The sequence below is a fragment of the Nocardia sp. XZ_19_369 genome (assembly GCF_015355715.1).
Classification (GTDB): domain Bacteria; phylum Actinomycetota; class Actinomycetes; order Mycobacteriales; family Mycobacteriaceae; genus Nocardia.
The window spans coordinates 1-55800 of sequence record NZ_JACVED010000007.1 but is presented as its reverse complement, the minus strand read 5'-3'; the positions used below and the strand labels follow the sequence as shown (position 1 = coordinate 55800).

Sequence of the window (55800 nt, the reverse complement as noted above, 5' to 3'; positions counted from 1 at the left end):
ATGACCATCATCTGCGACGAGATCTACCGTGATCTCGCCTACGACCCCGAGTCGATGCACAGCCCGGCGACCCTGCTGCCGCACCGGACCATCGTCACCGGCGGACTGAGCAAGTCCATGGCCCTCGGTGGCTGGCGGATCGGCTTCCTCCGCACCCCACCCGGCCGCGCGGGACAGGAGTTGGCAGCGCAGATCACCGGACTCGGCAGCGAAGTCTGGTCCTGTCTGGCAGGTCCGATGCAGGCGGCGGCGGTCTTCGCCTTCGACGCGCCTGCCGAGGTGACGGCGCATATCGCCGCGAGCCGGCGACTGCACGCCTCGATCGCGCGCGCGGCACACACGGTGTTCGCGAAGGCCGGTGTCGCGTGCCGGGCGCCGCAAGCCGGGTTCTATCTCTATCCCGATCTCGAGCTGTTCCGCCCCGCGCTGGCCGCCCGTGGCATCGAAACGGGTGTGGCGCTCGCCGACCATCTGCTCGACGAGTACGGCATTGGCGTGCTGGCCGGCGAGCATTTCGGGGACACGCGGGAGAGTCTGCGTTTCCGGGCGGCGACCAGTCTGCTCTATGGACAGACGGCCGATCAGCGCTGGGAAGCGTTGGGCAGCAACGATCCGACGTCCCTGCCGTGGATCGCCGCGGCACTCGACCGGCTGCACACCGCATTGCAATCGCTGGGCTGACCCCCGACCGCCTCGCCGAGGTGGCCGCACCCAAGGCTCGCCTCGCCGCGTCCTTCGCCTATGTTCGGCACTGACGTGCGACAAGGCGACTGGAGGTTCGAGTGGCGGGTGGCTTCGAGGCGAAACTGCGCCGCCGTACCGTCCTCGCCGCCGGGCTGGCCGCCACCTGGCTGGTCGCGGACCGCTCCGCGGACGGCGTCGAAAGCGCAGATCCGGCGCACACCGACGTGTTGTTCATCGGTGCGCATCCGGACGACGAGTCGAGCAACCTGGCGACGTTCGGGCGATGGCGTGACGAGTTCGGCTGGACCACCGGCGTTGTCACGGTCACGCGCGGCGAGGGTGGCGGCAATGCCGTCGGGCTGGCCGAAGGCCCCGAGCTGGGCCTGATCCGCGAGACGGAAGAACGCAAAGCGAACGCACTCGCCGGGATCGAGAACATCTACTACCTCGACAAACCGGACTTCTGGTACACCCTGTCCGCACCGCTGACCGCGCGCGTGTGGGACGAGCAGGACACCCTCGCCAGGCTGGTGCGGTTGGTCCGGCTCACCACACCGCACACGATCGTGGTGATGGACCCTCGACCGTTCGATCAGCATGGCGGACACCAACTCTCGGCCCGGCTCGGCATCGAGGCGTTCCGGCTGGCAGGTGATCGACGGGCGTATCCGGAACAGCTCACCGGCGAGGGACTGGCGGTCTGGCGTCCGACCAGACTGCTCGCGCAGAACTATGGGTTCGGCTCATTGCTCGGACCAGAAGCAGCCGAACAGCGGCACGCCGATCCCGGCACCGGGTTGCCGGTCATCGGCGTCTGGTCCGGTGTCCGCTCGCGCGCACACAACACGACCTGGGCGCAGGTCGAACGCGACGCCACTCGGCTATATCTGACACAGGGTTTCGCCGCGAAGCCCGCGCAGGTACCGACCGACCCGAATCAGCTCGGTTCCGAGTGGTTCACGGTGCTGGCCGAGGAGGGGCGATTCGTCGAGGTGCCGGTGTATCGGCAATCCGGACTGAAACCGCGGTATGCCGAGTTCGCGGAGTGGTCCGACCGAACCGGGTTGCCGTGGTTGGCCAACCGGGTCCAGCCGGACTATCCACCGAACCCGAGCACCGTCGTCCCGGCCGTGGCGATCGCGCCGATTCTGAACGGCATCGAGGGACCAGGAGAGTACCCGGGACCTGAACTGCCGCTTGCTATTTGGCAGGGCGGCGGTGGGTGTGCGGCGACCGCAAAGCTTTCCAGGCATGACGACGACTTGTACGTGCTGGTCAACGTCACCGATGACCGCGAAGGCACTGCACTGGAAGCCGACGACATCAAAAGGCATTGGCGCACAGACTCGGTCGAGATCGCCATCGACCCGAGCGGCACCTCCGACGACACCTCGACCACCTTCAAGACCGGCATCCTGCCGTATACGGCACACCGAGGCGGGCCGGCCGCAGAGCGTGACGCCGACAACCACCAGGGCGCACCGCTACCAGGGATGCAGGTGGCTTCGCTCGTCACCGAGCCGTACCGCGGCTACTCGATCGAGGTGAAAATCCCCCTCACCGCGCTGCCCGAACCGGTCGATCCCACCCGGTTCGCGATGAACATCCTCGTCTACGACTCCGACACCGACGACAAAACCGGCCGAACCCGCCTGGCCTGGTCGCCATTCGGCAGCGCCCAAGCCGACCCCTACGTCTGGGGCACCGCAACCCTCGCCGACTACCGAGCACACCCGACCCCCGAAACACCACCCGTCATCCCCCGAACCGCCGCCCGAAGCGCCGACTCGCCCGCCTCGCTGGCCCAGACCAGGCGCACCGGAATACCGATCGCGGGCAACCCGAGACCCACACCCGCACGCTAGCCAACCGTCGGCGACATGCGGCTTTCCAAGCTTCAACACCCAAGACCCGCCGCAACTTCCGGGCACCGACGAGACAGCCACCCGAACAAAGCCCGGGAAGTAAGGTTTGGGGGACTGGACACTCCGAGCCTCGAAGGGGCGGCGCCGATGCTGACCGACGAACTTGTCGCGAAGGTTCACTCTGTCGATACGACCGCACTGTGCGACGCGGACAAGTCGATGCGGGTGATGGATACCGGGATTCGGGCACGGTCGGCCGAGGTGCGGATCCTCGGACCCGCGTTCACCGTGCGCTGCCGGGGCGACTTCTTCGCGGTGCTGCGGGCGATCGAGTCCGCCGCACCGGGCGATGTCATCGTCGTAGACGGTGACGGAAGCGAAATCGCCTTCGCGGGCGAGATTTTCGCGCGCGGCGCGCAGGTCCGGCAGCTCGGTGGAATCATCATCGACGGGGGATACCGCGACATCGGTTATGTCCGCCGCTGCGAGCTGCCGATCTACAGCCGATTCGTCACACCCATGGCGGGCACCACCGCCCAGCTCGGTGAGCTACAGGTCCCGGTGACCTGTGGCGGCGTCGCGGTGGCGCCCGGCGACTTGATCCTGGCCGACGAGGAGGGGGTCATCGTCATCGATCCGGCTCGCCTCGAGCACCTCGTCGATGCCGCGACGGCCGTCAAGGAAGCCGAAGCCAAGGTGATCGCGAAACTGGACGCCGGCGCGACCTTGAGCGACGCGATCAACGTCGCCGCACACACCGAGGCGCTCCGCAACGGTGTGCCTTCGTCCCTGGAGTTCTTGGCCTGATCAACGCTGAAAGCCTATAGCCCAGGCCCTATTTCGCGAATCACCTGAATCAGCAAATCCGCTTCGGGCTCGGTGATACGCCAGTTGACGAAGGTCGGCCGCAGCGCGGTCATGCCTCGATACGTAGTGGTGCCGGCATAGACGCGGCCGTCGTCGAGAATTGCCGCGCCGAGTCGAGCATTGAGGGCGTTCAGCTCGCCTTCCGGCACACCCGGCGGACGGTATCGGAAACAGGTGACGCACAACTGAACCGGCGCCAAGAGCTCGAAGTCGGGCGCCTCGTCGACAACCCGGCCGAGGTGAGCGGCCACATCGAGGTGACGTTCCACCATGTCGCGATAACCCGCACGGCCGTAAGCACGCAGCGTCGCCCAGATGGGGAATGCGCGTGCACGGCGCGAGGATTCGGGACCGTGCATGTTGTAGCTGACCTGTTCGTCGTCGAGGGTCGGCAGGTAGGCGGCACCCCAGCCGCCGAAGGTCTTGCCGAGCACCGAGTTGTCCTTGACGAATGAAAACCCGCTCTCCTGCGGCACATTCAGCCATTTGTGACCGTCGGCGGTGATCGAATCCGCGCGCGCGACCCCGCGGGCGAGGTGCGCCGTGCGCGGTGAGACCGCCGCGAACAGCCCGAAAGCGCCGTCCACATGCAGCCAGGACCCGTACTGCTCGGCCAGGTCGGCCAGCTCATCGATGGGGTCGGAGTCGCCGGTGTTCACCTCGCCGAGGTTGCCGACGATCACCGCGGGCGCGCCGTCGAGCTCGATCAGCGCCCGCTCCAGCGCCGCCAGGTCGATCCGTCCGGCATCGTCACGGACGAAAGTGCGCAAGGTATCTCGGCCGCAGCCGAGTATCTGCAGCGCCTTGCGGGTGCTGGCATGCACCAGTCCGCTGGTGAGCACCGGCAACTGCGGCAGGCCGGCCAATCCTTGGGCGACCACGTCCACTCCGTGCCGATCGGCCCACCAGTAGCGCGCCGCGGCGAGCCCGGTCAGGTTCGCGAAGGTGGCGCTGGGCGTGAGCACCGCGCCGAAGTCTTGCGGCAGGCCGAACAGATCCTTGAGCCACCCGAGCACGACGGTCTCGGTGCGCGACGCCAGCGGCGAGGTGACCCACAGTCCCGAGTTCTGGTCCAGCAGTGCGGTTATCCAGTCCCCGGCCAGCGCCGCCGGTGTCGCCCCGCCCACGACGAGATGGAAGAAGCGCGGCCCGGCCGAGTGCACCGACGCCTGCGTGCCGACTGCGAGCAACTGCTCGATCGCCGCCAGTGCGCCATCGCCGTGCTCGGACAGCGGGCCGCCCAGGTCGTCGATCAGCGGGTCGTGGGTGGCGTCGTGCACCCGGCGCTCCGGCAGACTGTCCAGGTACGGTCCCGCGGCCTCCTGCACCAATGCCAACGCGTGCGCCGCGACGTTCTGTTCTTTCAACGGATCAGCCATGCCCCACCGAACCGCGCGTCGGCTGCCTTTGTAAATAGCCAGTCGGCCAAGGTGATCCGCCCGCGCCGTGGTCGAGACTCGCCGAGACTTCCCGTTATCTGTGGCCGCCGCGCAACCGGCACGGCAGCCGAAAACGCCGCTTCGAAGTTTGAGTGTCAAAGTAACTTCATAGGAGACTTCAAGTAGCTGTCTACACTGTGGTCCGTGACAGCGGACCTGCCTGAAGCAGACCTCGGTTATCGCCTGCTCGCCGAGCTCCGTACGGTTTCCGACCAGCTCGACGCCGCCCTCGTCAGCGTCCTGCGCGACCTGGACCTCACCGTGCCGTCGGCGAACGTGCTCTGGCACCTCACCCCGACGGCCACGCCGCCCTCGATGTCCGAGCTCGCCCGCCGCACCTGCAGTGACCCGTCGACGGTCACCTTCATCATCGACAAGCTGGAGAAACGCGGCACCGTCGAGCGACTACCCGGCCCGGACGACAAGCGGGTGAAGGTGGTGGCGCTCACCGTCGCCGGTGTGCGGCAGCGCGAAAAGCTGGTCGACGCGATGACCCGGCATCTGCCGTTGCGCCGGCTGTCGGCCAGGGAGCAACGTCAGCTGCACCGGTTGCTCTCCAAAGCCACATCCAGCGCTTGAGCATCGGCGAGAGCTATTCGCTATCAATAGATTTCACGGTTGCCCGTGTTGTCGCCCATTAGCCGAATGAGAATCTTTCCGGCGCTTGCAGTTACGAAACCCCCGCTAATCTGAACCCATGATCACGCTCAAGAAAGAAGACGGCGCCGCGGATCTCGCCGGCGTCACCAAGCTCAGCGTCGGAGTGAGCTGGGATCCGTCGGCGGGTGCCAGCGGTGGGGCGCTCGGCTGGGCGCGCCGCAAGAAAGGCGTCGACCTGGACCTGATCGCCATCCTGATGCAGGGTGCCGAGCCGGTCCGCTTCGCCGGGCTCGACTCGCTCGACCCGCTGGGCAACGGCTCCGTGCTGCACAGCGGTGACGAGCAGTCCGGCGCCGCCGCGGGTGACGACGAGACCGTGCACGTCACCTTCGCCGACGTGCCCGGCGGCATCGACGCCATCATCTTCGTCGCGGTGGCCTTCAAGAAGGGCAGTTCGTTCGAGAAGGCCAACAACATCAGCTTCAAGGTCTACGACGCCAGCGGCGGCACCAGCCAGCAGGTCGCCGACATCTGGCCGTCCCTGCTCGGCACGGACAACGCCAATGCCGTTGCCCGCGCGTTCCGTTCCGGCACCACCTGGCAGCTGGAAGTGCTGAACCGCAAGGGCAAGATCAAGCAGGGCGACAAGCAGGCATTGCTCCGCTTCGCCATGGCGTAGCGAGGTCAGGGGGTCGCGGCGGAGATAGGGTCGCCCGTCGTGAAGACGTCGAGCAACATGTCTTCGTCGTGATAGCCCGCCAGCGCCGTCAAACCCTGGGTGGTGCGGGCGATGGCGTGCACGTGGTCGCCGGACAGCGGGTATTCGGGCACCTTTCGGCGCCAGTGCACACACAGCAGCGTGCCGTTCGATTCGAGGTGCTCCACGGCCTGCCCGAAAACCGTACGCAGGGTGGTGGAGTCGAGGTAGTAGCAGACCTCGCTGAGCACGATCAGGTCGAAATGCTCGTGCGGCCATGGCTCGCCCAGCGCCCAGCGCCGGAATTCGACTGCGCCGCGCACGGATTCGGGCAACCGGTCGATGCGTTTGCCTGCCGAGTCGAGGGCCTGGGCCGCGATGTCGGTGCACACCAGCCGATCACAGCGGTCGGTGAGTTCCACCGAGAGGGTGCCGACCGAACAGCCGGGTTCGAAGGCATTGTGGTAGCGGGCTTTCGGTAGCGCTCCCATGATGAGAGCGCGCTTGCGCTGCTCGTACCAGTCGGTGGTGAAGCCCCACGGATCCGGATCGTGGGCGTACATGTCCTCGAAATAGTCCGCGGTTAACCCGGTCTCGTTCATACGAAGAACGTTTCCGTGTTGCCGGTGAACCGGTCGAGCACCGTGGGCGACAGGATCGGCTGGTCTGCGGGATCGTCCGACATCGGCAGGATCTGGCTGCGGAATTGCGCCAGCGCGCGCACCTTGGCGTCGACCGCCGACCCCGGCAAGGTCAACGTTCGGGCGCGGCTGGCGGGCACCACCGGATGTTCCGGAGTTGCCCAGTGCCACATCCGGACCGGGAATTCCAGCAGTCGAGTCGCAGTGCCGGCGCAGGCCGCGGCCGTGGCCCGCCCGACCGCCTCGTGGTCCGGGTGACCGTCGCGCCGCCAGGTGGTCGCGCACCAGGCACCCGTGTGGCCACATCGCGTGAGGATGTCCGACAACGCGTCGGTGACCGCGGCTTCGTGAGCGGCTACCCGGCCGTCGCCGATGCGGAGGCGGATCGGTGCGTCGACGTTCAATTCCTTGGCTGCGCGGCGCGATTCCTGCACCCGCAGGTCGCCGAGTTCGGCCGGCGAACAGGTGGGGGAGCCCGGATGGGACGCCTCACCATCGGTCACCGTGACGACGGTGACCGGCAGACCGCGCGAGCGGGCCAGCGCGATCAGCCCGCCGACCCCGAGCACCTCGTCGTCGGGGTGTGGCGCGACGACGATCAGGTGCCGCCATCCGGTCAGCGAGAGCTCCGGGCGACGATGGCGCCAGCGAGCCCAGGTGCGCTCGGGCGTGCCCAGGGCAGCGAGATCGATCAGCGGTTCGGCACCCATGAGCATTCCCTTTCCCGGCCGAGCTCGGCCGGATCCGGCACCTCGGTCGGCGTCGTTAGACACTCCTGCGCTCGGCGCGATACAGAAAATGGATTCGCCGCAAATGAACAGCGAACCCAAGCGGTCGGTGCTGCACCGAGCACGCCTCCGGATATGTCACCCGCGCCGAACACGGCAACTTCCTGCCGGTCAGCGAGCGAATTACGGACTCTTTCGCGCGGACGGGAGTCGCTCATTGGGCTCGGCTACCCGGCAACGGACCGAGCAAACGGTCAGCGAGTTTCGATGTGGTGAAGCTCGCGGGTCTGCTTGGGCTGCGCTACGAGGGGTATGACCGCCGCAGCGCGTTCTTTTCCGGCGTGCCAGAACCAACCTCAGGAGGACATCATGCTGGGTCTCGGGATCATCGGATGGATCATCATCGGCGGCCTCGCCGGCTGGCTGGCCAGCAAGATCATGAAGACGGACGCTCAGCAGGGGATTCTGCTGAACATCGTCGTCGGCATCGTCGGCGGTCTGCTCGGCGGCTTCCTGCTGAAGGCGTTCGGCGTCGACGTCGACGGTGGCGGGCTGTGGTTCAGCTTCTTCACCTGCATCGGTGGCGCGGTGATCCTGCTGTTCCTGGTCAATTTGGTGACCGGACGACGCGTGTCGCACTGATCGCCGAATCGACTGACCAGTAGGAGGAGCCGACGATGACCACTGTTGCGGAAATGATCGTCACTGCGCTGGCCGACCAGGGTGTCACCCAGGTCTGGGGCGTCGTCGGCGACGCACTCAATCCGATTACCGACGCGATCCGCCGAGAAGACCGGATCGAATGGATCGGCGTGCGACACGAAGAGGTCGCCGCCTACGCCGCGGGCGCACAGGCCCAGCTCACCGGAACCATCGGGGTGTGCATGGGAACCGTGGGCCCCGGCTCGATCCATCTGCTCGGCGGTCTCTACGACGCGAAGAAGTCGCACGCACCGGTGCTGGCGATCTGCGGTCAGGTGCCGACCTCGGAGATGGGCAGCGAATACTTTCAGGAGGTCGACAACGACGCGGTCTTCCGCGACGTCTCCGAGTTCACAGCCACCGTCACCAGCGCCGCCCAGATGCCGCGGCTGTTGGAGCAGGCTGTGAATGCCGCGGTCTCCCGGCAGGGTGTGAGTGTACTGACCATTCCGGGTGACATCGGCGGTCTGAAGCTGGACTCCGCCGAGCGTCCCCGGTTCGTCGCCCGCGACCGCACGATCATGGCCGGTGCGGCCGAGATCGTGCAGGCCGCGGACACCCTCAACAAGGCGGACAAGGTCACGCTGCTGGTCGGCATCGGGGCCAGGGAGGCGCGCGAGGAGGTGCTGCGGCTCGCCGAACAGCTCTCCGCGCCGATGGTGCTCACCATCAAGGCCAAGGAAGGCCTCGAGCACGACAATCCTTATGCGGTCGGCCAAACCGGTTTGATCGGCAATCCCGCCGCCAACTCGGCGCTCGAGGACTGCGACGTGCTGTTCATGGTGGGTACCGACTTCCCGTATCGGGACTGGTATCCCAGCGGTAAGAGCGTCATCCAACTCGACGCCAGGCTCGACCACATCGGTCGCCGCACGCCGGTCGATGTCGCGCTGGTCGGTCACGCGGGTCCCACACTGCGCGAACTGCTCTCGAAGCTGGACGCCAAGTCCGCCGACAAGCACCTGAAGAAGGCGCAAACGGAGTATCAGCGCTGGTCCGGACTACAGGATCGACTGGCCGAACCCAAGCACGATCGCAAATTCCTCGGCCGCATCCGCAAGCATTTGGACAACCCGGATCAGCTGATCCGCCCGGAAGCGGTTGCGGCCGCGGTGAATACGCACGCCGCCGACGACGCCATCTTCACCTCGGACACCGGTATGTCGACGGTGTGGTTGTCCCGATTCCTCAGCCTGCGTGGCACCCGCCGACTGCTCGGTTCATACAACTTCGGTTCGATGGCCAACGCCATGCCGCAGGCGCTCGGCGCGCAGATTCTCGATCGCGAACGTCAGGTGGTGGCCTTCTGCGGCGACGGTGGCCTGATGATGCTGCTCGGCGACCTGCGGACGGCGGTCACCTACGACCTGCCGGTCACGCTGGTGGTGTTCAACAACGGCCGCCTCGGCATGGTCAAGCTGGAGCAGGAGGAAGGTGGCCTGCCCGAATTCGGCACCGTGCTCGACAATCCGGATATCGCCGCCGTCGCGCAGGCGATGGGCCTGGAGTCGCGGCGGATCACCGATCCCGACGATCTGGACGGGGCGGTCGCTGAGGCCTTCGCACAACGCAAGCCCGTGCTGCTCGATGTCGTCACCAACCCCGACGAGATCTCGATACCCCCGAAACCGACCTTCGACCAGGCCTGGGGATTCGCCATCGCCAAGGTCAAGGAGACGTTGGAGAGCCGGACCTAAGAGATCGGCGCCCGCGGCGGCCCGCCGCGGGTCCGATCATCGGTGGATCCCATGACAACCGACGCCGGAATGGTTAGTGTCCGAGGACATTCCAAGGCGATCGGGTGGGGCCCCGATGGCCGGTTCGAAATCGGGAGAACGCGTGAGATTCACAAGAGCTGGTGCGCTGCTCGCGGCAGCACTGATGGCCACAAGCCTAGGGCTGACCGCATGCTCGTCGGATGACGGTGGCGACGCCGACATCGTCACGGTCAACGGCGGCGAGCCGCAGAACCCGTTGATACCCACCAACACCAACGAGAATATGGGCGGCCGCGTGGTCGACCGGTTGTTCGCGGGGCTGAAGTACTACGACGCCAACGGCGTGGCGCACAACGAGCTTGCCGAGTCGATCGAGTCGTCCGACCGCAAGAACTACAAGATCACCATCAAGCCGGACTGGAAATTCTCCGACGGCTCACCGGTCACCGCGAAGTCGTTCGTCGATGCCTGGAACTTCGGTGCGCTGGCCACCAACGCGCAGTTGCAGAACTACGTGTTCGCGCCGATCATCGGGTTCGACGACGTGCAGGCGGAAAAGCCTACGGTGCAGACGATGTCGGGATTGAAGGTGGTCGATGACCGCACCTTCACCGTGGCGTTGAAGCAGCCCTCGATCGACTTCGAGGTCGGCCTCGGGTTCGCACCGTTCTACCCGCTGCCCGAAGCCGCGTTCAAGGACCTGAAGGCGTTCGGGGAGAACCCGATCGGCAACGGCCCGTACAAGTTCGCGCGTGAGGGCGCGTGGCAGCACAACGTCCAGATCGACCTGGTGCCCAACCCGGAGTACAAGGGTGGCCGCGAACCCAAGAACAAGGGCCTGCGGTTCGTGATGTACCAGTCCTTCGACACGGCCTACGCCGATCTGCAGGCGGGCAATCTCGACGCGCTCGACGTCATCCCGGACACCGCAATGGCCTCCTACGAAAAGGATCTCGGCGATCGGGCGATCAAGAAGCCGATCGCGTACAAGCAGGCGCTCGGCATCCAGACCAACGTCCCGCACTTCAGCGGTGAAGAAGGTGTGCTGCGGCGCAAGGCGATCTCGATGGCGATCAACCGGGAACAGATCTGCCAGAACATCTTCCACGGCACCAGGATTCCGTCGCTCGACTTCACCGCACGCACCCTGCCCGGGTACAGCGACAAGCTTTCCGGCAACGAACTGCTGAAGTACAACCCGGAGGAGGCCAAGAAGCTCTGGGCACAGGCCGACGCGATCTCGCCGTGGTCGGGCCGCTACGAGATCGCCTACAACTCCGACGGCGGCCACCAGGCCTGGGTCGAAGCGACGGCGAACAGCATCAAGAACACCCTCGGCATCGAGGCGATCGGCGCGCCGTACCCCACGTTCAAGAACATCAGGGACGCGATCACCGGTAAGACGATCGGTAAGGCGTTCCGGCACGGCTGGCAGGGCGACTACCCGACCATGCTGCAGTTCCTGACCTCGCAGTACTACAGCTTCTCGGGGACCAACAGCGTCACCTACGACAGCAAACAGTTCGACGAGTTGCTGAACAACGCGCTGGCCGCGCCGACCCTGGAGGAGTCCTACCGGATCACGGCCAAGGCGCAGGAGCTGCTGTTCAAGGACATGGCCGACATCCCGATGTTCGACTACATGGCCGCAGCGGGCCGGTCGGAGAAGGTGAAGAAGGCCGAACTCACCTGGAGCGGTCTGTGGGATTTCGAGGGTATCGAGAAGTAGTGCGCTGAACCGTGCACCGAGGCCCGCTGACGCCGAATGCGTCAGCGGGCCTTCTACTTTCAGCCCTGCTGGGTCGGCACGACGATCATTTCGGCGACATTCACCCGCGTCGGCGCCGCGACCGCGTAACCGATGGCGTCCGCGATGTCCTCGGAGACAAGGGTTTCCAGCTGGCCGCGCCATTCGGCGAGGCCGTCCTTCTGGTGTTCGTCGCGCATCCCCGCGCCGAGTTCGGTGCTGACGAAGCCGGGTTCGACGTTCTTCACGCGAACGCCGCGCGGACCGAACTCCGCGCGCAGGTTGCGGGTCAGGTGCGCCACCGCCGCCTTGGTCGCACTGTAGACGCCGTAGTTGGGGAACACCATGTGCCCGCCGATGGAACCGACGTGGACCAGGTCGGCGCGCTCGCCGTTGCCGGCGGCGGCGAGCAGGTCATCGATGAAAGCCATTCCCGTGTAGAGCAATCCGTTGATGTTGGTGCCCACCATCTGGTCCCACTCGTCGGTGTGTGCCGACTCGAACGGCGCGGCGAGCATGACGCCCGCATTGGCGACCACCAGGTCGACCGGGCCGAATGCCGCGCGCACCGTCGCCGCGGCGTCCAGCACCGACTCTTGCACGGACACGTCGGCCGCCACGGCGAGTACCTCGCCGCCGATCTCGGCGGCCAGCTTTTCGAGCCGATCCTTGCGCCGTCCGAGCAGCGCGACCTTCGCGCCGTCGGCGGCCAGGCGCTGTGCGGTGGCGGCGCCGATTCCACTGGACGCACCGGTGACGACCGCGACGCGGCCGGTGAGGTTGTTTGTCATGACCACAACATTGCTGCTGGTCACGGCCTCGTGCCAGGGTGCGGACTTCCTGGTAGTGGGAGGGCCACCCAGCCGGCTCGGCCCTCGCTTACCCTCGATGAATGGACTCCGACAACCGACTGGGCGCCTTTCTCCGGGCTCGGCGCGAGCTGGTAAGTCCGGCGGATTTCGGGATGTCCGGCGGCGGTCAGCGGCGCGTGGCCGGGTTGCGTCGTGAGGAAGTAGCGATGCTCGCGGGGATGAGCGCCGACTATTACGTGCGGCTGGAGCAAGGCCGGGACAAGCATCCGTCCGAGCAGGTGATCGCCGCGTTGGCGCGGGTGTTCGCGCTCGACGAAGAGGGCACCGCTCATCTGCGTGAGCTGGCGCGCCCGGTGGTGCGGCGCAGGCGCGCGCCGCAGCGACCCGAGCGGGTGAGTCCCGGGCTGCTGGCGCTGCTGCAGACGTGGCCGAGTACGCCCGCGCTGGTGCTCGGCAGGTATTTGGACGTGCTCGCCGCGAATCCGCTTGCCACCGCGGTCAATTCGTGTTCGGCGCCGGGTGTCAACCAGGTGAGGATGATGTTCCTGGATCCGGAGGCGCGAAATATCTATCCGGACTGGGCGATCCACGCCGCCGACACGGTAGCGAGCCTGCGTGCCACGGCGGGCGATCTCGACGATCCTCGGCTGACCGAACTGGTCGGCGAGTTGTCACTGAAGAGCGAGGACTTCCGCCGCCTGTGGGCTCGTCACGACATTCGCGGAAAGACCGGCGGCACCAAGCGCTTCCGCAACCCGATGGTCGGCGAGTTGACACTGTCCTACGAAACGTTGTCCGTGAACGGTGCGCCGGGGCAGATTCTCATCGCTTACCACGCCGAGCCCGGGTCCGATGCCGAGCGTGCGCTGGCGTTGCTCGGGAGCATGGTCGCTACTTCGGAACCGGCCGTGCAGGATTCGAACGCGCCGTCGCTCGACTAGGACCGGGCTCCGGAGTGCCGGTTGTCCAGAGATCGCGCGCCGTTCCCCGAGGCCCCTCTCTGCAGCGGTCCGGCGGCGCGGGTTTCGACAGCTCGGGTTCACCCCAGGCGCGGTCAGTCGCAGCGCTTGACGTAGCGATGAGCGGGTACGTCGACCGGCCCGGTCGGACCCGGCGCCTCATGGACGAACAGACCTTCGTCGGACCAGCCGTGCTTCTCATAGAACTTGCGGGCCCGAGTATTGCCCGGCACCACGGCCAGCCAGGCCCGCTGGTGGCCGTTGGCGCGGACCCGGCTTTCCGCGGCGGCGAGCAGGCTTGCCGCGACGCCGGAGCCGCGGTGGTCACCGGAGACATAGACCTGGTCGACCTCGTCGCCGTGCACCATCACGAACCCGGCGACAGCTTCACCCACCGTCGCCACGGTGGTGTCCGGAACCCGTTGTGCCGCACGCGTATCGAAGGATTCGCGCGGGCGGACGGTGATCAGCTCGTCGGGGATGTTCCCCAGATGCGCGTCGCACCAGCCCGCGTACCAGATCTGCGCGATCGTCGCCACGTCCGCCGGGCCGGCCGGTCGCAGCAGCACGACCGCAACTCCCTCTGTCATTCGCGAACCTTAACAACTGCGGCCGACGCGAGCGGGCCGAAGATTCCCTGATTCCGGTCCGGTCTGCTGTCGGCAGACACAGCGGCATTCGGGGCTCGAAGGGCAGTAGACCTGAGTCATGATCGAAACATCGCACCTGGACTACCGGGGCCAACTAGCCGACCGATTGCTCCGGCATCGGACGATCCAACTGACCGGTGAGGTCGATGACGCGATGGCTGAGCGGGCATGCACCGAACTGGTGCTGCTGGCCGGCGAGAACGACAAGCGCGACATCGTCCTCTACATCAACTCCCCGGGCGGGTCGGTGCTCGCCGGCCTCGCCATCTACGACACGATGAAGCTCATCCCGAACGACGTGGTGACCGTGGCCGTCGGCTTCGCCGCGAGCATGGGGCAGGTGCTGCTCGCGTCGGGCACCAAGGGTAAGCGAATCAGCTTGCCGCACAGCAGGATCATGATGCATCAGCCGTCCGCCGGCATCGGGGGCACCGCCATGGACATCGCGATCCAGGCGGAGAACCTGGAGTACATGAAGCTGCAGTCGGAGCAGATTCTCGCCGCGGAGACGGGACATTCGCTGGAGGAGATCAGGATCGACAGCGACCGGGACCGCTGGTTCACCCCGGAGCAGGCGCGCGAGTACGGCATCGTCGACGAGATCGCCGCCAACTTCGCACAGATCGCACCATTCACCAACGCACACCGAGCGGGGTTGTAACCATGTCCCAGTACACGATTCCCCATGTCATCGAACGCACGCCGAACGGCGAGCGCTCCTTCGACGTCTTCAGCAGGCTGCTCAACGACCGAATCATCTTCCTGGGCACCGAGATCGACGACGGCGTCGCGAATGTGGTGATGGCGCAACTGCTGCACCTCGAGTCGGAGTCGCCGGATCGCGAGATCAGTCTGTACATCAACTCACCGGGCGGCTCGAACACGGCGATGCTGGCCATCTACGACACCATGCAGTTCATGCGCACGCCGGTCGAGACCTACGCCATGGGTCAGGCGGTGTCCGCCGCGGCGGTGCTGTTGGCGGCGGGCACGCCGGGGCGCCGGTACGTGCTGAACCACTCCCGCGTGCTGCTGCACCAGCCTTCGGCGCAGGGGCAGGGCACCATCTCGGATCTGGCGCTGCAGGCGGCGGAGGTGATGCGAGTGCGCGCGCAGACCGAAGCCATTCTCAGCAAGCACACTGGTCAGAGCGTTGAACAGCTACGCAAGGACACCGCCCGCGATCGCGTGTTCACCGCGCAGGAGGCGGTGGAGTACGGCCTGGCCGACGAGCTGATCTTCACCCGCGACCACTGACGGCTCAGGCCGCCAGCAGCTCGACGCGCGCCTCGGAGACCGGGCGGCGGTGCAGTTGCCGCAGCGCGCCCAGTTTCCGAGCGCCGCGAAAGAGCAGGGATTCGACGGGCAGCCCGAGCGCGAGGCAGATCGAACGCAGCATCTCCGAGGACGCTTCCTTGCGTCCCCGCTCGATCTCGGACAGGTACTGCTTGGACATGCCGACTTCGGTCGCCACATCGGCCAGCGTGCGGTCCTGATCCAGCCGCTCGTCGCGCAGCACTTCGCCGTAGACGGCGCGCAGCGGCGGCGACGCCGTTTCGACCCGCTCGCTGCGGGATTCGCCACGGCGGCGCGCATCGAGATCGACTACGACGCCATCCTCTTCTGCTGCCATACCGACGAGTCTTACACCCCGCCGCGCCGACCCGGACCATGTTCACCCAGGGCAGACAAACTCGGTCATGCCCCGTTGCTGCCGACGTATTCGATGCCGGTGATGATGTCCGGATCGATGACGATCAGCTGATTGTCCTGCGCGGCCGCCGGCTGCAGGTGGCCTTGGTACTTGGCGAGTTCCTGACGGTCGGTGACGGTATCGGCGACGCCGGTGATGATCACGCACCGGCCGAGCGTGGTCTGGTGATCGATGGTGTCGACCTCGTAGGCGACAACCTGTCTGTGCAGTGTGCGGATCATCGCCGGGTCGGCGGCGATCACGATGCAGCCGTCGACAACCGTGTGCCGGACAGGCCGGATCGCGGGCAAGGCGTGCCGCGAGAACGCGATGCGGCCGAAGCAGACGCTGTGGAGCAGAGCCAGAGATTCTTCTACCGACAGCGCACGCGTCTCGCTTGCGTGGTTGGCGGGCATGTCTTCATTGTCCCACCTGTTGCGGATCGGTTTCGGGGCATGGTCGCGATAGCGAAAATTGGTTGACTATCCCTAGAATTAAAGATCTGCTCCGAGTCCCGAAGTGCGGCTCGCAGGCGTCGACCCACCTACCAACGGAGGAGGAGGACATGCCTGATTCCGCGCGACTCGACTACACCGGCAATTCCACGCGTGTGCACCGCCCGCATCGATCCGACCTATTATTCGAAACCCTCGGCGGTAACGCACAATTCGCCGATGTCGGGGATCGGTTGGTCCGGCACCTGTTCGATGTGGGTCTGCGACTGCACCACGTCCTCGACGCCCTCGACCCGGCAACCCAACCCCAGCTCCGCGACACAATCACCGCCCTGGTCGATGACCTGGACATGTTGATCCGCGATACCGGCCTGGCCATGCTCGCTCTCACCAGCGCGCATCAGGTATCGGCGCCGACCGGCGGCCGGCCCGCCAGAGTCCGGCTACGCCGCCGTTGACCGAAAATCCCGACAGCAGGTTTGCCTGTTGATGCCTGGGTATTCGATGCCCTGGAGGTGTGACATGCCGAAAGAGTGGAGTGGCAAAAGGGAACGGCAGTACGAGCACATCAAGGACTCGGCCGAGGACCGCGGTGCGAGCACCAAGCGGGCGAAAGAAATCGCCGCTCGTACGGTCAACAAGAATCGCGCCCAGTCCGGTGAGTCGAAGACGGCGAGCCGGTCCTCGGTCAAGGACAAGTCCCCGCAGAGCCGGGGCGGGCAGCGGTCCGGTCGTAAGGGGCCAAGGGGGATGACCCGCGACCAGCTGTACAACGAGGCCCGTCAGCGCGGTATCAAGGGGCGCTCGAACATGAACAAGGGGCAGCTCGAGAAGGCGCTGGGTCGGTCCTAGCACCTGCGCGGCACGCTCCGGCCGACTGCTCGAGTATCTCGCAGACGGCCGGGTAGTTGTCGACGCGTTAGCCCCTGGCGTTCGTGTGCGGTGAATGTTTCCGCGGAGACATTCACCGCACCGGTCTGTGCTCGGCAAGAATATTCGCACTTTTACGGCGACTGGGCGCTCGAGCTGAATCGGCTCGGTGTTCGTAAAGCTATGCGGCATGCGTCACGTGGGGTGGGTCCGTACCCCTATGTTTTCTGGGTATCCGGAAAGGGGGAGGGTGCGGATGATGAGTAGTGGAGGGAGGGGATGTCGGGGTGGCGATCGACGTCGAGCGGGTGGGGATGGGGGGTGGGGCTCGGGGAGTGGTCGAGCGGGGGCTCAGTGGGGTGCCGCCTACGGCGTTGGTTCTGACGGGGATCGTCAGTGTGCAGGTGGGGGCTGCGCTGGCCAAGCAGTTGTTGTCCGCGACGGGGGCGGCGGGGGCCGTCAGTATGCGGCTGGTGTTCGGCGGGGTGGTGTTACTGGTGGTGTGGCGGTCCGCGCTCCGGGTCGGGCGGCAGGCGGTGCCGGTGGTGCTGGCGTGTGGCGCGGTGCTGGGGGTGATGAATCTGCTGTTCTATGCGGCGATCGATCGGATACCGCTCGGGATGGCGGTGACGATCGAGTTTCTCGGGCCGCTGGCCGTGGCGTTGGGTGGCTCGCGGCGCTGGATGGATCCGCTGTGGGTGCTGCTGGCCGGGGGCGGAGTGGTGCTGTTGACCCAGGTCGATGGGGAGGTCGACGGGGTCGGGGTGCTGTTGGCGTTGGGAGCGGGGGTGTTGTGGGCGTCCTACATTCTGTTGAGTGCGGCGCTCGGCGAGCGGACCAGTGGCGGGGGTGGGCTGGCGATCGCCATGGCGTTCGGCGGGGTGCTGATGGCGCCGCTCGGGGTGGTCGACGCGGGGAGTGCGTTGCTCGAACCCGAAGTTCTCGCAATGGGATTCGCGGTGGCGATGTTGTCGTCGGTGTTGCCGTACTCGGTGGAGCTGGAGGCGTTGCGGCGGATTCCGCCTCGGGTGTTCGGTGTGCTGATGAGTTTGGAGCCGGCGGTCGCGGCGCTGGCCGGGCTGATCGTGCTCGGTCAGTTCATGAATATTCCGCAGTGGGTGGGGGTCATCTGCGTGGTGGGTGCTTCCGCGGGTGCGACGCGTACTGCTGAGAAGCGTTGAGGGACAGCGGTTCCGCTGGGCGGGATCAGTGCTCGACCTGGGCGCGCGCGCCGTGTTACGACGGGCGGCGTGAATCCGATCGGACCGCTCGGCGCTGCCGACGAAGGTTTCAACCATCAGATCGTCGATACCGTGGCCACGGTCGGCACCAGTGACCTGGCGTGGACCGAGAAGGTGTGCGCGATGGCGTGTGCGCCGGACGGGTCGGTGCAGCTGGGTTTCGGCTTGGGGCAGTACAAGAATCGCAATGTGCTCGACGGGTATGCGGGGATCTCGCGGGGCGTCGAGCAGGTCACGGTGCGAGGGAGTCGGACCCTCGCGCCGACGCCGGAGGAGTTGTCGGTGGGCCCGATCGAATACGAGATCGTGGAGCCGCTGCGCAAGATTCGGTTCCGGCTGGCGGAAAACGATTGCCAGCCGGTGGCTTTCGACTGGCTGTTCGAGGCCGCGTTGCCCGCGCAGCTCGAGGATCGGACACACCTGCGGCGTGGGTATCGGGTGATGTCGGATCTGGTGCGTTATCACCAGATCGGTACTGCCGCAGGGTGGGTCAGCATCGACGGGCAGCGGACCACGTTCGAGGATTGGGTGTCGACCAGGGATCACTCGTGGGGTGTGCGGTATGACGTCGGGGTGCCGCTCGGTGATGTGGAGTCGATGGACCTGCCGCCGGAGGTGTCGTTCCGGATGATCTGGGCGCCGATCCTGATGACTCGTGCGGACGGGTCACGGTACGGGTTGCACCTGCACTACCAAATCGTGCAGATGGATGGGTTTTTCAGCAAAACCGTGATGGGTGGGGTGGAGCACGCGGATGGACGGTTCGAGAAGTGGAAGGATCTGGTGCCCGAGTTGTCCTTCGACCCGGACAACCGGCGACTGTGTGGCGGGTCGATCCGTGCGACGACGGAGGACGGCACCGAGCGGGTGCTGACCCTGGAAACCATGTCGGACACCGGGTTCCATCTCGGTGCCGGACTCTACTTCGGGTTCGAAGGACGCCACCACGGTTCGTGGCTCGGGCCGGGTCTGCACGTGGACGGCGAGCGGATCGAGGACTGCTCCACCTACGAATCCGCTCGCCGTCTACACCAGATCCGCGACACCGTGGTCCGGGTGATCGATTCCACCGATGCGATCGGGGTCGGTAACTGTCAGCCGATCGTCACCGGTGGTGACGAATCTCTGGGGTTGACCAAAGAATCGTCGTTCATGTGAGTTTCGGGATCTGGACCGGGACTGCAGTGCCGGTCGGGTTCGCCGAGAAGCTACTCCATGCGAATCCACTGCACGCCGTGGTGTTCCGTGCGGAACAGGACGTTGTCGCTGAATGCCACCTTCACAATGCCCTTTCCGGGCTTCGACCACTTCATCTCGTCCTCAGGCTCGACGGTGACTGTCCTACGCTGCTCCGTGCCGTCACACGTCAACTTCTGCATCTCAGGGTCCGACTCGTCGCCGGTAGGTGCCATGCCCATACCTGTCGTAGCCGGCGGAGGTTCTTCGCCCTCCGCGGCTTTCTTGGCATCTTCCTCGACCGTGACACTGAGCGACTTGTGCTTCGAGCCTTCCGCGCAGGTGTACAGGACGTCGACCAGCAGGTTCTTTCCGTCCGGGTCGAGCGCCACGGCGGCGACCGAAAGGGACTCTCCTTCCGCTGCCGAAGCTGTTGCGGCCATACCGATCTGCAGTGCCGCGGCGATCGCCACGACACTGCCTACCAAAACCTTTGATGTGCGCATAGAAACGCTACCTCCTATTGCTGTTCGGCGACGCCGGTAGCCGAGCCATGAGCTACCGGTACGTCAGGACTGCAGGCAGAACTGCCATCTGAAACGCGTAAAGCAGGCTCTTGGCACGCTCATGAGAAATGTGGAACAGCGTCCATCGCATTTCCGGATCCCCGAATGCAAGCCGGAGTCGCGGCTGCATTCGGGGCGGGCAATGTGCGGCGGCCACATGCCTGACCATCGGAATGCGATGGATCGCCGAAAGGTTAGCGCATTCGGTCAGGGGCGGCAAAAGGCCAGGTCAACCAACGTTTCAGGGTAATGAGAGCCGCACTCCGAAATTACTGAAAATTGCACCCATCCAGAACTGTCCTGGCAACGAATACATACTGTCGTTCGAATTGATTGCTTACTGGCAGCTGTTTGTGGATAACACTTCGTCGTTACGACACTGAGGGAGGCGCGGCGAGGGCTGTGCGGATCTCGTCGACACTCGGATTCACCAGTTGGTGCCCGTTCACCAGCACGGTAGGCGTGATCTCGTCACCGCCGGTGATCGCCCGCACCTCGGCCGCGGCCGCCGGATCGCGAGGATGTCCACTTTGCGGAAAGGGATGCCCGCCAGGCGAAGTCGGACACCGAGGCGCTGGCAGTACGGGCACCAGCGACGCCAGTAGATGGTGATCGGCGCGGTGGTTTCGGACGGTCCGGACTCGGTCATCGTGGTCCCTGATGCGCTCGTTGTTCGCGGGGAGCACTGCGCTCCGCGGGGTTCTCACCTGAGCGTATACCTGCGGTTAGGTCCGTACCGGCGCTCGCGGCCCCGGAGTCAGGCCGAGTACAGGGTCTCGATGTCCGCCGCGAACTTCTGCGCGACGACGTCGCGTTTCAAGGACAATTTAGGCGTCAGCTCGCCGGTTTCCTGCGTCCAGTCGACATCGAGGACACGAATCTTCTTGATCTGCTCGGCCCGGGAAAAACGTTGGTTGGCGGCGGTGACGGCCCGCTGGATATCGGCGACGAGGCGGGGCTCGCCGACCAGTTCGGCGAGCGGGGTGTCCGCCGGGACGCCGTGCCGGTGCTTCCAGTTGTCCAGCGCCTCCGGATCGACAGTGATCAGGGCGGCGATGAATGGTTTACCGTCGCCGACGACCAGGCATTGGCTGATCAGCGGATCGGTGCGGAGGGCGTCTTCGAGCTGGCCGGGAGAGACGTTCTTGCCCGCCGCGGTCACGATGATTTCCTTCTTGCGACCGGTGATCGTGACGTATCCGTCGTCGTCGATGGTGGCGAGATCGCCTGTCTTGAACCAGCTTTCGACGAAGGCGTCACGGGTGGCGTCGGGGTTGTGCCAGTAGCCGTCGGCGACCACCGGGCCACGCACCAGCAGTTCGCCGTCGTCGGCGATCCGGATGGTGTGACCGGGCAGCGGGCGTCCGACAGTGCCCAAGCGCACCTGGTCTGGGGCGTTGACCGACACTGCCGCAGTGGTTTCCGTGAGACCGTAACCCTCGTACACCGCGACGCCGAGGCCGCGAAAGAAGTGGCCGAGGTGCGCGCCGAGCGGTCCGCCGCCGGACACCACCGCCCGGCAGCGCCCACCGAGCGCGGCGCGCAGCTTGCGATACACCAGCCGATCGAAGACGGTGTGTTCGATCCGCAGCCGCAGGCCGGGGCCGCCGGTGTCCCAGGCCCGGCTCCAGGCCACCGCGGTGTCGGCGGCGCGATCGAAGATGCGTCCCTTGCCGGCGTCGCGGGCCTGCTGTTCGGCTGAGCCATAGACCTTTTCGAGTACCCGAGGCACCGCGAGGATGAAATCCGGTCCGTAGTCGGCGAATTGATCGACGAGGGTCGTCCAGTCGGAGGTGTGCGCGACGGTGGTACCGGAGTCGACCGCGGCGATCGAGATCACCCGCGCGAAGACGTGTGCCAGCGGCAGGAACAGGAGTGTTCGCGCGCCGGGGGTCAGCATCGAGGACAGCACGGACCGGACGGCGGCGGACTCGGCGTAGAGGTTCGCGTGGGTGAGCTGAGCACCTTTCGGCCGGCCGGTGGTGCCCGAGGTATAGATCAGCGTTGCGGGCGATCCGGCGGCCACGGCGCGGTGGCGCGCGCGGACCTCGGCCTCGTTCACGCCGACGCCCCTGGCGATGAGTTCTTCGATCGCGCCCGCCTCGATCTGCAGGGTCTCGCGCAGGTCCGACGCGGTCGCCGCGATTTGCTTGACCGTCTCGTGGTGCCGTCGAGTCTCGACCACCAGCAGGCTGGTTCCGGAGTCTTCCAGAATCCACTTCGCCTGATCGGCGGCGGAACTGTCGTAGATCGCCACGGTGCACCCGCCGACGGTCCAGATCGCGTAGTCCAGCAGAACCCACTCGTAGCGGGTTCCCGACATGAGCGCGACCCGGTCGCCCGGCTGAATACCGGAGGCGATCAACCCCTTTGCCACTGCGACCACTTGCGCGGCGAACTCGCCGGCGGTGACGTCGCGCAGGCGTCCGCCCGGCACCGGGCGGTGGAACAGCACCACGCTCGGCGATTCGCGCTGGTATCGGAAGATCGTCTCGGCCATCGACGTGGCGGCATTGATATCGAAGGTGGCGGGAACCTCGAACTGAACCGTCATCGTCGACGCCTTCCTCTCGCATTTCGCTACATATGCCCCCTTGGTAAGTTACCATGGGGGCATATGAGTGGCGAGTCCACACGAACAGGCGGAGGTCAGGTGGCGATCGCGGTCGGAACGAAGAAGATGCCGCGCGCCGAACGGGAGCGGCTGATCCTCGATGCGGCAACCCGGCTGTTCGCCGAGGACGGCTTCGGCGCGACCTCGCTGGCAGGCATCGCCGCCGCGGCAGGCATCACCAAGCCGCTGGTGCACTCCTACTTCGGCCCGAAGGAGGCGCTGTTCGAGGCGTGCCTGGCCAGGGCAAGCGAGAACATCGAGCAGCACGTCCGAACGCGTATCGTCGATGTGCCGCAGGACATCTCGATGGCCTACGCCGTGCTCGACGCGGTATTCACCGCTCTCGAACCCCGCCCACACGACTGGGCACTGCTGCACGAAGTCGTAGTACCCGCCGACTCCGCAGCCGCCGACAGCCTGCACCGACACCGCCGCCGAGTCGTCACCCTGGCCATCGACGGCATCCGCGACCTGGCCCGAACCATGAACCTCACCGACCCCGCCGACATCGACGCCGCCACCCAGGTCTGGCTCAGCGCCCTATCCGCCCTCGTCCGCTGGTGGCTCGCCCACCCCGACAACACCGCCCAGGACATGCTCCTACGCAGCGAACGAGTATTCGTCGGCTTCGGTCGCCTCGGCAGAGAACGCAGGTAATCCGGCACGATCCGTGGGATCGGTTTGTCGCTACTCGAGCGCGTTGGCCGGGATTGCGACCGACATTCGGCGGATGGTCTGAAACATTCGTCGGTTTGTGTCACATGGCGGGGCTCGGGGGGTGAGGATGCTACGTACTCCCCGGGGTGCGGTGCTCCGGGGCCCAGGACTAGGACCGAATTCATGAAGGTTATGCGGATGCGGGTGGGGGTTGTTGCGGGAGTGGTGGGGGTCGCGGCGGTGGCTGCGGTGGGTGTGGCGCCGGGGGTGGGGGCGACGGTGACGCAGGTGGGGATGGCGCCGGGCATCAGTTTCGGGTCGTCGACCAATTATGGGACGGGGTGCCGGTATCAGGCGCGGGCTACGGTGACCGACGTGGTGCAGCCGGTTGTGTTCTACGACAACGGGATTCCGTTCGCGGTGACACGGCCGTCCGGGGGGACGGCGTTGGTCGATTGGGTGCCGGCGACGCCGGGGTTGCACACGATCAGCGCTGTCCAGGCGCCGGATGACCGAATCGTCGCGGGGGTGGATATTCGCGTCGGGAACGGTATGCACGTGGGGAACGGCTGCGTCGTCGGCAACGGCTGAAACGGACAAACCGGCACTGCCTTCCGGCGCAATCGAATTGCGCTGCCGACCGAGTGGTGGGCGCGGCGTTGCGGGGCTACCATCTCCTCGTCGGGCGCCCGTGAGGAGGGCAGTGATGTGGGAAACTCCGCTCGGGACGGTCAGCGCCGATCCCGCTCGTGGCCCGCTGTCGCCGGGGGTACGGACATGATCAAAGTCGAACTCGACATCAATTCCGGTAAGCCGAATCCGCGGTGGAAGTTGACGCCGGGGGACGAGGCGCAGCTGCACGGATTGATCGCCGCGGCGCCACGTGCGGCCGTCGGCGAGATCGAAAACCACAGTGAATACCGAGGTTTCGTCGCCCAGCTATCGGACGAGGAGACCCTGCGGGTGCATCGCGGGGTGATGGAGATCGCGCGCGGCGACCAATGCTCGTACCGCACCGACGGCGATCGCGCGGTCGAACGGTGGCTGCTGGCGACCGGGCGACCAACGCTGGAGCCCGGCGACTACCAGACAGTTGTTGCGGCGCTGTGGGATTGACGCGCTGCGCGCGGTGGCGTCGACGCATCCGAAGTGACCACCCTGCCGAAGCCTGGCGGTAGGTGCACACTTTCTGACTTCCCGCACACCGACTTGCCGTGCTGACACGCGTGCGGATGTCAAAGTATGTGCGGCTGCGGCTCGCGAACTTCTGTTGCGGCAGGGGGTTTCGAGGACTGGCCATTGACGCATTGAACACTTTGACGCAATATGTTCAACATGAGCAGCACGGCGCAGGAAGCGCCCTGGGGTGCAGCGCCCATCGAGCTGGTGCTCGGCGCGGCGGAATGCGTTCGGCGCTTCGGGGTCAATGGATTTCGGCTGACCGAGGTTGCCAAGATCGCGGAAGTGTCCCGGGGGACGGTGTACAACGGGTTCGGCGACAAGGAAACCGCGATCAATGCGGGGCTGGCCTACCTGTGCAATGCCTTCATCGAGGGACTCGCGGCGGGAGTGCGTCCGCTGCCGACGCTACGCGAGCAGATCGGTGCGGCGGCGGCGATGATCTACGACCACGTGCGGACACCGCAGGCGTTCTCGCCCGCGCTGCGCACCGAGAGCATCATCGCCACGCTGCTGGAACACTACGGGGACAACCTGTGCCACAGCTGGGCCGCGTTCTGGGCGGCCCTGGTCGCCGAGGCGCAGGACCGCGGCGAAGTCGACCGCGACCTGGTGCCGCTGCACGCCGGCGACTGGATCGTTCGTGTCCTGCTCAGCTTGGAGATCCTGCCGTTCGTGGTGGCCGGTTTCACCGACGCGGACGATGTGCGGGCGCGCACCAGCGACTTCCTGCTCAACGGACTCGCGCCCCGCGCCGAGGAAGTGAAAGCGGATGGCAAGTGAAGACTTCGAGGTCGCGATCATCGGCGCCGGTCCGGGCGGGATCACCGCCGCCTATCACCTATTGCGTTCCGGCATAACAAAGTTCGTCATACTGGAGCGCGCCGGGGACTTCGGCGGCAGCTGGCGCGACAATGTCTACCCCGGCCTCGCCGTCGACATTCCGACCCTCTTCTACCAATTCCCCTTCGCACGCAAAGCCGATTGGTCGCGACTGTTCCCGGTGGGGCCCGAGATCCAGCGGTACAACCAACAGGTCGCCGCAGACCTGAACCTGTACAAGTACTTTCGCGGCAGCTGCGCGGTAGAACGTGAAGTCTGGGACGACCGGGCGCAGGTCTGGGTGCTGGACATCGCCGGGGACGAACCGGTCCGCGCCCGTTTCGTCATCAATGCCGTCGGCGGGTACATCAACGCGAAGTCGGCCGACACGATCGCAGGCACCGACGACTTCCGCGGGACGATCCTGCGCCCGAACTCCTGGGATACCGAATACTCCTGTCGCGGTAGGCGAGTGGCGGTGATCGGCACCGGGTCGAGCTCGGTACAGATCGTCGCGGCGGTCGTCGACGAGGCCGAGCACGTGGATGTCTATCAGCGGACACCCTCGTGGATCCTGCCCAAGCCCGACTTCGCGTTTTCCCCACGCGCACAACGGGTGCTGGCCATTCCTGGCGTCGCCGCAGCCATCAACGGAGCCTTGCTGGCGGCCATGGAGATCCCGCTGCAACTGATCTGCCACGTGCTTCCCCTGCTACCGCGCAGACTGCTCGCCACCTTGCTGCCCCAGTACGACAAGATCTGGCGCGGCCTGTATCGAATCATGTTGCGGCACAGAGTCAGCAACGAGGCCGATCGCAGCGCCCTGGTGCCGAACTACGGCATCCTCGCCAAGCGCCCTGTGCTGTCGAGCAGTTTCTTCACCGCGCTCGAGTCGGATTCGGCGGCGCTGGTCGTGCACCCGATCGAGCGAATCACCCCCGACGGCATCCGCACGATGGACGGCACGGAACGTGCGTACGACCTCATCGTCCTGGCCACCGGCTACGAACTGTTCACCGACCCGGAGACCTACCAGCCTGGAAAAACACTGGGCCCCAACGGCTTCGATCTTGCTGACGACTATCGCGACAAGGGCCTGCGCAGCTACGGTGGCTCAGCCCATCCCGGTCTACCGAACCGCTGGTCGCTGGTAGCACCGCAGGGCTTCGTCGGCGCGGCCTGGCATACCTTCGTAGACCTCACCGCCCGGCACGCGATACGGATCATCACCGAGACCGGCCGACGCGACGCCGCCGTCGCCCAGGTCCGTACCGAGGCGTTCGACCGCTGGGTCCGCAAGATGCACAGGCACGGCAAGGTCATCAGTACCTACACCGTCGACTGCAATCCCGGCCTGCGCACGTACTTCGTCAACTCGCAAGGCGAGGCGCTCTACTACCGACCGCAAACCATCAGTGGCGCACTGTGGTTCAGCCGGTTCTCCTCGCTCGACGACTACTTCTTCACACCACACAACTGAATCCATTGAGAATCGAGGCACCCATGACCGCACTCGCTGGAAAAGTCGCCCTGGTCACCGGAGCCGCACGCGGACAAGGACGTTCGCACGCGGTCCGGCTGGCCCGCGCAGGCGCCGACATCGTCGCCCTCGACGTCTGCGCGCAGACCGCCACATTCAGCGGCTATCCGATGGCCGAACCCGAAGACCTGGCCGAAACCGCCCGGCTGATCGAGGCGGAAGGGCGCAAGGTGCTGACGAGCCAGGTCGATGTGCGCGACCTGGCCGGCCAGCAGGCCGCCGCGGCCGAGCTCATCGCCACTTTCGGTCGCCTCGACATCGTGGTTGCCAATGCGGGAGTGTGCAGTTGGGGCCGGCTCTGGGAGATCTCGGCCGAGCAGTTTCAGGAGGCCGTCGACGTCAACCTCACTGGCGTCTGGAACACCATCAAGGCCACGGTCCCCGCGATGATCGAGGCGGGCAACGGCGGGTCGATCATCACCGTCAGTTCCTCTGCGGGGGTCAAGGCGCCGCCCGGCTGCGGCCATTACGCCGCAAGCAAATTCGGCGTCGTCGGCCTGACCAAATCGCTGGCCGTCGAGCTCGGTGAATACGGCATCCGCGCGAATACGGTGCTGCCGTACGGGACCAACACCCCGCTGGGCAATGACACATCGATGTACTCACTGTTCGAACAGCACCCCACCTTCGTCTACAGCTTCCAGCCCAACCTGCTGAAGACCGATGGACTGGTGGAACCCGAGGAGATATCCGAGGTCGTCGTCTGGCTGGCCGGTGACGCGTCGGGCGTCATCACCGGTGCCCAGATACCCGTCGACAAGGGATTCTTGGCCAGGTAACCGAGCCCGGCAGCATGGCTCGGCCCGACCCGTATGACCTCGCCCACAGCTCCGGCGCAGGTAGTGTCGGTTTTGTGGAGTTTGCTACCTAACGGAATGGAGAAAGCTGTGCAGATCCAGATCAATACCGGAAGCGGCATCCACGGCGGCGAAGACCTGAACCGGTGGGCGGAGACCGAGATCGCCTCGGTGCTCGATCGTTTCAGCGATCAGCTGACGCGGGTCGAGGCCCACCTGACCGACCAGAACGGTGAAAAGGGTGGCCCGGAGGACAAGCAGTGTGTGCTGGAGGCCCGCCCCGCCGGCCAGCACCCGGTGGCGGCCACGCATCGCGCGGGGTCGGTCGAAGAGGCGGTGCGCGGGGCGGCGGACAGCATGGCGCACCTGCTCGACAGCAAGTTCGGGCGCCTGCACCACGCCAAGGGTGGCGAGACGATCCGGCACATGCCTGCCCCCGACTAGGGCCTAGGCCCCGGTGGTGGAACCGGGGCGGACGATCATCAGCACGGTGACGACGACCCACAGCAGGTTGAAAATGCCTGTGTCCATGCCGAGTCGGCGGATCAGGGTGGGCGTCGCGCCGGGCAGGTCGGCGAGGATCTTGTGCTGGCCCGGCAGGATGAGCAGGGCGAGCACCCCGCCGGCGGCGGCGGTCAAGCCGATGGAGATGATGAGCCAGGTGTCGGTGAGCACGCCGAGGCTGAGGGCGGTGAGCGCGCCGAAGATCGGGACGAGGATCCCGAGGTAGGCATAGACACGGCAGATGCGGTGCAGCGTCGCGAGCACAACGGGTTCGCTACCGTTGTCCGCGAGGGCGCGTCGCGTGGTCGGCGGGAACATGCTCGCCGCGACCGTCACCGGTCCGACGGCGAGGATCACGGCCAGCACGTGGACCGACAGCAGAAACTTCGTCACAGCGGCGAGGTTAGCCGCCATTGGATCGGCGAGGAATAGGCGAAACTGCCATACACCGGTCGATTCTGGCCATCGGCCCTGAGCTCGCGTTTCGTGCGATACGAGCAGTTCATCGCTATTGGCGCGATCCTGGCAGCGACCTAGCATGGTGCCATGCATGTGGTGGCTGTTCTCGCATTGGACCAGGTCATCCCCTCCGACCTCACGACCCCCATCGACGTGTTCGGCTGCGCCAGGCTGCCCGACGGACGGCCCGCGTATCGGGTACGGGTCTGCGGCGCCGCGCCGACGGTGGATGCCGGCGCGTTCACCCTGCAGCCACCGTTCGACCTGACGGCACTGGCCGACGCGGACACGATCATCGTGCCCGGCCGCGCCGATCCCATGCTGCCGGTCGCCGACGACGTGCTCGACGCGCTGCGGCAGGCGGCGGCTGCGGGCACTCGCATCGCCTCGATCTGTGTCGGCGCCTTCGTCCTCGCCGCCACCGGCCTGCTCGACGGACAACGCGCGACGACGCATTGGGCCGCCGCCACCGAGTTCGCGGCCCGCTACCCCGCGATCGATGTCGACCCGGAGGTGCTCTACGTGGACAACGGTCAACTGCTCACCTCGGCGGGGGCCGCCGCGGGAATCGACCTGTGCCTGCACCTGATTCGCCGCGATCACGGCTCCGCGATCGCCGCCGACGCGGCCCGTCTTTCGGTGGTCCCGCTGGAACGTGAAGGGGGACAGGCACAGTTCATTCTGCACGACCAGCCGCCGACCCCGCGCGGTTCGGCGCTGGAACCGATAACCCTTTGGCTCCAGGACAATTTCGCGAAGGACCTGACCCTGGAGGAGATCGCCGCGCAGGCCGGGATGAGCACCCGCACGCTCAACCGCCGCTTCCGCGAACAGACCGGGACAACGCCGTTGCAGTGGCTGCTCCGCGCCCGCATTCGCCAGGCGCAGTACCTGCTGGAATCGACCGGTCACCCGGTGGACCGGATCGCGGGGCAGGTCGGCTTCGGGTCACCGACCGCGTTCCGGGATCGGTTCAAGCGGGTCGTCGGCACCAGCCCGCACAGCTATCGTGCGGCCTTCCACGGGCCGCAATCGACGGCTGACCAGCGCGGAAGCATGTCACGTCAACCGGAGTGACGCGCTCCGTTTCTCGATAGAATTCATCCGTCGAATCCCGATCCACCATCAAGGCGAGGGACAGGTTAGTTATGACCGAGAATGACGGAACACCCCAAGTCGTCCCATCGACGATCGATTACGAACATGCCTACAGCAGCGGCATGCCCTTCGAAGGCGTGACCATGGACCGGCTCCCCTGGGAGATCGATCGGCCGCAACCGCTGCTCATCGAGTTCGAGCAGGCCGGCCGGATCACCGGCGATGTGCTCGACATCGGCTGCGGCCGAGGGGATACCAGTGTTTATCTGGCGGGCCTCGGCTACCGGGTCACCGGGCTGGATTTCGCGCCGACGGCGATCGAGGCGGCCCGCGCCCGGGCGGCGGAAAATGGTGTGGCGGCGTCGTTCGCCGTCGCGGACGCGACGGTGCTCGCCGGCTACGACAACCGGTTCGACACTGTCGTCAGCAGTGCCCTCGCCCATTGCCTGGATGCGGAGCAGCGCAAGCCCTACGTGGCGGCGCTGCACCGAGTGCTCCGGCCCGGCGGGCGGTTGATCCAATTCTGTTTCTGCGAAGCCGAATACAGCGACTCCTACGCCCCGTTCGCGATCGGCGAGGACGAACTGCGCACCGCCTTCCGGGCCCCGGACTGGCAACTCACCGAGTTCCGCCACGGCAAACTCACCGCGATCAAACCGACCCGTACGTTGCAGGAGGTCTTCGCACGCGACGGCGTACAACTCGAGTACGACGAGGACGGCTCTATGCTGCTGCCCATCTGGGTGGTGGAGGCCGAACGGGTCTGAGCCGCAGGCCGATGATTTTTCGATCGCCACCCCGTCAGATCAGGCAACACAGGCACTACTGATCCAGGAGTTGGACGATGAGGAAAATCACCGCAGGCTTGTTCGCCGCCCTCGACGGCGTCGTCGCCGATCCGCAGGACTGGCACTTCCCGTACTTCAACGACGAGATGGGCGTGGCGGTCACCGCGCAGATGGGCAACGCCGACACGATGCTGCTCGGTCGCGTCACCTACGAGGGTTTCGCGGCGGCCTGGCCGGACCGGGAAACCGCGGGTGGTGAGGACGCGGAGATGGCCAAGTCGTTCGGCGATGCCCGCAAGATCGTCGTTTCGCATCAGGATCTCGACCTCACCTGGCGCAATTCGGAGGTGCTGAAGGGCGAGCTGATCGAGGCGGTGACCGCGCTGAAGAATGAGCCGGGCGGCGATATCGCCATGAGCGGGTCGGTCTCCGTCGTCCGCCAGCTGCTCGACGCCGGACTGCTGGACGAACTGCATCTGCTGGTGCACCCCATCGTGGTGGGCAAGGGTCTGCGGCTGTTCGAGGACCGGGACACGACGCTGCCGCTGCGGCTGCTCTCCTCGGAAACCTTCACCACCGGCGTGCTGCACCTGATCTACACCAAGGACGAGGCCGCGCCCACCGGCGGCTACGAGGAAGCGAAAGCCAGCCTGCCGCAAGCGGATCAGTAGGTGATCCGCCGCGGGCCGTCCGGCACGGCCCGCGGCACGGGGGTGTCTAGCAGGTGCGCGAGCTGCCGGACGACCTCGCTGGCCAGGACCGCCTGACCCGCGGTGGTGAAGTGAATGCCGTCTGCGCTCAACAGGTTCGGGCGATCGTTCAACGGGTGGCTCCACATGTCGATCACCGTGGCGTCGAACTCCGCGGCCAGCGTGCGGGTGATGTCGTTGAGTCGGCGGACTCGGTCGCGAAAGTCCGGAAAGACCGGTACGACATAGGCTTTGCCGAGAGTGAAGGTTGTCAGCTGGGCACCCGTGCCTGCCGCCATCCGGTACATATCCCGCAGAATTTGCTCGATTTCATCGAAATCTGGTGTGCGGCGGACGATATCGTTCGCGCCGGAGGGTAGATGTAGGAGGTCGGGCGCGAATTCGCGCATCCGATCCGCTTGGTGCCGCAGGGTTTCCATGGTGGTTGCCCCGACCGCCGCGGTGTTGAGATAGGCCAGGTCGGGCCGGACGCGGCGCAGGACGTCGGCGACCCGGTCGGACCAGCCGAGGGTCACGTAGCCCGGCGTCGGATCGCCGGTGCCCGCGGAGAGGCTGTCGCCGATCACGGCAAACCGTTGCCAGGGTGCGTCGAAGAGCAGCGCTGCGGCTTCCAGGGGTGGGATGCAGAACGGATCGGTCTCTTCGGTGGTGGGGCGAGCCAGGGTCATGAACAAACAATACGGGCGTACGTATGTTTAAATCAAGGTGTCATCGCGTGCAGGTTGCGGGAAACCGGCTAGGTGGCTGGTTTGCCGACCGGGCTGCTGGGGAGATCGTCGAAAGGCGTTAGCCTGCCAGCGCTTTGGAGACGATGCCGCCGGTGATCGCCTTGGTCAGGTAGTGCGTGGAGTCGTGCGGGCTCGCACCGTTGTCCAGGGGCTCCTCGGTGATCGGGGTGACGTCGGAGCCGGGGAACGGTGGGAAGTACGGGGCCAGGTCGAGGTGGGCGGCGACCAGGTCGTCGCGGTCGACCAGGTTGTACCAGTTGCCCACGGATTTGGGGACGGTGGACGGTTGTGGGCGAAGCCGGTCGTAGATGACGGTGCGCAGGCCGAGCGGGGAACCCATGGTCAGCAGGGTCACCTCCTGGTCGACCCGGTGCAGCGCCTCGTAGGCGACGACCGAGCCGAGGGAATGCGCGATGACGAGCTTGGTGTCGGGACCGATATGGGTGAGCACCTGCTGCTGGGCGTACTCGCGCACCTCGTCGTCGGTGAAGTAGCGGCTGACCTGCGAAAGCGCGCGTACCACGAACTTCTCGGCGAGCCCGACGCCGAACGGCGCGAACCAGCGCAGCCGGACCAGCGCGTTGAGGGCCGGGCGCAGCGCGGCTTTGACGCCCTGCGGCCGGGCGTCCGGCGGTGGCACGGCGGTCAGCCGCTGGGCGGTCGCCCGGTCGCGCTGGTCGCCCGCGTGCTCGGCGGCGTTGGCCAACCAGACCTCGGCGAGCTGTTCCATGAGCGCGAGCTGCTCGTCGTCGAGGTCGCCCACCGCGGTGCCCTGGGCGCCCTTGGCGAGGAACTTGTTGCCGTAGTAGGCCATACGCGTCGAGATGTCGCCGGGTAGGCCGTTGCGCCAGAGGCGATCGGCGAGTTCGTTGTCGCCGTGATTGCGCACCCCGCCCGCCAGTCCCGGCAGCCATTGGGTTTCCAACGTGTCGGCCGCTGCTTGCTCCTGTGCGATGCCGTGTACAAGGACGATAGTTGCCAACGTCCCCACCCCTTTCGTCGGACTTGTCAGGCCCTGTGACGTTGTCTTGCGATATTTTCGCCTACTCGGCGCCGCTTGTCGCGGGTGTTTCAGTCGGCCCGCCACTTGATCGAGCAGCCCATGCTGGGCCGGTGTGGTTCCGGCACCGGCTTCCCGTCCAGGACGGTTTCGATCGCGGTCCGTAAGTCGTTGCCGGTCAATGGTTTCCCGTTACCGGGCGTGGATTCGTCGAAGGCGCCGCGGTAGGCGAGCGCGAGGGACGCGTCGTAGAGGAAGAAGTCGGGTGTGCACGCGGCCTGGAAGGCGCGGCCCACCTCCTGCGACTCATCGATCAGGTAGGGAAACGTCCAACCTGCGCGAATTGCCTGGTCACGCAGGTGGACCGGGGCGTCGTCGGGGTAGGTGGACGCGTCGTTGGTGCAGACCGCCACGGTCGGCATGGGCAGCGAGTCGACGAGCGCGCCGAGCGCCGACTCGAGCTGCTTGACGTAGGGGCAGTGGTTCGATGCGAAGACGACCAGCAGTCCGGGCCCGTTTTCGAAGTCCGCGCGCGAGTGCGTCTGCTGATCGAGGTCGGGCAGGGAGAAGTCCGGTGCCGGTGTCCCGAGGGGAACCATGCGGGATGCGAGCGCCATGGAAGTGCTTCCGTCGGGATCGAAGACGGTACGAGCGTAGCGCCGCGCGCTGGTGTTCGCCGGAAATCCGTGGAGGGAACGGCGCAGTGGTTGCGCCTAAGTCGCCAGATCCGACGGGTCGGTATTCGCACCACACACCACAACGCACACTCGCTCGCCGGGCTCGGGCCGGTAAGCGGGCCGGTCGCCGAACACCGCGGCAAGTGCTGTCGCGGCACCGTATTCGACGGCGAGGCGGCGGTCCTCCCAACTGGCGCGGCGGGCCGCGACGATGTCCGCGTCGTCGACGAGCAGCGAGACGACGTCGTAGTTCTGCGCGGCATGCAGCGCCAATTCGGTGGCGCGGCGGGCACCGAGTGAGTCGGCCGCGATCGAGTCGACCTCGGCATCGACAAGTTGCCCCGCGTCGATCGATGCGTTGAGCGCACGGCAATACCTCGGCTCCACCGCGACCGTCCGCACGCCGTAATGAGCTGCGGCGGTAGCGACTCCGGCGAACAGTCCGCCACCGCCCACGGCGACCACCACGGTGTCCAGCTCGGGCAGCTGCTGGTGGATCTCGGCCATCAGCGTGCCCGCACCCGCGGCGATGAGCGGATTGTCGTAGGCGTGGGACAGCAAAGCGCCTGTCGTGGCGGCGAATTCGCGACTGGCCGCGAGCGCGTCGGCGTACTGCGTGCCGATCAACGTGACCTCGGCGCCGTAGGAGCGTAGCCGGTCCACCTTCACCTTCGGCGCGGTGGTCGGCAGGAAAACGGTGGCACGGACACCCTGTTCGCGGGCGGCCCACGCGCACGCCAGCCCGGCGTTGCCACCGGAGGCGATCGTCACGCCCGCCTCCGGCAGTGTGCCGTTCTCCTGGTGTGTCAGTAGGAAATTCAGTGCGCCGCGCGCCTTGAAGCTGCCGGTGTGCTGCATCAACTCCAGGGCCAACCACAGCTGTCCCGCGCCGTCGTCGGCGGAGGCGACGGCAACCGGCCGAAGGCGGCCGGCCACCCGCGCGACGGCGGCTTTGATATCGGTGTGGGTCAGTTCCATCGGCTTCCTCAGTGTTCGCGGCGGTGCGGTGCGAACTCCAGGGTAAGCAGCGCGGCGGCGGCGATGACGACCTCGCGCCAGCGGATCAGCACATACCGCTGGTCCGACAGCGCGTGGAACTTGCGCAGGAATCGGTACAGCGACTCCAGCCGGATCAGCGGATCACCGAGGTGCACAAGCACATAGATGAGCTTCGCGGTGCGCGACTTGTGCTTGTCGGCGAAGAGCTCGGGAAAAGGCGCGAACGCTAACGAGATCCGGTGGATGTCGTGCTCGCGGGCGTAGTCGACCAGGTCGATGATCATCCGCTCGTCCAGGCCGTTCGGGGCATCTTTGCGCCGCCACGGCACGTCGAGGCTCAGTTCGCGGCCCCGGTTGGACATGCCGTAACGCTGGAAGCCGGACAGCGTCCCGTCCGCGTCCTTGGCCATGACCACCAACATGTTCGGGTTCCGCCCGTCCAGCAGGTGATCGAGGATCATCGAGAAGCCGCGCGTCTGCCTGCCCCTGCCCCATTCGTCGACGATGGCGAGCAGGCCGTCGCGTTGCTGATCGGTGAGCGCGGACTCGTCCACGATCTCGGTGGCGACACCGAAATTGCGGGTGCGGCTGACCGCTTGGCGCAGATTGCGGTAGTGCCTGCCGACCAGCGCGAAGTTGTCTACTTCGATGACCACGTCGCGGCCGATCGGGACGGCATGCAGCCCACGGTGTTCCAGCGCGCGGCGCCGCCACAGCTCGGCCAGGGCCGGGCTGGCGCCGAGCACCGCGACGCGCCAGCCCTGGTTGATCGCGAAATCGGAGAACTCCGTGAGTAGCTCGGGGAACGCGGCCCGGTCGCCGATCGGGTCGCCCGCCACCACGGCGATGCCGAAGCGGGTCCGGTAGCCGATCGCCGCGGTCGAATTCGCGTTGAAGAAATAGGTTTTCGAGGAGTGCAGCGCGAACGGAGCGAGCGGGTCGCGCTCGGTGCGGCCGACAAGTTCGGCGACGCGATAGAGCTGTTCGGGCTGCGGCTTGCTCGACTGCGGCAGCACCAGGATGAAACCGCTGGCGGCGAGCAGCACGACGCCGTAGCCGGGATGTTCCGCGCGGTAGGCGAGATGGGCGATCGCCAGCACCAGGATGGCGACCGTGAAGTGCGGCAGGGTGATCGGCCGCCGCAGATGCAAGCCGCGGGCCACGAAGACGCCGGCCACCGCGATACCGAGGTACCACGCGTGATCCGGCCCTTCCTGCGCCGCCGGGTGCGCCGCGTACACCAGCAGCACGCTGACGATCAGCGCGACGCCGATGAAGACAGGCCGGGTCGTGGTGGTGGTCGTGAGTGCAGCTTGGCGGTACCCGGTGAAGGCCGAGTAGCGCTGCGTCGCGGCGGCCGCGCCCCGTTCGTCAGCCACGCGGATACTCCGCCCCGCTGTCGCGTTCCTCCATCCACACCAGCTCGGCCATGTGGTCCTCCCGATGATCGCCTGCCGACAACACTATGCGGAACCGGCGGTTCCGGGGATAACGCCCCCCGTAAACCGGCCGGTCGGTCGTGTGACGGCACAGTCCGGCCCGGTGGCTGGAGTCGATACCGCCTCCAGCCGAAACATCGGATGATAGGGCCTTTATTCCACGGCGAAGGCGCGACGGAGCAACGCCAGGAGATCGTGCAGGTGACGCTGGTAGGCGTCCTCGTGATAGACGGGCGTGTCCCGCATGGTGAAACCGTGTGCGGCGTCCGGATAGGTGACCGACGTGTAGCGCACGCCGGCCTTGTCGAGAGCCTGCTCGAGGTGGGCGATCTGTTCCGGTGGCATGGACGAGTCGTTGTCGGCGTGCGCGATGAACAGTTCGGCGGTGATGTCGGCCGCGTTGTGGTGCGGGCTGTCCGGCCGGTCGTCGGCGGCGAGGAAGCCGCCGTGGAAGCTGGCTGCCGCGGCCACCTGCGCGCCGAACGTCGCCGCGGTGCGCAGCGCGAGCCTGCCGCCCATGCAGTAACCCGTCGTCGCGAGCGCGCCCGGCGTCACCAGCTCGTTGCCGGACAGCCAGGTGAGGTAGCCGTGCGCGTCCTGCATGGCCTTGTCGGGTGTGAGAGCCTCGCGGATCGGCGCCAACGCGGTGAAGAACTTCGCCTGGGCATCCGGTTCGCCGAAGTCGGGCATGGGCAGGACCGGTGCGCGACCGGACCGGTAGAAGATGTTCGGCGCGAGCACGGCGAATCCGTGCGCCGCAATGGTTTCCACCATCTCGCGCAGCCACGGCCGCAGGCCGAACGCATCGGGATAGAACAGCAGACCCGGATGCCTCGCGCCGTCGTCGGGATGGGCGAAGTAGGCCTCGGCGGTGCCGTCGGGCAGGGAAATTTCGACCGCGTGGAACACGACAGGTGAAGTCATCAGGCGAGTCTCCGTGGGTAATGCGGACAACCAACGAGCCAACATTACTCCGGCAAATTACCGAATAAATCGGCGGTTTTCGGGCGCGTGTAGTCTCCATTCGACTCCGAAGTTGTCATGCTCTGTCTATTGGCGGCGTGCACGTGGTCAGGATGCGCACACCGCGGTGTTCGATCGCTGATCCGTACCAATCGCCGGGAGAGTGGGCGCGACGAGAGGGTTTGACCTGTGAAACTGATCTGGGTGTTGGTTCCGGCGCTGGTCGCACTCGTAGCGGGGTGCTCCGATGACAAGTCGGCGAGCCAGGAATCGACCTCGTCGAGTAACGCGGCGACATCCAGTTCGCCCGAGACCACACCGGCTTCCGGCGACGAGAGCGAAACCGGCGGCGGCGTGCGGATCGCGCTCGGCGAGACCAAAAAAGTCGCCGTACCCGCCGACGCCGTGATGGATATTCGGGTGCCCGCCGACTGGGGACAGGCCGCAAATGAGCTGCGCTGCACGGTGGTCGACAGTTCCGGCCGGAACGAAGACTTGCGGTCCTCGGACGTGAAAAAGACCGAATCGGTGAATGGCAAGGACTGGATGACGGTGTGGACGTTTTCCGCGGCGCCGATCGGTGATGTCACGGTCGGTTGCAAAGACCCGGAATCGAAAATCGCTGCCGCGCATCCCGATGCGTTCGTGCGCGTCGTCCCGCGCGGCGTGATGCCGGTCCCCGCCCAGCGCTGACCCGGTTTCGGGTGCCTGCGGCGGGACAGTGCGGACGCCACGGTGACGCCGGAAACGAGGTCACGTCGTCGCCGGCGGCGGAACGTGTCAGGGGGCGGAGGTAGCGTCGAGGAGTGGACGAGTCCTGGGACGGGCGGACGTATCGGGAGCGGCCGTCGCGATTCGCGCGTGCGGTGGTGTGGACGCGGACGGTGACCGACGCGGACGCCGTGCTGCCCGTGTTGCCGGACGGCTGCATCGACCTGCTGTGGGTGGACGGGACACTGGTGGTCGCCGGACCGGACACGCGAGCTTTCCGACCGACGGCGGCGATCGGGACGCGGTATGTCGGGCTTCGGTTCGCGCCGGGGACAGCGCCCGCGTTGCTCGGAGTGCCCGCACACGAATTGCGAGACCAGCGGATCGAACTCGCGGATCTCTGGGCATCGGGGACGGTGCGTCGGCTGACCGAGCAACTCGGGACCGCCGACGATCCGGTCGCCGCGCTGGAACGGATCGCGCTGCGGCGCGCGGCCGAGGTGGCGCCACCCGATCCGGTATTGCCGAAGGTGGTCGCGGCGTTGGACGCGGGCTGGTCGGTGTCGGCGACCGCCGAGGCAGCCGGGTTGAATGCCCGGCTGCTGCACCGGCGTTCGCTGGCCGCGTTCGGGTACGGACCCAAGACCCTGGCGCGCGTGCTGCGCATGCAACGTGCGCTGGGGCAGGCGCGTCGTGGCGGGTCGTTCGCCGATATCGCGGCGTCGACCGGGTTCGCGGACCAAGCGCATCTGGCGCGAGAGATGCGTGACCTCACCGGAATGCCGTTGGGGCAGGTGCTGAGTCGGTCTGCCGAGGCGCGGGCAGGGCTGTCGCTGGTCGGCTGACCGTCAGGGTGCCTGGCCCGCGGCTGCTCAGTCGGTGGCCGGAAGCGCGGCGTAGAGGTCGATGCCGTTGCCGTCCGGATCCTGCACGACGGCGTAGCGCTGCCCCCAGAACGCATCCCACGGTTTCATCTCACCGTGGTAGCCGGCCTCGACGAGGGCGGCGTAGACCGAGTCGACCTCGTCGGGGTCGGCGCAGCGGAAGGCGAGTCCGATGCGGCCCGCGCTGCTCGGGGGTTCCCAATCGGTATGGAAGGACTTGATGGTGGCCTCGGTGTCGAGGGCCAGCCGGAAACCGTTGGGCAGGGCCGCTTCGGCGTGCGGCGCGTCTTCGGAACCCGCGGGGAAGTCGAGGCCGAGGCGACGGTAGAAGGCGACCGAGGCGCTCATATCGGTGACAACAATGCCGATGACGTCGAGTTGTGGAGTCATACCCGCACGGTAGTCAGCCACGCCCGCCGCGGTCTTGAACGAATCGGACAACGATCAGCGGGCCAGCGCGGGGACGAGTTCGGCGATCAGGTTTTCCACCAGAATCCGGATGCGGTCGCGGATGGTGCGGACCACGTCGATGGTCTGGCCGGACGGGTCGGGCAGCACCCAGTCGCGGTAGCTGATGCCGGGGAAGAACGGACAGGCGTCACCGCAGCCCATGGTCACCACCACATCGGAGATGCCCACCGCGTCCATCGTCAGCGGTTTCGGGGTGTGGCCCGAGATGTCGATGCCGACCTCCGCCATCGCATCGACCGCCGTCGGGTTGAGCGCGGCGGCAGGCGCGCTGCCCGCGGTGCGGACCTCGATCCGGTCGCCGGCGAGCGCTTTGAGAAACCCGGCGGCCATCTGCGATCTGCCCGCGTTGTGCACGCAGAGGAACAGCACGCTGGGCTTGTGCGGCATAGAAGCGCCTTTCGATGAGCGGAGCCGAGCAGGGTGTCTGTGCTGCCAGATAAGGGTTATCCGGCGTGTTGGGGCCGAAACGCTGTCGAAGCGTACGGGATACGTATACCAGCGCGGCGAAGATCGTTACTGCGGACAGGTGCTCGTCCGCATTGACACCTGTTGCGGGTCGGTCATGTTGTGGGTACTTGGACGTGAAAGATGTTGTTGTGCAGCATCTATGGGAAGCATTAGCGATCTGCGCGGTGTACTGCGCGCGTAACGTGAGCGGAGACCGCTTCGGACTGGACGGTTTGTCAAAGCTGCGCGGTCCCGCTCAGGCGCGGCGATCGAGGTCTGCTGAGAGTTGTTGGCGCACAACAGCTTATGGTCACCAGGAACGTCAAGCATCCATACTGGTCGGTATCTGGCGCTATCTCCTAGTAGGCGAGCTGTCGCATCGCAAAGCCTCGCGAGCCCCCGAAAGCCCTTGTTGCACAGCAAAAGGCGCTGCGGCCAGACTGACCGCAGCGCCCGTCGACAGGACCGTTCAGATCGGACGGAAGTCGATAATCTTGCGCAGCCGCGCCCGATCCCGCTCGAGCCGCCGCGCCTCGTAGGCAATCGGGAAGTACCGCACGCGTTCCGGCAGCAACGGCACCGCCCGTGCGAGCACCCAGCCGAGCGCCCGCAGCTTGCGCTCATCGGACTCACTCCAGGTCAGCCCGAGCTTGCGCCGGGCGACCTCGGGCGTCGTGCCGACGGTCACGAAGTACTGCATCCGCCCGACCGGGGCGACGGCGCGGCGCCAGAGCGGCGCGAGAACGCGCGGCAACTGCTTCGGCGGCGCGACGGACCGGATCACCCGCAGATAGTCGCGGGCGGTGCCGGTGGCCTCCAGGTGGTTCGCCACCGTGTCGGCGAAAAACGACTCGAACTCGGCGTAGCTCGCCGGAATCTCCTTGGGCACCACCGAGAAGTTGCGCATCAGCTGCACCATCTCCTGGTAGACCGCCTCCTTCTCCGCCGGGGAGAGCGGACTGCGGGCGAAGTACTTCGCGTTCTCGGCGAAGGCGAACGTTCCGGTGTGCAGCACCCAGGCCCACGGCCCCGAGGACAGTGCCGTGTGCCGGACTCCGTGCGCGTCGGTGGTGTTGAGCGAGGCGTGCATGGTGCGCAGCCGGTCGGCCTCGGCGAGGGCCTCCTCGCCGCCGTAGATCCACATCATCACCGAGGCGATGCTGCGCAGTGCGCGACCCATCGGATCGGTGCGGAAGGTGGAGTGCTCGTCGACCACGGCCGAGATGCTCGGCTCCATGGTTTGCAGGAGGAAGGCCGAACCGGCGGTCAGCGAGAAGGTGATCAGTCCGGTCTCGTCCCACAGGCGGGTGCCCGGCGCGAACGGACGCCGCGGCGGAAGCGATGGGGCGCTGGTGGATTCGAGGGCGGCGGACGCGGTCATCGTGATCTCCTTTGATCAGCACCTCTAAAGCGATGAGATGATAACTGTAACATTCTCTCATCGTCTTGCGTAGGGTGAATGACGCAGTGGTTCAGTGCTGTCATGCGCCCTAGGCTCGGTGCTATGACGAGCGAGTGGCGCCGCCGCGACGGCCGCATCGCAGTGCTCACCGGGGCGGGCATCTCCACCGACTCCGGCATCCCCGACTTCCGCGGACCGCGTGGGGTGTGGACGAAAGACCCGATCGCCGAACTGCTCTCGACCTACGACAACTACCTGGCCGACCCGGACCTGCGGCAACGAGCGTGGCTGGCCCGCCGCGACAATCCGGCATGGCAGGCGCGCCCCAACGCCGCACACGCCGCGCTGGCCGAGTTGGCGCAGGCCGGGCGCGCGGTCACCATCATCACCCAGAACATCGACCGGCTGCACCAGCGCGCCGGTTTCCCGGACGACCGGGTGGTCGAGATCCACGGCAACATGTTCGAGGTGGTCTGCGTCGAATGCATCTACCAGACAACGATGGCCGCGACACTCGATCGGGTCGCGGCGGGTGAGGCGGATCCGCCGTGCCCGGACTGCGGTGGCGTGCTGAAATCGGCGACCATCATGTTCGGCCAGCAGATGGACCGCCGCACCATGCTGAAGGCCATGCTCACCGCGCAGACCAGCGAGATCTTCCTGGCGATCGGCAGTTCACTCCAGGTCGAGCCCGCAGCCTCGATGTGCGCGATCGCGGTGGAGAACGGTGCCGATCTGATCATCGTCAACGCCGAACCGACGCCGTACGACTCGATCGCCACCGAGATCGTGCGCGAACCCATCGGCACCGCGGTGCCGCGGCTGGTGGCCGAGATCCTGGACGGCAGCGCCTGACTCGGTCAGTCGACCGGGCCGAGAACGCGATTCAAATAGCCGTTGCTGAAGCGGCCTTTCGGGTCGAAGCGGCGGCGCACCTCGGCGAAGCGGTCCCAATCGGGGTAGCGCCCACGCAGTGTGTCCGCGGTCTGGAAGTGGCGTTTGCCCCAGTGTGGCCGGCCGTTGTACTTGTCGAACACGGCCTCGCAGGCCCGGAAGTACGGCTCGTAGGCCATGCCCCGGTACTGGTGCACGGCGATATAGCAGGTGTCGCGCCCGGTGGCGGGGGAGAGGAACGCGTCGTCGGGCGCGACCCAGCGCACCTCGATCGGCATCGGCGTGTCGAATCTCGTGGATAGCTCTTTGATCTCACGGATCGCCGCCGCGGAGTGTTCCCGCGGGATCGCGTACTCCATCTCGGTGAAGCGAATCAGGCGCGGGGACGCGAAGACCCGGTAGGAGCGGTCGACCTGGCGGCGGTAGCTGCCCGCGTACGCCGCGCCCCGGTGGATCAACGGCACTAGTCGCGGCTGCCAGCGGCCCAGCTTGCACAGCGCGTCGAAGGTGTAGTTCGACATCAGCATGTCGGCGAACCAGTCGACGGCCTTGCCGCGCGGCTGCTCCACCAACTCGACGGCGTTGTTGCGCTTGGTCATCGCCACCGGGCTGTGCGCGAACATGTAGAACTCGTAGTGGTCGTTGGTGTCGATATGGGAGTCCAGGTCGGCCAGGATGTCCTCTACGGGGACCGGCCGCTCGACGCCTTCGAGAACGAACGACGGCACCAGCTGCAGCGTCGCGGCGGTGACCACACCCAATGCGCCGACACTGACCCTGGCCGCGCGCCAGCCTTCGGGATCGGTCTCGGCGTTCAGCTCGACCCGGCTGCCGTCGGCGAGCATCAGTTCGATGGAATGCAGTGCGGCCGAGAGATTTTGCAGCGCGCCCCCGGTGCCGTGGGTGGCGGTGGCGGTGGCGCCCGCGACGGTCTGCACGTCGATATCGCCGAGGTTGGGGAAGGCGAGGCCGTGCTCGTGCAGGGCGTTGCTAGCGGCGTTGAGGGTGATGCCCGCTTCGACCCGGACGCGACCGGTGGCCGCGTCCACGTCGAGAACCCGGTTGAGATTGCGCAGGTCGAGCAGCACGCCATCGGTCAGCACAGCGTCGGTGAACGAATGTCCCGCGCCCGCGACGCGCACGGTCTGACCGGCATCGCCGGCCCGGCCGAGCAGCTCTGCGACCTCGTCGGTGGTGCGCGGGGTGGCGATGGTCGCCGGCGCGCACTGTTGATCCCCAGCCCAGTTCACCCACGAGTTGGTCATGTGTCCAACTGTAGGGGATCGGTGTGTGATCTGCGCTACCTATAACGCAGTTGTTACCTTCGGCGGCCTCCGCACGCGCCCTTGGCCTGCTCTACCTCGGAGTCGTTCAATGGTGGCACGAGCAGCTGCTGCGGCGGTGTGCCGTCGGCTCGCACGCCATTGAGGACGATCGCCATATAGCGCTGCCAGACATCCGGGTTCACCGGCCTGGCGAACTCGGCGATGCCGTCGACCATGTGGATCAGCGCGAAGAAGTCCGACGGCTCGATGCCGGGGGCGAGCACGCCCGCCTCGCGGGCCCGGTCCACGATCGCCGTCACGGTCGGCTTGATCCGGTCGCGGACGACGACGAACCGGTCGACGTCGTCCTCCAGTTCGAGCATCACCTCGCTGAAGCCACGGTTCTTCGCCATGTGTCTGCAGGCATATTCGAAGAACTCGACGAGTCCGAACCAGGGATCGGGGTGCCGGTAGGCGGCGTCGGCCGCCTCGGCGAACTCACCGATACTCTGCTCGAAGACCTCGGTGATCAGTTCTTTCTTGTTGGCGAAGCGGCGGTAGACGGTGCCGACGCCGACGCCCGCCCGTTCGGCCACGTCATCGAGGGTGATCTCGAGTCCGTGATCGGCGAAGAGCTCGCGCGCGGCGGCGATGATCCGCTGCTGATTTCGCGCGGCGTCGGCACGCAGGCGGCGGGGAGGAGAGACGGCCGTGGCGTGATTCACACCCACATCCTATCAAGTATCGGGATTAAGCGGAGGCGTTCTCTCCGTTATGGTGGTAGCTTCTAACGGTAACCGGAGGCGTCAACTCCGCATCAAACCTTGAGACAAAGGGGACAAATGACTACCACGTTCGACCGTGGGGCACCCGCCCCCGAAAAAACGGATCAGGGCCGTCGCGGCTCGCACGCCCTGCGTTGGTGGGTGCTCGCCGTCCTCGGCGTGGCGCAGCTCATGGTGGTGCTGGACGCCACTGTCGTCAATATCGCACTGCCTGCCGCGCAGCGCGACCTCGGCTTCAACGACGGCGACCGCCAGTGGGTGGTCACCGGTTACGCACTCGCGTTCGGCAGCCTGCTGCTGCTCGGCGGACGACTCAGTGACCTCTTCGGTCGCCGCAATACTTTCATCATCGGCCTGATCGGCTTCGCGGGGGCCTCCGCTATCGGCGGCGCGGCAACCAGCTTCGAAATGCTGGTCGCGGCTCGCGTCGGGCAGGGTGTGTTCGGCGCGCTGCTGGCTCCGGCCGCCCTGTCACTGCTCACCGTGACCTTCACCGAACCGGGTGAACGGGCCAAGGCCTTCGGCATCTTCGGTGCGGTCGCCGGTGCGGGCGGCGCGATCGGCCTGCTGCTCGGCGGCATGCTCACCGAATGGGCGAACTGGCGCTGGGTGATGTTCGTCAACCTGGCCTTCGCCGCCGTCGCGCTGATCGGCGCGGTGCTGCTGCTGGCCAAGCACGTCACCACCGATCGGCCCAAGCTCGACATCCCCGGCACCGTCGTGGTGACCGCGGCGCTGTTCGGCATCGTGTACGGCTTCTCGCACGCCGAATCGACCAGCTGGACCAACCCGGTGACGCTGAGCTTCCTCATCGGCGGCGCGGTGCTGCTCGCGGTGTTCGCCTGGCTGGAGACGCGGGTCGCACACCCGCTGCTGCCGCTGCGCATCGTGCTGGACCGCACCCGCGGTGGATCGTTCCTGACCGTGTTCATCATGGGCATCGGGATGTTCGCGATCTTCCTGTTCCTCACCTACTACATGCAGCTGAGCATGGGCTACTCGCCGATCAAGACCGGCCTGGCGTTCCTGCCGATGGTCGCGGCCATGATCGTCTCGTCCACCACGGTGCCCTCGCTGGTGCTGCCCAAGGTCGGCCCGAAGGTCGTGATGGCAGGCGGCTTCCTGATCGCCGCGGGCGGTATGGCCTGGCTGACCCAGATCGGCCTGGACACCGGGTACACCTCGCACATCCTGCCCGCGCTGATCCTGCTCGGCCTCGGCCTCGGTGGTGCGATGTCGACCGCGTTCCAGGGTGCGACCTCCGGCGTGCACCACGAGGACGCCGGCGTGGCCTCGGCCATGATCAACACCAGCCAGCAGGTCGGCGGCTCGATCGGCACGGCGCTGCTCAGCACCATCGCCGCGTCGGCAGCCACCGACTACCTGTCGACCCGCACGCCGGATCCGTTGACCGTGGCGCAATCCGCGGTGGAGAGCTACACCACCAGCTTCTGGTGGGCGACAGCGATCTTCGTGGTCGGCGCGGTGATCATGGCGGCGCTGATGCCGAACACGGTGCCGGAGCCGTCGGAAGGCGAGCCGGTGCTCGCGCACTGACGTTCCGCTCGAACGACACAACGCCCCCGTTCAACGGTGAACGGGGGCGTTGCTGTGTGCGGTCAGCAGTTGCTCGGGGCCGGGAGGCCGGCGAAGCGGTCGCCGAGGTAGTTGAAGGCGTTGACCGATCCCGGAGCGATCGCGGTGCCGTGGTCGGCCCCGGGGATGATGTCGAGCTGGACGCGGACGCCCTCAGCGCAATACCGGCCGGCGACTTCCCGCACCAGCTGCGGGGAGACCTGGTCGGAGCCGCCGTGCCATTCGTAGATCGGGGTGCGGGGCACGCCGGGGTAGATCTCGATGCTGTTCTCGTGCAGGATGCGGACGACGGTGGGGTCGGCGTCCATCGGGCCGTTGAAGACATCGCTGAAGCTCTTGTTCGCACCGGCGTTGATGATCTCGTTGGTGCAGGCGTTGGCGATCTGGTCGCGCAAGGCGAAGCCGGCCGGGTTCAGGATCCGGTCCATCTGCAACTCGCTGGGGTATTCGCGCTCCAGGCCGATGGCGGCGGCGAAGCCGAGTCCGAACAGCGGGCTGCGCTGCAACCCGACATCCTGGGCCAGCTTGCCGATGTTCATCGGGACACCGCCCTGGGCCGCACCGACGATCGGGAGCTCGGGCGCGTACTCGGGGGCGAGGGCCGCGGCGAAGCCGGTCGCCATGCCACCACCGGAGTAGCCCGCCATGCCGACCGGACTACCCGCGAGATCGGCTGGGCCGAAACGCTTTACGGCACGGATGCCGTCGAGGGTCAGCCTGCCGCCGAGGCGCGCGGCACCGTAGGCACTGGTCGGTCCGAGATGATCGGGCACCGCGACCGCCCAGCCCCTGGCCAGCAGCAGGTTCAGCGCGGGCGCCTCCTGCATGGTGCCGTTGAAGATGCTGTGCGACGGCGCGCACTGCAGGCCGAGCGAATTGACGAACGGCTGATACGACACGATCGGCCTGCTCATCCCGCCGCCCGGCGGCAGCAGCAGCGTGGTCACCGCGCCGATCGGTTCGTCGGCCGAATTCGTCGACCGGTACAGCAACTGCCATGCCGTGGCGCCCGGGAAACCGGCCGCGGGCACCGACCTGCTGCGCATCACGTCGCCCGGCTGGAAGTTGGCGACGTCCGGTGGCGCGTTGTAGAAGCCATCGCCGTCGGCGGCCGGATAAAGGGGTGCGGCCGCCGCGGGGGCCAGGTGACCGAGCCCGGCCGCGGCCGTCGCGAGTGCCACGATCGAGAATCGACGCAGAATCCGGCCGACGCCCAGTTGCCGTCTGCCATGGGTTTGCTGACGCCCCGGTCGGCGAGCTGCCGCCGTCTCCGGGTGCGCATTCGGTTGTGCCCGCTGTGCCGCCATCGTTGCTCCGACCTGAGTAAGTGGTGGATGGAGACGACTTCGGCCAAACCTTCAGGCCATTCGTACGCGGAACTCGCGCGGATGTCAATGAACAACGCTGTTCGTAGGGTCTCGACATGCGGGGTCCGGCGGACCGTACCGCTCGGTCCAACCGATAACATTGCGCAGGTGGCGTTCGGCGCGGGAGATCAGTGGGTGCGGCGCACCCCGCTCGTCGAACCGATGCTGCTCGCGGTGATCTCGGCCGGCGGCGGCCTCGGCGCGGTGGCCCGCTACGGCCTCGGCGTGTGGTGGCCCGTACAAGAAGGACACGTCCCCTGGTCCACGCTCACCGTAAATGTCGTGGGATGCTTTGCTATCGGGATTCTGATGGTTCTGAGCACGGAGGTGTGGGTAGCCCACAGACTGCTGCGTCCCTTTCTCGGTATCGGAGTGCTCGGCGGCTTCACCACGTTTTCCACCTACGGTCTCGAGATTCGTAGACTGCTCGAATCGGGCGCCGCGGTACCGGCGTTCGGCTATCTCGGGGGAACGGTGGTGGCGGCGCTGGGGGCCGTCGTGCTCGGCATGGGCCTGGCACGGTGGACAACTGGCATGGCTCGGCAGTCAACGGCAACGGCAGGACGGAAGGGGGCCAGGCGGTGATCGGTGAAGCGGGACGGTGGCAGCCTGCGGCGCGGCTGACGGTGCTGCTCGACGAGGACGACAAATGGCGGCACACGCCGCTGTACCACGAGATCGTCCGGCGCGCCCGCGACACCGGGCTGGCCGGCGCGAGCGTGTGGCGCGGCATCGAAGGTTACGGCGCGTCCTCGCGTATCCACACCACCCGCATCCTGGACATGGCCGACCATCTGCCGCTGGTACTGATGCTCGTCGACGAAGCCGACCGGTTGCGTTCGTTCGTCGAGCAGAACGCCGAACTGTTCACCACCATCAACGTCGCGCTCTCGCCACTGGAGCTGTGGCAGGGAGCCGCCCGATGACAGTCCTGCTCGTCGTGCTCGGCGGGATGCTCGGCGCGCCCGTTCGGTACCTGGTAGACCGTGTCGTATCAGCACGTTTCGATTCTCTGCTGCCGCTGGGCACGCTGACCGTTAACATTGTCGGTTCGGCGCTGCTCGGTGGATTGATCGGCGCGGGTGCGGGCAACTGGCTGCTGGCCGCCGCCGGTACGGGTTTCTGCGGCGCGCTGACCACGTTCAGCACGTTCGGCTACGAGACGATCCGGCTGGTGACGGACGGCGCTTACGCCTACGCCGTTGGCAACGTCGTGATCAGTGTCGTGGCCAGCCTGACCGCGGTCTTCGCCGCCGCGTCGACGACGCAGTGGTTGTGGACATGATCCTGATGACGAGCAGGGCACAGCCGATACGGAAGGGAGACCCGAGCATGGCCCATGATCGAGCCGGGCGTGTCGCGCGTCCCACCGACCTGGAAGACATCGCACATCTGGTCACGGCTTACTACAGCCGGATTCCGGATCCGACGGATCCGGCACAGCAGGTGGTTTTCGGCACGTCGGGACATCGCGGCTCCAGCCTGGACACCGCGTTCAACGAGGCGCACATCCTCGCGATCACCCAGTCGATCGTGGAATACCGTGCGACCCGCGGGATTACCGGGCCGGTATATCTGGCCAGGGACACGCACGCGCTGTCCGAGCCCGCGCTGGTCACCGCGCTGGAGGTGCTCGCGGCCAACGACGTGACCGCGATGATCGACGCCCGCGACCGGTACACCCCGACGCCGGCGCTGAGTCATGCTGTGCTGCGCCACAATCGGGGCGGCACCAAGAACCAGGCCGACGGCATCGTGATCACCCCGTCGCACAACCCACCCCGCGACGGTGGCTTCAAATACAACCCGCCGCACGGCGGTCCGGCCGACAACACCGCGACCGACGCCATCGCCGCGCGCGCCAACGAACTGCTGCGCAGTGGGCTCAGCGGGATCAAGCGCACCACGCTGCAACACGCGCTGGAGACCAACGTCCAGCGCTACGACTATCTCGACCACTACATCGCCGACCTGCCGAATGTGTTGAACCTGGACGCGATTCGCGGCGCGGGCATCCGGCTCGGCGCCGACCCGATGGGCGGCGCGAGCGTCGACTACTGGGAAGAGATCGGCCAGCGCTACGACCTCGAGCTCGAGGTCGTCAACCCGTTCGTCGATCCGACCTGGCGCTTCATGACGCTGGACAGCGACGGCAAGATCCGGATGGATCCGTCCTCGCGCTACGCGATGGCCTCGCTGATCGCGATCAAGGACGACTACGACCTGTCCACCGGCAACGACGCCGACGCGGATCGGCACGGCATCGTCACGCCCGACGGCGGGCTGATGAACCCGAACCATTTCCTCGCGGTCGCCATCGAATATCTCGTCGCGAACCGGATGGGCTGGGACGCGCTCACCAAGATCGGCAAGACCGCGGTCACCTCGTCGATGATCGATCGCGTGGTCAGCGTGCTCGGCCGCGACGTGCACGAGGTGCCGGTCGGCTTCAAGTTCTTCGTGCCCGGATTGTTCAGCGGCAGCCTCGCTTTCGGCGGCGAGGAGAGCGCGGGCGCGTCGTTCCTGCGGATGGACGGCACCGTGTGGACCACCGACAAGGACGGCATCCTGCTCGCGCTGCTGGCCGCCGAGATCGCCGCGGTCACCGGCCAGAGCCCGTCGGCCCGCTACGTCGAACTCGAACGCCGCTACGGCAGCCCCGCCTACGCGCGGATCGACGCCGTCGCCACGACGGAACAGAAAGCGTTGCTCGGGAAGTTGACTCCGGACATGATCACCACCAAGGAGATCGCCGGTGAGCCCATCACGTCCGTGCTCACCAGGGCGAAGGGCAACGGCGCGCCGCTGGGCGGGCTCAAGGTGACCACCGAGAACGCGTGGTTCGCCGCCCGCCCGTCCGGCACCGAGGACAAATACAAGATCTACGCGGAATCGTTCCACGGCCCCGAGCACCTCGCGCAGGTGCAGGCGGCCGCGGAGGAAGTGGTGGGACAGGCGCTATCCGGTGAGTAGTAGATCGTCGGCAGTCGGCAAGGCCCGGTCCACCGGCCGGGCGGAGCCACTGCCAATCGAGATCTGGGTGCTGGTCGGCGGCGCGTTCGTCATCGCCATCGGGTTCGGCCTGGTCGCGCCGGTGCTACCGCAATTCGCGCGCAGCTTCGGGGTGGGTGTCGCGGCGGCCTCGGCGATCGTGAGTGCGTTCGCGTTGATGCGGTTGCTGTTCGCGCCGGTGAGTGGCCGGTTGGTGCAGAAGCTGGGGGAGCGCTCGGTTTATCTGGGCGGGTTGCTGATCGTCGCGGTGTCCACCGGTGCCAGTGCGTTGGCCCAAAGTTACTGGCAGCTGATGGTTTTGCGGTCGCTCGGCGGGGTCGGGTCGACCATGTTCACGGTGTCGTCGCTGGCGCTGGTGATCCGGATGTCGCCGCCCGCCGCGCGCGGGCGGGTGTCCGGGTTGTGGTCGACCAGCTTCCTGATCGGGTCGGTCAGTGGGCCGCTCGTCGGTGGGGTGCTGTCCGGACTCGGGTTGCGCATGCCGTTCGTGATTTATGCGGTCGCCTTGCTGGCAGTGACCGTCGCGGTGTATCTGGCGCTGCGGAATTCGCAGCTGGCCGCGCCGGAACCCGTTGGCGGCGTGCGGATGATGTCGTTCGGGGAGGCGTGGGCGCGGCCCGAGTATCGGGCGGTGCTGTGGTCCAACTTCGCCAACGGTGCCGCGGTGTTCGGTGTGCGGATGGCGTTGGTGCCGCTGCTTGTCGTCGAGGTGCTGCATCAGACGCCGGGCATGGCCGGGGTGGCGTTGACCGTGTTCGCGGCGGGTAACGTCGCGGTGCTTTTCCTGGCGGGCCGGTACTCGGATCGGTGGGGGCGTAAACCGTTCTTGATCGTCGGGTCACTGGTGTGTGCGCTCGGCACGGCCGGTCTCGGTATCTCCGACACGTTGCCGTGGTTGCTCATCACGTCGTTCGTGGCCGGTCTCGGGGCCGGTATGTTCACGCCGACTCAGCAGGCTGCGGTCGCCGACATCATCGGCCCGAACGCCCGTGGTGGGCCGGTGCTCGCCGGGTTCCAGATGGCGGCGGATCTGGGCACCGTGCTCGGACCGGTCGCGGTGGGCGCACTGGCGCAGCAGGCTTCCTATGGACTCGCGCTCGCGGTCACCGGCGCGCTGCTCGCGGTGGCGGCGCTCGGGTGGGCGGTGGTGCCCGAGCCGTTGCGTAAGCGGGAGGAGCCGGCGGGCAAGCGTGCGGAGGAGGCGGGTGCTGAATGCGAGCATCTCTGCGGGCCAGACGGGGCCGATCATCAGTTGCGGGCACGCGATGCTCAGGTCGAGCATGCGGTGAACGATGCGGCGGGTGCGCCGGTGGCTGATAGTCCGGTGCCGGTCGAACCTGTTGTTGGCGAGGGTGCTGGTGAACCCGGGCAGGGTGCGGCCCCGGCAGAGGTGAATACCGAACCGACTTCACGCAACTCGATCGCGCGATAGCGACGGGGGCCTACTAGCGATGCCGCGGAGTGTCGAACCAACTGCCGGGGCACGAGTCGACTGCTCATGTTCGCCTGCGCGTGATTGTGGTGTGGCATCGCCGAGGCGGGGTCTGCCCCGTCTTTGGCGGCTGCCGCAGGCAGCGGCAGCAGCGCATTCGGTGCAGGGAAACGCTGGTGGACTGTGCGCAGGGAGAATTCGTGCGTGGCAGTCGCGAGATGCCGGGTGTAGGTCGACCGTGGCTGCTGTGCGAGTCCTCGACCAGGGTGTGTGGCGCGCCGCAGCGGGTGGGGGTTGGCGGTGGGAGTGTGGTCGGGTTGCGGCAGAGTGGTGGGGTGAGCGAATCGCGTTCGAACTACACTCCTCGGCCCATGTCCAGCAAGACCACCTACGCGCTGGGCGCCGTTGCCCTCGCGTTGATCGCGGTGATCGTGATCGCGGCGATCGGCTGGGGGCACGACGAGCCGAGCGTGCGCAACGACGGGTACGGCTCCGCGCACGATCCCGGTGTGCGCGTGCTGCTGGAGCCGGACGGTTCGATCCTGCTCGGCAAGCCCAATGCCCCGAAGACGGTCGACTTCTACGAGGACCCGATCTGCCCCGCCTGCGGCAACCTGGAACGCATCGCCGGCCAGGAGATCGCGCAGCGCATCGATGAGGGCAAGCTGGCCGTACGCTACCGGCTGGTGAATTTCCTCGATAACCGTTCGCGGAGCAAGGATTACTCGACGCGTGCGGTCGCCGCCAATCAATGTGTCGCAGAAGGCGGCTCGGGACCGGTCTACTCGAAATTCCACACCGAGTTGTTCACCACCAAACGGCCTAGCGAGGGCGGCGCCGATCTCGACAATGCCGAACTCGCCGCGATCGCCCGGGTCGCGGGCGCTCCGGAATCGGTGTTGCAATGCATCTCCACCGGCGCCAGGGTCGAAGCGGCGCGAACCGACGCGACCGCCGCGATGACCGCTCTCGAAGCGGCGCTCGGCAAGTCCGCGGGCACCCCGTCCGTTTTCGACGGAAAGTCCAAAATCGACATCAGCAACGAGGACTGGGTGGACGCGCTCACCCGGTGATGTCGACTTGATACAGATCGGGCAATAGCGCCCCACGCTATCCGGCTACGTCGCTAGGCTTTTCGGTGGCGGTCAGGTGTCCGAGTATCGCGCGTAAAGGGCTGAACGATGACGAATTCCGAGTCGGCACACGTCGAGTTCGACGTGACCAAGCCGAGCATCTCCCGCGTCTACGATGCGATGCTCGGCGGCAAGGATTACTACCCCTCCGATGAACGGGTGCTCGATCACCTGCGCGCGACCATGCCGGACGTCTACGAGCTGGCCAAACTGAATCGTGCGGCCCTCAATCGCGGGGTGCGCTACCTGGCCGGTACCGCCGGCATGACACAGTATCTGGACCTCGGGGCCGGGCTACCCACGATGGAAAACACCCATCAGGTCGCGCAGGAACTGCAACCGGACGCCAGCGTCATCTATGTCGACAATGATCCGATCGTGTTGGCGCACGCTCGCGCGCTGATGAGTTTGAACGGCCGGACCGGTGTCATCACCGCGGATCTGCGTGACCCCGAGGGTGTGCTGGCGCATCCGGACGTCCAGCGGTTGATCGACTTTTCTCGACCGGTGGCCGTCATGCTCGTCGGCATGCTGCATCACCTGCACGACGACGAAAACCCCGAAGGCGTTGTCGACGCATACCTGGATGCCGTGCCCGTGGGCAGCCACCTGTTCATCACGCACTTCTTGCACACCGGCGAGGAATCGCGTGCGTTGGAGAAGTCCTTCCTGGAATTCTTAGGCACCGGACGGTTCCGGACCTACGACGAGATCATCCGTTTGTTCCGCGGCTGCAAGCTGGTCGAGCCGGGTCTGGTGCCGTTATCGCATTGGCGGCCGGACAGCATCGTGCGCGACAAGCTGACTCTCGTCGAGGAGATCATCGTCGGCGGGATCGCCGTCAAGTCCTGAGGCCGGGCACACCACGTAGTCGCGGCTCGACTCCGCTAGTCGTGCGATCCGAGCGCCGAGCATTCGGTTTGGCTCGGGGGCCGAGCCGACGATCTGGTCGTGGACTCGGCCCGCTCGGCGGGGGTATCCGGCTACCCCAGTCGGCCGGACCCTGCCCGCCGAGCATTCGGTTGGTCAGGGGGCCGGACCGTCGCATCCACCACCCGACGGCCCGGCCCGTTCGACGGCGCGGCCCGAAATTCCCCCTGGACCGCAGCGCGTCGTTCGTGGGGCCGAGCCGCCGACTCCACCTGCCGGCGACTCGGCCCGTTCGACGGCGCGGTCCTGCTTCCCCAGTCGGCCGGGACCGCCGCGCGTCGAGTTTTCAGTTGGTCTACGGGGGACTTGTGTAGTCCCCGAGGTGGTCTCGTTCAGTACGCGATGTTGATCATCGGAGTTGTTGTGTCATCGGGGATCTCGTCCTCCGGTGCGATTCGGCACAGGTGGCGGTGCACCAGCGCGTGGCCGCGGAACGGGTAGGCGAGATCATCCGGGGCGTTGCGTGCGGGCTCGGTCTGCGGTGGGTTGTCGCTCCGGCTGGTGGGTGCGTCGATGTCTTTGTGCGGGAACAGATATCGGGCGCCTTCACGCGAGGTGGTGTGCACATCGCCGGTCGGTGTGGTCCACTGCAACCGATCCGGATCGGCCAGCCAGGTTTCCCACGGCACTTTTCTCTTGTCCGCCAACGTTTTCAAGCGATGGTGCCGCGGGCACAGCACCGTCACTTCGGCGCGGATGGCCGAGTTTCGTTGATCCAGTTCGGATTCGGCGGCCGGCATCGTGCAGCCGGGGAACCGGCACATGCCGTCCAGCGCCCGCACCTCTCGTTCCAAACGCGCCGCATGTTCCAGTCGGGCCGCCCGTGACCGCGCGACCTGTTCCTCGTCGACCGGCTCGTCGGCATCCGACTGCTCCGGAATCACTTGGAACCGAGCGTTTTCCGCGAGCATCCGCGCCAACCCGGCATCGATCGGGCCGTACCCGGCCAGAAACGCGGGTGCGTCCTGCATGCCGAGCAAGCTGTCCGCCGGAATCCCGATCTGAATCAACGGCCGCCGCGGCGCGTCCCCCACCTCCTCTGCCATCGGACATCGGGCACCGCGCGCACACCCGCACCGCAGCCGCCCCGACCCATCGGCCAACGCCACCAGGGCATCGGCCCGCCGCTGCGGCATCGTCCGCGGATCCGCCGCACACACCTGCAAGCTCATCTCCCGCAGTCGCATCGCCACCGTCTGCGCGCCGGGTGCAGGCAGCACCCCATCGAACACGGCCATACTGTCCTGCAACGCCCGAATCCGCACGTCCCGATCGTCCTGCCGCCGCTCCCGCCGCCGTTGCGCCCCACCGGGATCCAGCCGTGCCGCCCACCGCCGCGCCGCCTGCCGCAGCCGCACCGGCGTGGTCCGCCCCGCCGTCTCCAGCAACCGCGGTTCCAACTCGCCCAGCACGTCCCTGGCGACCGCACGCGTGCTATCGATGATCACCCGCACCTTCGCCAGGTCGATCCGCCCCGCCGCGAACTCCGCCCGCGTGCGCGGCAACCAATCCTCCAGCGCCAACCCCACATCGATCATCGCCGCTGCAGACCCCTCATCGACCTGCAGCGCCACCGCCGCCTCCGTCGCCGCGAACTCACCCGCCCGCACCCCACCCGGCCCCGGCTCCGCACTCACCGCCCGATGCCGCCGATACAACTCGCGCACCGCGAACACCTCCGCCGCCTGCGCCGCCGCCGAAGCCCCATGCGCCGTCCGAAGGGCCTCGATCAACCCCTCATCGCTCATGGCCTGAAAGTCCAGTACCGAGGAACCGCTTCCTTCGAACATGTGTTCGATTCTACGACCGTCAGCCCCCCACCGCTACCCCCGATTCAACGCGATTTGGCTGCCACCACACCCGTGGTGTAACTTCGTTCAGGCAGTCAGGGAAACCTGAAAGCAACCCACTCGGGGCTATGGCGCAGCTGGTAGCGCACCACACTGGCAGTGTGGGGGTCAGGGGTTCGAGTCCCCTTAGCTCCACTCGAGGTAGAGCCTGCGTATGGGTACTGGCAGTCCCGAGGTCCGTTTTTCCAACAGACCTCGGGATTTTTCATTGGCGACATCGGCCCGATGGGTCCATCTGATCGGCGTCCGAACGCACTGAAATGCCGAATACCGGATGTCGGGGAACGATCCCGTAGTTCTCGTTGTCAGCTCCGGGTGCCGTAGCTCTGGTGTCCCGGGCGTTCGCGGTCTGCAGCACTCCATCTTCGTCATCCCGGCATGCCTTCAGACGGGATCCGTTGTCGACCTGTAGGTTTCCGGCCGAAGGCGCGGCCGGATTTCGCTGCGGATGGGCTGCGCGGGTAGCGTCGCCCGCGCAGAGCTCGGTCGGAGGGGATGGAGGCATGGTGGTGTCGCTGGGGCGGTGGTGGCGATGTG

59 protein-coding genes and 1 tRNA gene (1 of these 60 only partly in view) are annotated in these 55800 nt (G+C 66.6%); 37 read left to right on the top strand and 23 right to left on the bottom strand.

Annotated features, from left to right (window positions below; translation table 11 throughout):
* The 3 genes from IBX18_RS25470 to IBX18_RS25460 form a co-directional block, all read left to right on the top strand.
* A protein-coding gene (locus IBX18_RS25470) for a pyridoxal phosphate-dependent aminotransferase (protein ID WP_194836075.1) crosses the window boundary here: on the top strand, positions 1–681 show its 3' portion. Its footprint begins 564 nt before the window's first position; 681 of the gene's 1245 nt are visible here — the last part of the coding sequence; the start codon falls outside the window, past its left edge; its stop codon occupies positions 679–681.
* 101 nt (positions 682–782) lie between these two features.
* On the top strand, positions 783–2549 hold the full coding sequence (locus IBX18_RS25465; RefSeq protein ID WP_306796410.1) for a sugar-binding protein: 1767 nt from the start codon (positions 783–785) through the stop codon (positions 2547–2549).
* Positions 2550–2696: 147 nt separating this feature from the next.
* Positions 2697–3356: an RraA family protein gene (locus IBX18_RS25460; protein WP_194836074.1), complete on the top strand. Its 660-nt coding sequence runs from the start codon at positions 2697–2699 to the stop codon at positions 3354–3356.
* 14 nt (positions 3357–3370) lie between these two features.
* On the opposite strand, the gene IBX18_RS25455 is transcribed toward IBX18_RS25460, so the two are convergent.
* Positions 3371–4795 carry an aspartate aminotransferase family protein gene (locus IBX18_RS25455; RefSeq protein ID WP_194836073.1) on the bottom strand — a complete coding sequence of 475 codons (1425 nt, stop codon included), beginning with the start codon at positions 4793–4795 and terminating at the stop codon, positions 3371–3373.
* 204 nt (positions 4796–4999) lie between these two features.
* On the opposite strand from IBX18_RS25455, the gene IBX18_RS25450 reads away from it, so the two are divergent.
* Together IBX18_RS25450 and IBX18_RS25445 are read left to right on the top strand one after the other, a co-directional pair.
* Complete coding sequence (locus tag IBX18_RS25450; protein WP_194836072.1) at positions 5000–5434, top strand: MarR family winged helix-turn-helix transcriptional regulator; 435 nt, start codon at positions 5000–5002, stop codon at positions 5432–5434.
* A 118-nt stretch (positions 5435–5552) separates the two neighbouring features.
* On the top strand, positions 5553–6134 hold the full coding sequence (locus IBX18_RS25445; RefSeq protein ID WP_135232881.1) for a TerD family protein: 582 nt from the start codon (positions 5553–5555) through the stop codon (positions 6132–6134).
* A 5-nt stretch (positions 6135–6139) separates the two neighbouring features.
* On the opposite strand, the gene IBX18_RS25440 is transcribed toward IBX18_RS25445, so the two are convergent.
* Together IBX18_RS25440 and IBX18_RS25435 are read right to left on the bottom strand one after the other, a co-directional pair.
* On the bottom strand, positions 6140–6754 hold the full coding sequence (locus tag IBX18_RS25440) for an SAM-dependent methyltransferase (protein WP_194836071.1): 615 nt from the start codon (positions 6752–6754) through the stop codon (positions 6140–6142).
* Complete coding sequence (locus IBX18_RS25435) at positions 6751–7503, bottom strand: PIG-L deacetylase family protein (RefSeq protein WP_194836070.1); 753 nt, start codon at positions 7501–7503, stop codon at positions 6751–6753. Before IBX18_RS25435 ends, IBX18_RS25440 begins: the two co-directional genes overlap by 4 nt.
* A gap of 387 nt (positions 7504–7890) precedes the next feature.
* Between IBX18_RS25435 and IBX18_RS25430 the strand changes: the two genes are divergently transcribed.
* From IBX18_RS25430 to IBX18_RS25420, 3 genes are all read left to right on the top strand, one after another.
* The gene (locus tag IBX18_RS25430; RefSeq protein ID WP_194836069.1) at positions 7891–8163 is read left to right on the top strand and encodes a GlsB/YeaQ/YmgE family stress response membrane protein; all 273 of its coding nucleotides are present in this window, start codon (positions 7891–7893) and stop codon (positions 8161–8163) included.
* A gap of 35 nt (positions 8164–8198) precedes the next feature.
* Complete coding sequence (locus IBX18_RS25425) at positions 8199–9920, top strand: thiamine pyrophosphate-dependent enzyme (RefSeq protein ID WP_194836068.1); 1722 nt, start codon at positions 8199–8201, stop codon at positions 9918–9920.
* A gap of 184 nt (positions 9921–10104) precedes the next feature.
* Positions 10105–11670 (top strand): ABC transporter substrate-binding protein, encoded by a 1566-nt coding sequence (locus IBX18_RS25420; RefSeq protein WP_194836481.1) that lies wholly within the window; start codon positions 10105–10107, stop codon positions 11668–11670.
* Between the two features lie 59 nt (positions 11671–11729).
* Here the strand turns inward: IBX18_RS25420 and IBX18_RS25415 are convergent, their stop codons facing one another.
* Complete coding sequence (locus IBX18_RS25415) at positions 11730–12479, bottom strand: SDR family oxidoreductase (protein ID WP_194836067.1); 750 nt, start codon at positions 12477–12479, stop codon at positions 11730–11732.
* A gap of 101 nt (positions 12480–12580) precedes the next feature.
* Between IBX18_RS25415 and IBX18_RS25410 the strand changes: the two genes are divergently transcribed.
* Complete coding sequence (locus tag IBX18_RS25410) at positions 12581–13441, top strand: helix-turn-helix transcriptional regulator (RefSeq protein ID WP_194836066.1); 861 nt, start codon at positions 12581–12583, stop codon at positions 13439–13441.
* 113 nt (positions 13442–13554) lie between these two features.
* On the opposite strand, the gene IBX18_RS25405 is transcribed toward IBX18_RS25410, so the two are convergent.
* Entirely contained in the window at positions 13555–14049 is a 495-nt protein-coding gene (locus IBX18_RS25405; RefSeq protein ID WP_194836065.1) for a GNAT family N-acetyltransferase, read from the bottom strand.
* Positions 14050–14167: 118 nt separating this feature from the next.
* Between IBX18_RS25405 and IBX18_RS25400 the strand changes: the two genes are divergently transcribed.
* On the top strand, positions 14168–14770 hold the full coding sequence (locus IBX18_RS25400; RefSeq protein WP_194836064.1) for a ClpP family protease: 603 nt from the start codon (positions 14168–14170) through the stop codon (positions 14768–14770).
* 2 nt (positions 14771–14772) lie between these two features.
* The gene (locus tag IBX18_RS25395; RefSeq protein WP_107658826.1) at positions 14773–15366 is read left to right on the top strand and encodes a ClpP family protease; all 594 of its coding nucleotides are present in this window, start codon (positions 14773–14775) and stop codon (positions 15364–15366) included.
* A 4-nt stretch (positions 15367–15370) separates the two neighbouring features.
* Here IBX18_RS25395 and IBX18_RS25390 read toward each other — a convergent pair whose 3' ends face one another.
* Together IBX18_RS25390 and IBX18_RS25385 are read right to left on the bottom strand one after the other, a co-directional pair.
* A complete protein-coding gene (locus IBX18_RS25390) occupies positions 15371–15742 on the bottom strand; it encodes a helix-turn-helix domain-containing protein (protein WP_194836063.1) in 372 nt (123 codons plus the stop codon).
* 65 nt (positions 15743–15807) lie between these two features.
* Positions 15808–16218: a pyridoxamine 5'-phosphate oxidase family protein gene (locus IBX18_RS25385; RefSeq protein ID WP_194836062.1), complete on the bottom strand. Its 411-nt coding sequence runs from the start codon at positions 16216–16218 to the stop codon at positions 15808–15810.
* 149 nt (positions 16219–16367) lie between these two features.
* Between IBX18_RS25385 and IBX18_RS25380 the strand changes: the two genes are divergently transcribed.
* From IBX18_RS25380 to IBX18_RS25365, 4 genes are all read left to right on the top strand, one after another.
* Entirely contained in the window at positions 16368–16715 is a 348-nt protein-coding gene (locus tag IBX18_RS25380; protein ID WP_194836061.1) for a hypothetical protein, read from the top strand.
* Positions 16716–16779: 64 nt separating this feature from the next.
* Positions 16780–17109 carry a plasmid stabilization protein gene (locus tag IBX18_RS25375; RefSeq protein ID WP_194836060.1) on the top strand — a complete coding sequence of 110 codons (330 nt, stop codon included), beginning with the start codon at positions 16780–16782 and terminating at the stop codon, positions 17107–17109.
* Between the two features lie 305 nt (positions 17110–17414).
* Positions 17415–18308, top strand: a complete 894-nt coding sequence (locus IBX18_RS25370; RefSeq protein ID WP_306796408.1) for a DMT family transporter — start codon at positions 17415–17417, stop codon at positions 18306–18308.
* 69 nt (positions 18309–18377) lie between these two features.
* Entirely contained in the window at positions 18378–19526 is a 1149-nt protein-coding gene (locus IBX18_RS25365; RefSeq protein ID WP_194836059.1) for a hypothetical protein, read from the top strand.
* Positions 19527–19576: 50 nt separating this feature from the next.
* Here the strand turns inward: IBX18_RS25365 and IBX18_RS25360 are convergent, their stop codons facing one another.
* Together IBX18_RS25360 and IBX18_RS25355 are read right to left on the bottom strand one after the other, a co-directional pair.
* Complete coding sequence (locus IBX18_RS25360; RefSeq protein ID WP_194836058.1) at positions 19577–20017, bottom strand: hypothetical protein; 441 nt, start codon at positions 20015–20017, stop codon at positions 19577–19579.
* Positions 20018–20867: 850 nt separating this feature from the next.
* Positions 20868–22664, bottom strand: coding sequence for a long-chain fatty acid--CoA ligase (locus tag IBX18_RS25355; protein WP_194836057.1), 1797 nt, complete (start codon positions 22662–22664; stop codon positions 20868–20870).
* Between the two features lie 99 nt (positions 22665–22763).
* On the opposite strand from IBX18_RS25355, the gene IBX18_RS25350 reads away from it, so the two are divergent.
* The 7 genes from IBX18_RS25350 to IBX18_RS25320 all read left to right on the top strand — a co-directional run bounded on the left by IBX18_RS25350 (position 22764) and on the right by IBX18_RS25320 (position 28163).
* Positions 22764–23381, top strand: coding sequence for a TetR/AcrR family transcriptional regulator (locus IBX18_RS25350; protein ID WP_194836056.1), 618 nt, complete (start codon positions 22764–22766; stop codon positions 23379–23381).
* 183 nt (positions 23382–23564) lie between these two features.
* Positions 23565–23972, top strand: coding sequence for a hypothetical protein (locus IBX18_RS25345; protein WP_194836055.1), 408 nt, complete (start codon positions 23565–23567; stop codon positions 23970–23972).
* Between the two features lie 186 nt (positions 23973–24158).
* Complete coding sequence (locus IBX18_RS25340; RefSeq protein ID WP_107658814.1) at positions 24159–24497, top strand: hypothetical protein; 339 nt, start codon at positions 24159–24161, stop codon at positions 24495–24497.
* A gap of 219 nt (positions 24498–24716) precedes the next feature.
* On the top strand, positions 24717–25343 hold the full coding sequence (locus IBX18_RS25335; protein ID WP_194836054.1) for a TetR/AcrR family transcriptional regulator: 627 nt from the start codon (positions 24717–24719) through the stop codon (positions 25341–25343).
* Complete coding sequence (locus tag IBX18_RS25330) at positions 25333–26862, top strand: NAD(P)/FAD-dependent oxidoreductase (RefSeq protein ID WP_194836053.1); 1530 nt, start codon at positions 25333–25335, stop codon at positions 26860–26862. The genes IBX18_RS25335 and IBX18_RS25330 overlap by 11 nt, the downstream gene beginning before the upstream one ends.
* Positions 26863–26885: 23 nt before the next feature.
* Complete coding sequence (locus IBX18_RS25325) at positions 26886–27701, top strand: mycofactocin-coupled SDR family oxidoreductase (protein WP_194836052.1); 816 nt, start codon at positions 26886–26888, stop codon at positions 27699–27701.
* Positions 27702–27809: 108 nt separating this feature from the next.
* The gene (locus IBX18_RS25320; protein WP_147132452.1) at positions 27810–28163 is read left to right on the top strand and encodes an HPF/RaiA family ribosome-associated protein; all 354 of its coding nucleotides are present in this window, start codon (positions 27810–27812) and stop codon (positions 28161–28163) included.
* A 3-nt stretch (positions 28164–28166) separates the two neighbouring features.
* On the opposite strand, the gene IBX18_RS25315 is transcribed toward IBX18_RS25320, so the two are convergent.
* Positions 28167–28616 (bottom strand): hypothetical protein, encoded by a 450-nt coding sequence (locus IBX18_RS25315; RefSeq protein WP_194836050.1) that lies wholly within the window; start codon positions 28614–28616, stop codon positions 28167–28169.
* A 153-nt stretch (positions 28617–28769) separates the two neighbouring features.
* Here IBX18_RS25315 and IBX18_RS25310 point away from each other — a divergent pair, with 153 nt between their 5' ends.
* The 3 genes from IBX18_RS25310 to IBX18_RS25300 all read left to right on the top strand — a co-directional run bounded on the left by IBX18_RS25310 (position 28770) and on the right by IBX18_RS25300 (position 31239).
* Entirely contained in the window at positions 28770–29759 is a 990-nt protein-coding gene (locus tag IBX18_RS25310) for a GlxA family transcriptional regulator (protein ID WP_194836049.1), read from the top strand.
* A 71-nt stretch (positions 29760–29830) separates the two neighbouring features.
* Positions 29831–30547: a class I SAM-dependent methyltransferase gene (locus IBX18_RS25305; RefSeq protein WP_194836048.1), complete on the top strand. Its 717-nt coding sequence runs from the start codon at positions 29831–29833 to the stop codon at positions 30545–30547.
* Positions 30548–30624: 77 nt separating this feature from the next.
* A complete protein-coding gene (locus tag IBX18_RS25300) occupies positions 30625–31239 on the top strand; it encodes a dihydrofolate reductase family protein (protein ID WP_194836047.1) in 615 nt (204 codons plus the stop codon).
* Here IBX18_RS25300 and IBX18_RS25295 read toward each other — a convergent pair.
* The 6 genes from IBX18_RS25295 to IBX18_RS25270 form a co-directional block, all read right to left on the bottom strand.
* Positions 31233–31946 carry an SGNH/GDSL hydrolase family protein gene (locus tag IBX18_RS25295; RefSeq protein ID WP_194836046.1) on the bottom strand — a complete coding sequence of 238 codons (714 nt, stop codon included), beginning with the start codon at positions 31944–31946 and terminating at the stop codon, positions 31233–31235. The genes IBX18_RS25300 and IBX18_RS25295 overlap by 7 nt on opposite strands.
* A 118-nt stretch (positions 31947–32064) precedes the next feature.
* The gene (locus IBX18_RS25290; protein ID WP_306796407.1) at positions 32065–32997 is read right to left on the bottom strand and encodes a hypothetical protein; all 933 of its coding nucleotides are present in this window, start codon (positions 32995–32997) and stop codon (positions 32065–32067) included.
* 80 nt (positions 32998–33077) lie between these two features.
* The gene (locus tag IBX18_RS25285; protein ID WP_194836044.1) at positions 33078–33623 is read right to left on the bottom strand and encodes a thioredoxin family protein; all 546 of its coding nucleotides are present in this window, start codon (positions 33621–33623) and stop codon (positions 33078–33080) included.
* A gap of 96 nt (positions 33624–33719) precedes the next feature.
* Positions 33720–34661, bottom strand: coding sequence for a threonine/serine dehydratase (locus tag IBX18_RS25280; protein ID WP_194836043.1), 942 nt, complete (start codon positions 34659–34661; stop codon positions 33720–33722).
* 8 nt (positions 34662–34669) lie between these two features.
* Positions 34670–36061: a bifunctional lysylphosphatidylglycerol flippase/synthetase MprF gene (locus IBX18_RS25275; protein ID WP_194836042.1), complete on the bottom strand. Its 1392-nt coding sequence runs from the start codon at positions 36059–36061 to the stop codon at positions 34670–34672.
* 213 nt (positions 36062–36274) lie between these two features.
* A complete protein-coding gene (locus IBX18_RS25270; RefSeq protein ID WP_194836041.1) occupies positions 36275–37045 on the bottom strand; it encodes a dienelactone hydrolase family protein in 771 nt (256 codons plus the stop codon).
* A gap of 393 nt (positions 37046–37438) precedes the next feature.
* Here IBX18_RS25270 and IBX18_RS25265 point away from each other — a divergent pair, with 393 nt between their 5' ends.
* Together IBX18_RS25265 and IBX18_RS43170 are read left to right on the top strand one after the other, a co-directional pair.
* Positions 37439–37777: a hypothetical protein gene (locus IBX18_RS25265; RefSeq protein ID WP_147132418.1), complete on the top strand. Its 339-nt coding sequence runs from the start codon at positions 37439–37441 to the stop codon at positions 37775–37777.
* Positions 37778–37890: 113 nt separating this feature from the next.
* Positions 37891–38640 (top strand): helix-turn-helix transcriptional regulator, encoded by a 750-nt coding sequence (locus tag IBX18_RS43170; protein WP_194836040.1) that lies wholly within the window; start codon positions 37891–37893, stop codon positions 38638–38640.
* Between the two features lie 27 nt (positions 38641–38667).
* Here IBX18_RS43170 and IBX18_RS25255 read toward each other — a convergent pair whose 3' ends face one another.
* The 3 genes from IBX18_RS25255 to IBX18_RS25245 all read right to left on the bottom strand — a co-directional run bounded on the left by IBX18_RS25255 (position 38668) and on the right by IBX18_RS25245 (position 40978).
* Positions 38668–39069, bottom strand: a complete 402-nt coding sequence (locus IBX18_RS25255) for a VOC family protein (RefSeq protein ID WP_194836039.1) — start codon at positions 39067–39069, stop codon at positions 38668–38670.
* 54 nt (positions 39070–39123) lie between these two features.
* Positions 39124–39537, bottom strand: a complete 414-nt coding sequence (locus IBX18_RS25250; protein ID WP_194836038.1) for an arsenate reductase ArsC — start codon at positions 39535–39537, stop codon at positions 39124–39126.
* A gap of 529 nt (positions 39538–40066) precedes the next feature.
* The gene (locus IBX18_RS25245) at positions 40067–40978 is read right to left on the bottom strand and encodes an oxygenase MpaB family protein (RefSeq protein ID WP_194836037.1); all 912 of its coding nucleotides are present in this window, start codon (positions 40976–40978) and stop codon (positions 40067–40069) included.
* 123 nt (positions 40979–41101) lie between these two features.
* On the opposite strand from IBX18_RS25245, the gene IBX18_RS25240 reads away from it, so the two are divergent.
* A complete protein-coding gene (locus IBX18_RS25240) occupies positions 41102–41854 on the top strand; it encodes a Sir2 family NAD-dependent protein deacetylase (RefSeq protein WP_194836036.1) in 753 nt (250 codons plus the stop codon).
* 5 nt (positions 41855–41859) lie between these two features.
* Here IBX18_RS25240 and IBX18_RS25235 read toward each other — a convergent pair whose 3' ends face one another.
* Entirely contained in the window at positions 41860–43158 is a 1299-nt protein-coding gene (locus IBX18_RS25235; protein WP_194836035.1) for a D-arabinono-1,4-lactone oxidase, read from the bottom strand.
* A gap of 53 nt (positions 43159–43211) precedes the next feature.
* Positions 43212–43883, bottom strand: a complete 672-nt coding sequence (locus IBX18_RS25230; RefSeq protein WP_194836034.1) for a TetR/AcrR family transcriptional regulator — start codon at positions 43881–43883, stop codon at positions 43212–43214.
* Positions 43884–44000: 117 nt separating this feature from the next.
* On the opposite strand from IBX18_RS25230, the gene IBX18_RS25225 reads away from it, so the two are divergent.
* Positions 44001–45500: an MFS transporter gene (locus tag IBX18_RS25225; RefSeq protein ID WP_194836033.1), complete on the top strand. Its 1500-nt coding sequence runs from the start codon at positions 44001–44003 to the stop codon at positions 45498–45500.
* Between the two features lie 62 nt (positions 45501–45562).
* Here IBX18_RS25225 and IBX18_RS25220 read toward each other — a convergent pair whose 3' ends face one another.
* Positions 45563–46720, bottom strand: coding sequence for a lipase family protein (locus IBX18_RS25220; RefSeq protein ID WP_306796406.1), 1158 nt, complete (start codon positions 46718–46720; stop codon positions 45563–45565).
* Between the two features lie 294 nt (positions 46721–47014).
* On the opposite strand from IBX18_RS25220, the gene crcB reads away from it, so the two are divergent.
* The 7 genes from crcB to IBX18_RS25185 all read left to right on the top strand — a co-directional run bounded on the left by crcB (position 47015) and on the right by IBX18_RS25185 (position 53335).
* Entirely contained in the window at positions 47015–47491 is a 477-nt protein-coding gene (crcB, locus tag IBX18_RS25215; protein ID WP_306796405.1) for a fluoride efflux transporter CrcB, read from the top strand.
* Positions 47488–47832: a DUF190 domain-containing protein gene (locus IBX18_RS25210; RefSeq protein ID WP_306796404.1), complete on the top strand. Its 345-nt coding sequence runs from the start codon at positions 47488–47490 to the stop codon at positions 47830–47832. Before crcB ends, IBX18_RS25210 begins: the two co-directional genes overlap by 4 nt.
* A complete protein-coding gene (locus IBX18_RS25205) occupies positions 47829–48191 on the top strand; it encodes a CrcB family protein (RefSeq protein WP_107658790.1) in 363 nt (120 codons plus the stop codon). The genes IBX18_RS25210 and IBX18_RS25205 overlap by 4 nt, the downstream gene beginning before the upstream one ends.
* 47 nt (positions 48192–48238) lie before the next feature.
* On the top strand, positions 48239–49879 hold the full coding sequence (gene pgm, locus IBX18_RS25200; protein WP_194836030.1) for a phosphoglucomutase (alpha-D-glucose-1,6-bisphosphate-dependent): 1641 nt from the start codon (positions 48239–48241) through the stop codon (positions 49877–49879).
* Positions 49872–51350 (top strand): MFS transporter, encoded by a 1479-nt coding sequence (locus tag IBX18_RS25195; RefSeq protein WP_306796403.1) that lies wholly within the window; start codon positions 49872–49874, stop codon positions 51348–51350. The genes pgm and IBX18_RS25195 overlap by 8 nt, the downstream gene beginning before the upstream one ends.
* A 371-nt stretch (positions 51351–51721) precedes the next feature.
* Complete coding sequence (locus tag IBX18_RS25190) at positions 51722–52423, top strand: thioredoxin domain-containing protein (RefSeq protein WP_194836029.1); 702 nt, start codon at positions 51722–51724, stop codon at positions 52421–52423.
* 108 nt (positions 52424–52531) lie between these two features.
* Positions 52532–53335, top strand: a complete 804-nt coding sequence (locus IBX18_RS25185; RefSeq protein ID WP_194836028.1) for an SAM-dependent methyltransferase — start codon at positions 52532–52534, stop codon at positions 53333–53335.
* Positions 53336–53745: 410 nt separating this feature from the next.
* Here IBX18_RS25185 and IBX18_RS25180 read toward each other — a convergent pair whose 3' ends face one another.
* Positions 53746–55203, bottom strand: coding sequence for a DUF222 domain-containing protein (locus IBX18_RS25180; RefSeq protein ID WP_194836027.1), 1458 nt, complete (start codon positions 55201–55203; stop codon positions 53746–53748).
* Positions 55204–55325: 122 nt separating this feature from the next.
* On the opposite strand from IBX18_RS25180, the gene IBX18_RS25175 reads away from it, so the two are divergent.
* A tRNA-Ala gene (locus tag IBX18_RS25175) sits at positions 55326–55398 on the top strand.
* Positions 55399–55800 lie beyond the last annotated feature (402 nt).

Bases quoted from the DNA above. Each gene is read 5' to 3' on its own strand.
- IBX18_RS25460 (WP_194836074.1), top strand. From the start codon at position 2,697: ATGCTGACCGACGAACTTGTCGCGAAGGTTCACTCTGTCGATACGACC.
- IBX18_RS25455 (WP_194836073.1), bottom strand. From the start codon at position 4,795: ATGGCTGATCCGTTGAAAGAACAGAACGTCGCGGCGCACGCGTTGGCA.
- IBX18_RS25445 (WP_135232881.1), top strand. From the start codon at position 5,553: ATGATCACGCTCAAGAAAGAAGACGGCGCCGCGGATCTCGCCGGCGTC.
- IBX18_RS25440 (WP_194836071.1), bottom strand. From the start codon at position 6,754: ATGAACGAGACCGGGTTAACCGCGGACTATTTCGAGGACATGTACGCC.
- IBX18_RS25435 (WP_194836070.1), bottom strand. From the start codon at position 7,503: ATGGGTGCCGAACCGCTGATCGATCTCGCTGCCCTGGGCACGCCCGAG.
- IBX18_RS25430 (WP_194836069.1), top strand. From the start codon at position 7,891: ATGCTGGGTCTCGGGATCATCGGATGGATCATCATCGGCGGCCTCGCC.
- IBX18_RS25425 (WP_194836068.1), top strand. From the start codon at position 8,199: ATGACCACTGTTGCGGAAATGATCGTCACTGCGCTGGCCGACCAGGGT.
- IBX18_RS25420 (WP_194836481.1), top strand. From the start codon at position 10,105: ATGGCCACAAGCCTAGGGCTGACCGCATGCTCGTCGGATGACGGTGGC.
- IBX18_RS25415 (WP_194836067.1), bottom strand. From the start codon at position 12,479: ATGACAAACAACCTCACCGGCCGCGTCGCGGTCGTCACCGGTGCGTCC.
- IBX18_RS25410 (WP_194836066.1), top strand. From the start codon at position 12,581: ATGGACTCCGACAACCGACTGGGCGCCTTTCTCCGGGCTCGGCGCGAG.
- IBX18_RS25405 (WP_194836065.1), bottom strand. From the start codon at position 14,049: ATGACAGAGGGAGTTGCGGTCGTGCTGCTGCGACCGGCCGGCCCGGCG.
- IBX18_RS25400 (WP_194836064.1), top strand. From the start codon at position 14,168: ATGATCGAAACATCGCACCTGGACTACCGGGGCCAACTAGCCGACCGA.
- IBX18_RS25395 (WP_107658826.1), top strand. From the start codon at position 14,773: ATGTCCCAGTACACGATTCCCCATGTCATCGAACGCACGCCGAACGGC.
- IBX18_RS25390 (WP_194836063.1), bottom strand. From the start codon at position 15,742: ATGGCAGCAGAAGAGGATGGCGTCGTAGTCGATCTCGATGCGCGCCGC.
- IBX18_RS25385 (WP_194836062.1), bottom strand. From the start codon at position 16,218: ATGCCCGCCAACCACGCAAGCGAGACGCGTGCGCTGTCGGTAGAAGAA.
- IBX18_RS25380 (WP_194836061.1), top strand. From the start codon at position 16,368: ATGCCTGATTCCGCGCGACTCGACTACACCGGCAATTCCACGCGTGTG.
- IBX18_RS25375 (WP_194836060.1), top strand. From the start codon at position 16,780: ATGCCGAAAGAGTGGAGTGGCAAAAGGGAACGGCAGTACGAGCACATC.
- IBX18_RS25355 (WP_194836057.1), bottom strand. From the start codon at position 22,664: ATGACGGTTCAGTTCGAGGTTCCCGCCACCTTCGATATCAATGCCGCC.
- IBX18_RS25345 (WP_194836055.1), top strand. From the start codon at position 23,565: ATGAAGGTTATGCGGATGCGGGTGGGGGTTGTTGCGGGAGTGGTGGGG.
- IBX18_RS25340 (WP_107658814.1), top strand. From the start codon at position 24,159: ATGATCAAAGTCGAACTCGACATCAATTCCGGTAAGCCGAATCCGCGG.
- IBX18_RS25335 (WP_194836054.1), top strand. From the start codon at position 24,717: ATGAGCAGCACGGCGCAGGAAGCGCCCTGGGGTGCAGCGCCCATCGAG.
- IBX18_RS25330 (WP_194836053.1), top strand. From the start codon at position 25,333: ATGGCAAGTGAAGACTTCGAGGTCGCGATCATCGGCGCCGGTCCGGGC.
- IBX18_RS25325 (WP_194836052.1), top strand. From the start codon at position 26,886: ATGACCGCACTCGCTGGAAAAGTCGCCCTGGTCACCGGAGCCGCACGC.
- IBX18_RS25310 (WP_194836049.1), top strand. From the start codon at position 28,770: ATGCATGTGGTGGCTGTTCTCGCATTGGACCAGGTCATCCCCTCCGAC.
- IBX18_RS25305 (WP_194836048.1), top strand. From the start codon at position 29,831: ATGACCGAGAATGACGGAACACCCCAAGTCGTCCCATCGACGATCGAT.
- IBX18_RS25300 (WP_194836047.1), top strand. From the start codon at position 30,625: ATGAGGAAAATCACCGCAGGCTTGTTCGCCGCCCTCGACGGCGTCGTC.
- IBX18_RS25295 (WP_194836046.1), bottom strand. From the start codon at position 31,946: ATGACCCTGGCTCGCCCCACCACCGAAGAGACCGATCCGTTCTGCATC.
- IBX18_RS25285 (WP_194836044.1), bottom strand. From the start codon at position 33,623: ATGGCGCTCGCATCCCGCATGGTTCCCCTCGGGACACCGGCACCGGAC.
- IBX18_RS25280 (WP_194836043.1), bottom strand. From the start codon at position 34,661: ATGGAACTGACCCACACCGATATCAAAGCCGCCGTCGCGCGGGTGGCC.
- IBX18_RS25270 (WP_194836041.1), bottom strand. From the start codon at position 37,045: ATGACTTCACCTGTCGTGTTCCACGCGGTCGAAATTTCCCTGCCCGAC.
- IBX18_RS25255 (WP_194836039.1), bottom strand. From the start codon at position 39,069: ATGACTCCACAACTCGACGTCATCGGCATTGTTGTCACCGATATGAGC.
- IBX18_RS25250 (WP_194836038.1), bottom strand. From the start codon at position 39,537: ATGCCGCACAAGCCCAGCGTGCTGTTCCTCTGCGTGCACAACGCGGGC.
- IBX18_RS25245 (WP_194836037.1), bottom strand. From the start codon at position 40,978: ATGACCGCGTCCGCCGCCCTCGAATCCACCAGCGCCCCATCGCTTCCG.
- IBX18_RS25240 (WP_194836036.1), top strand. From the start codon at position 41,102: ATGACGAGCGAGTGGCGCCGCCGCGACGGCCGCATCGCAGTGCTCACC.
- IBX18_RS25235 (WP_194836035.1), bottom strand. From the start codon at position 43,158: ATGACCAACTCGTGGGTGAACTGGGCTGGGGATCAACAGTGCGCGCCG.
- IBX18_RS25225 (WP_194836033.1), top strand. From the start codon at position 44,001: ATGACTACCACGTTCGACCGTGGGGCACCCGCCCCCGAAAAAACGGAT.
- IBX18_RS25205 (WP_107658790.1), top strand. From the start codon at position 47,829: ATGACAGTCCTGCTCGTCGTGCTCGGCGGGATGCTCGGCGCGCCCGTT.
- pgm (WP_194836030.1), top strand. From the start codon at position 48,239: ATGGCCCATGATCGAGCCGGGCGTGTCGCGCGTCCCACCGACCTGGAA.
- IBX18_RS25190 (WP_194836029.1), top strand. From the start codon at position 51,722: ATGTCCAGCAAGACCACCTACGCGCTGGGCGCCGTTGCCCTCGCGTTG.
- IBX18_RS25185 (WP_194836028.1), top strand. From the start codon at position 52,532: ATGACGAATTCCGAGTCGGCACACGTCGAGTTCGACGTGACCAAGCCG.
- IBX18_RS25180 (WP_194836027.1), bottom strand. From the start codon at position 55,203: ATGTTCGAAGGAAGCGGTTCCTCGGTACTGGACTTTCAGGCCATGAGC.